The sequence below is a fragment of the Spirosoma litoris genome, assembly GCF_054776755.1.
Window position 1 is genome coordinate 1 of sequence record NZ_BAAHBI010000037.1, and the last position, 42,218, is coordinate 42,218.

The 42,218-nt window shown below is 47.0% G+C and carries 31 protein-coding genes; 14 read left to right on the forward strand and 17 right to left on the reverse strand.

The window, feature by feature from the left end:
- Positions 1-356: 356 nt before the first annotated feature.
- On the reverse strand, positions 357-1,931 hold the full coding sequence (locus ACYVGR_RS23235; RefSeq protein WP_460961207.1) for a carbohydrate-binding domain-containing protein: 1,575 nt from the start codon (positions 1,929-1,931) through the stop codon (positions 357-359).
- A 325-nt stretch (positions 1,932-2,256) separates the two neighbouring features.
- On the opposite strand from ACYVGR_RS23235, the gene ACYVGR_RS23240 reads away from it, so the two are divergent.
- The 3 genes from ACYVGR_RS23240 (at position 2,257) to ACYVGR_RS23250 (ending at position 5,738) form a co-directional block, all read left to right on the forward strand.
- Positions 2,257-2,661 (forward strand): hypothetical protein, encoded by a 405-nt coding sequence (locus ACYVGR_RS23240; RefSeq protein ID WP_460961209.1) that lies wholly within the window; start codon positions 2,257-2,259, stop codon positions 2,659-2,661.
- 115 nt (positions 2,662-2,776) lie between these two features.
- Positions 2,777-4,165, forward strand: coding sequence for a GH1 family beta-glucosidase (locus tag ACYVGR_RS23245; protein WP_460961211.1), 1,389 nt, complete (start codon positions 2,777-2,779; stop codon positions 4,163-4,165).
- 289 nt (positions 4,166-4,454) lie between these two features.
- Positions 4,455-5,738 carry an acetyl-CoA hydrolase/transferase family protein gene (locus tag ACYVGR_RS23250; RefSeq protein ID WP_460961213.1) on the forward strand — a complete coding sequence of 428 codons (1,284 nt, stop codon included), beginning with the start codon at positions 4,455-4,457 and terminating at the stop codon, positions 5,736-5,738.
- A 153-nt stretch (positions 5,739-5,891) separates the two neighbouring features.
- Here the strand turns inward: ACYVGR_RS23250 and ACYVGR_RS23255 are convergent, their stop codons facing one another.
- From ACYVGR_RS23255 to ACYVGR_RS23275, 5 genes are all read right to left on the reverse strand, one after another.
- Positions 5,892-6,782, reverse strand: coding sequence for a sugar phosphate isomerase/epimerase family protein (locus tag ACYVGR_RS23255; protein ID WP_460961215.1), 891 nt, complete (start codon positions 6,780-6,782; stop codon positions 5,892-5,894).
- Positions 6,783-6,904: 122 nt separating this feature from the next.
- A complete protein-coding gene (locus ACYVGR_RS23260; protein WP_460961217.1) occupies positions 6,905-7,630 on the reverse strand; it encodes a DUF72 domain-containing protein in 726 nt (241 codons plus the stop codon).
- A gap of 72 nt (positions 7,631-7,702) precedes the next feature.
- The gene (locus ACYVGR_RS23265) at positions 7,703-9,028 is read right to left on the reverse strand and encodes a PQQ-dependent sugar dehydrogenase (RefSeq protein WP_460961219.1); all 1,326 of its coding nucleotides are present in this window, start codon (positions 9,026-9,028) and stop codon (positions 7,703-7,705) included.
- Between the two features lie 207 nt (positions 9,029-9,235).
- Positions 9,236-10,948, reverse strand: a complete 1,713-nt coding sequence (locus ACYVGR_RS23270; protein WP_460961221.1) for a GMC oxidoreductase — start codon at positions 10,946-10,948, stop codon at positions 9,236-9,238.
- A 114-nt stretch (positions 10,949-11,062) separates the two neighbouring features.
- Positions 11,063-11,572 carry a gluconate 2-dehydrogenase subunit 3 family protein gene (locus ACYVGR_RS23275; protein ID WP_460961266.1) on the reverse strand — a complete coding sequence of 170 codons (510 nt, stop codon included), beginning with the start codon at positions 11,570-11,572 and terminating at the stop codon, positions 11,063-11,065.
- 331 nt (positions 11,573-11,903) lie between these two features.
- Between ACYVGR_RS23275 and ACYVGR_RS23280 the strand changes: the two genes are divergently transcribed.
- The 4 genes from ACYVGR_RS23280 (at position 11,904) to ACYVGR_RS23295 (ending at position 16,517) form a co-directional block, all read left to right on the forward strand.
- On the forward strand, positions 11,904-13,367 hold the full coding sequence (locus tag ACYVGR_RS23280) for a S41 family peptidase (RefSeq protein WP_460961223.1): 1,464 nt from the start codon (positions 11,904-11,906) through the stop codon (positions 13,365-13,367).
- Positions 13,368-13,668: 301 nt separating this feature from the next.
- Positions 13,669-14,742, forward strand: coding sequence for a Kelch repeat-containing protein (locus ACYVGR_RS23285; protein ID WP_460961225.1), 1,074 nt, complete (start codon positions 13,669-13,671; stop codon positions 14,740-14,742).
- A 62-nt stretch (positions 14,743-14,804) separates the two neighbouring features.
- On the forward strand, positions 14,805-15,155 hold the full coding sequence (locus tag ACYVGR_RS23290) for a DUF4907 domain-containing protein (protein ID WP_460961227.1): 351 nt from the start codon (positions 14,805-14,807) through the stop codon (positions 15,153-15,155).
- Between the two features lie 12 nt (positions 15,156-15,167).
- A complete protein-coding gene (locus ACYVGR_RS23295; protein WP_460961229.1) occupies positions 15,168-16,517 on the forward strand; it encodes a DUF4270 family protein in 1,350 nt (449 codons plus the stop codon).
- A 213-nt stretch (positions 16,518-16,730) separates the two neighbouring features.
- On the opposite strand, the gene ACYVGR_RS23300 is transcribed toward ACYVGR_RS23295, so the two are convergent.
- From ACYVGR_RS23300 to ACYVGR_RS23310, 3 genes are all read right to left on the reverse strand, one after another.
- Positions 16,731-19,208 carry a glycoside hydrolase family 95 protein gene (locus tag ACYVGR_RS23300; RefSeq protein WP_460961231.1) on the reverse strand — a complete coding sequence of 826 codons (2,478 nt, stop codon included), beginning with the start codon at positions 19,206-19,208 and terminating at the stop codon, positions 16,731-16,733.
- Between the two features lie 176 nt (positions 19,209-19,384).
- Complete coding sequence (locus ACYVGR_RS23305) at positions 19,385-20,107, reverse strand: outer membrane lipoprotein-sorting protein (protein WP_460961233.1); 723 nt, start codon at positions 20,105-20,107, stop codon at positions 19,385-19,387.
- 135 nt (positions 20,108-20,242) lie between these two features.
- Entirely contained in the window at positions 20,243-22,804 is a 2,562-nt protein-coding gene (locus tag ACYVGR_RS23310; protein ID WP_460961235.1) for a TonB-dependent receptor, read from the reverse strand.
- Between the two features lie 490 nt (positions 22,805-23,294).
- Here ACYVGR_RS23310 and ACYVGR_RS23315 point away from each other — a divergent pair, with 490 nt between their 5' ends.
- The 3 genes from ACYVGR_RS23315 (at position 23,295) to ACYVGR_RS23325 (ending at position 26,871) form a co-directional block, all read left to right on the forward strand.
- Positions 23,295-23,555 carry a hypothetical protein gene (locus ACYVGR_RS23315; RefSeq protein ID WP_460961237.1) on the forward strand — a complete coding sequence of 87 codons (261 nt, stop codon included), beginning with the start codon at positions 23,295-23,297 and terminating at the stop codon, positions 23,553-23,555.
- Positions 23,556-23,575: 20 nt separating this feature from the next.
- Complete coding sequence (locus ACYVGR_RS23320) at positions 23,576-23,992, forward strand: hypothetical protein (protein WP_460961239.1); 417 nt, start codon at positions 23,576-23,578, stop codon at positions 23,990-23,992.
- A 509-nt stretch (positions 23,993-24,501) separates the two neighbouring features.
- Positions 24,502-26,871, forward strand: a complete 2,370-nt coding sequence (locus ACYVGR_RS23325; protein ID WP_460961241.1) for a gliding motility-associated C-terminal domain-containing protein — start codon at positions 24,502-24,504, stop codon at positions 26,869-26,871.
- 210 nt (positions 26,872-27,081) lie between these two features.
- On the opposite strand, the gene ACYVGR_RS23330 is transcribed toward ACYVGR_RS23325, so the two are convergent.
- The 3 genes from ACYVGR_RS23330 to ACYVGR_RS23340 form a co-directional block, all read right to left on the reverse strand.
- Positions 27,082-28,779 (reverse strand): N-acyl-D-amino-acid deacylase family protein, encoded by a 1,698-nt coding sequence (locus tag ACYVGR_RS23330; protein ID WP_460961243.1) that lies wholly within the window; start codon positions 28,777-28,779, stop codon positions 27,082-27,084.
- Positions 28,780-28,975: 196 nt separating this feature from the next.
- The gene (locus tag ACYVGR_RS23335) at positions 28,976-29,524 is read right to left on the reverse strand and encodes a YceI family protein (protein ID WP_460961245.1); all 549 of its coding nucleotides are present in this window, start codon (positions 29,522-29,524) and stop codon (positions 28,976-28,978) included.
- Between the two features lie 204 nt (positions 29,525-29,728).
- Entirely contained in the window at positions 29,729-31,288 is a 1,560-nt protein-coding gene (locus ACYVGR_RS23340) for a serine hydrolase (RefSeq protein ID WP_460961247.1), read from the reverse strand.
- A gap of 96 nt (positions 31,289-31,384) precedes the next feature.
- Between ACYVGR_RS23340 and ACYVGR_RS23345 the strand changes: the two genes are divergently transcribed.
- Positions 31,385-32,896 (forward strand): M28 family peptidase, encoded by a 1,512-nt coding sequence (locus ACYVGR_RS23345; protein ID WP_460961249.1) that lies wholly within the window; start codon positions 31,385-31,387, stop codon positions 32,894-32,896.
- 55 nt (positions 32,897-32,951) lie between these two features.
- On the opposite strand, the gene ACYVGR_RS23350 is transcribed toward ACYVGR_RS23345, so the two are convergent.
- Both ACYVGR_RS23350 and ACYVGR_RS23355 read right to left on the reverse strand, forming a co-directional pair.
- A complete protein-coding gene (locus ACYVGR_RS23350; protein ID WP_460961251.1) occupies positions 32,952-33,629 on the reverse strand; it encodes a response regulator transcription factor in 678 nt (225 codons plus the stop codon).
- Positions 33,630-33,792: 163 nt separating this feature from the next.
- On the reverse strand, positions 33,793-35,163 hold the full coding sequence (locus ACYVGR_RS23355) for a hypothetical protein (protein ID WP_460961253.1): 1,371 nt from the start codon (positions 35,161-35,163) through the stop codon (positions 33,793-33,795).
- Positions 35,164-35,512: 349 nt separating this feature from the next.
- Between ACYVGR_RS23355 and ACYVGR_RS23360 the strand changes: the two genes are divergently transcribed.
- Both ACYVGR_RS23360 and ACYVGR_RS23365 read left to right on the forward strand, forming a co-directional pair.
- On the forward strand, positions 35,513-36,688 hold the full coding sequence (locus ACYVGR_RS23360) for a serine hydrolase domain-containing protein (protein ID WP_460961255.1): 1,176 nt from the start codon (positions 35,513-35,515) through the stop codon (positions 36,686-36,688).
- Between the two features lie 145 nt (positions 36,689-36,833).
- Positions 36,834-38,069: a TlpA family protein disulfide reductase gene (locus ACYVGR_RS23365; RefSeq protein WP_460961257.1), complete on the forward strand. Its 1,236-nt coding sequence runs from the start codon at positions 36,834-36,836 to the stop codon at positions 38,067-38,069.
- A 69-nt stretch (positions 38,070-38,138) separates the two neighbouring features.
- Here ACYVGR_RS23365 and ACYVGR_RS23370 read toward each other — a convergent pair whose 3' ends face one another.
- Entirely contained in the window at positions 38,139-38,357 is a 219-nt protein-coding gene (locus tag ACYVGR_RS23370; RefSeq protein WP_182462537.1) for a VF530 family protein, read from the reverse strand.
- Positions 38,358-38,809: 452 nt separating this feature from the next.
- Between ACYVGR_RS23370 and ACYVGR_RS23375 the strand changes: the two genes are divergently transcribed.
- Positions 38,810-41,482 (forward strand): MGH1-like glycoside hydrolase domain-containing protein, encoded by a 2,673-nt coding sequence (locus tag ACYVGR_RS23375; RefSeq protein WP_460961260.1) that lies wholly within the window; start codon positions 38,810-38,812, stop codon positions 41,480-41,482.
- A gap of 45 nt (positions 41,483-41,527) precedes the next feature.
- Here ACYVGR_RS23375 and ACYVGR_RS23380 read toward each other — a convergent pair whose 3' ends face one another.
- Positions 41,528-41,863, reverse strand: a complete 336-nt coding sequence (locus ACYVGR_RS23380) for a type II toxin-antitoxin system HicB family antitoxin (RefSeq protein WP_460961262.1) — start codon at positions 41,861-41,863, stop codon at positions 41,528-41,530.
- Positions 41,864-41,912: 49 nt separating this feature from the next.
- Positions 41,913-42,155, reverse strand: coding sequence for a type II toxin-antitoxin system HicA family toxin (locus tag ACYVGR_RS23385; protein WP_460961264.1), 243 nt, complete (start codon positions 42,153-42,155; stop codon positions 41,913-41,915).
- Between the last annotated feature and the right edge of the window lie 63 nt (positions 42,156-42,218).

Consider the following 42,218-nt stretch of genomic DNA (forward strand, 5'->3'; position numbering starts at 1 on the left):
TGATTTTGTTCTTAGTATTCAACAGCAACTTGGCAATAAAAAGTAATAGGGGTAACTCTCTGGCGACAGGATGCTCTTCCCGTGGTAAGCTTTGCAGCCCAACCAGCAAAGGGTGTAAAGGTGGAAGTGGTTCGTGTTCAGTGAGTTGGTTCGCTCACCATCAACCCTCATGGTCGTAGGGTGGACACAACTGCTAATAAAGGTCAGCTTGCGTCCGACAGCCAGCGAGATTCCTGCTTTACACCTCTTCTAACTACGTCTCAGAAAAACGCTCTATTGATGCGATGGCTAAGTAATCTATTAGGGCAAATGACGAGTTTGGTCCGTTTTTTTAGATCTACCCGAATACTGATACACTACGGTCCTACACTTCCACCTACCTGCATCACAACACTGCTCATTGTAAACAATGTCGACTGTGTGCCTGATGTATACGCGCCACTGGTGTAGATACCGTTCGCGTTTGTATTGGCTGCCGACACGCTTCCACCCGTAAATACTTTATAGCTAGTGGCTGATTTCAGCTTAGGACTTGAGAATAGCATGGTCGTATAGGCTCTTGGGATCAGGAAGGTTAAGGCTTCAACTCCATCGCTCGATTGAATATTGATCAATTGATTGGCCGTTCCGGCTCCCAGCATGACGCATGGCTGCGTAGTCACCGTTGAGGTGGGTACACTTGTAGATCCACCAATACCTACCATAATGCCGCCGGTAACCTTAAAGGTGTTCTTATCACAATCAAAACCTTCTTCGGGCGAAGTCGATCCAACAGCAACGGTTTTTCCTCCTGTAACGGTAATCTTCCCATTTGAATCGATGCCATCGTTTGAGGTACTGTAAGCGTACGTATTTCCGCCGTTGATGTAAATAAACGTGCCTGCGTTAAGTCCATCGTCTTTCGACTTCACCGTAATGGTACCGTTGTTAATAGTCATAGTGCTTTTACTTTCAATGCCCTCCCCCGCCGAAGATGTCACCGTAATGGTACCGCCATTGATCGTTATGTATGGGTCAATGGTTGTGTCGTCATCGTAGGATGCCGATATACCTTTATCAACAGAGTTTATGGTAAATGTACCGGCGTTAATAACGATATACCCTTCGTCACATTGAATCCCGTCATTCGACGAGGTGATATTCAATGTGCCCCCATCAGCTATAAACGCGTCTTTTGTATGGATCCCATCGGATACGGTGCCCGTTATAGTAATGGTGCCACTGATCACCCGAATATAATCGTCACTCGCAATCGCATGCTTATTATTGCTTTTTACGCTAAGGCTACCCAGCCCAGTGAACACCAATTGTCCTTCGCTGAAGATTGTCCCTTTCATATCTTCGGTACCGCTGGCAGTATAGGTTGTTCCATCGGTCAGAGTATTGGTGGTACCATCGGCCAAGATAACAAACGCCCGTTTGCTCGATTGAATGTTGATGGCAGGCCCGTCGTTATTCGTAATGTTCGCGCCATTTAAGGTGAGTTTGAACTTTTTATCACTGTAAATTTTCACTGACCCATTCGTTGTGGTTCCCGATACCTCATAGGCTACTTCCGATGCTGAAGAGGTAATAATGACATCGCCGTTGGATTCAGTGATAGTGACGCCTTTTGCTGATAATGGATTCGAAATACTGACCGTACTGCCAAACCCAATAGTTACCGTAGACGAAAAAGTTGAATTTGCCAGTAAATCATCGGTGTTGGCAGCTGTGGCCGTATTGCCTTCGGGTGCGGTTGAGTTGGTGGCCACACTGTCAATGGTAATTGAGCTGCCCGTGGTTCCTCCAGCCGTAATGTCATCACTGGCTTTGGAGCAGGCCATCATCAAGGCAACGACCAATAGGCTACAGAGCGGCACGCCCAAAGTATGCTTTGTAAAAAAACGACCGATACTACGATGCTGACGTTGACATTCCTTTTCGTTCATGGTGTTCTAATTTGGGTTCCTTATTCTCCTTACTATTGGTATCGTCCACTGGCTAGAACTGCCAGCGTTTCCCCCTATATCGCAGCGCAAAGCGATTCCGTTGCAGAACAGCGTTAAGTTAAGAGCACTATGGCAACTACACGCGTCAAGATATCAGGCTAAAAAATCAACAGATAGGTAAATTTTATACGGCATTCAGGAGGCAGTTTGGCGGCTTCAAATGGCGAAAATGGGCATTCGGCCAGATGGGCCTATAGCTTAATTAAACGCTGAAGCGTGGTTCGCTTCTAAGAATCAGTAACGCACAACTAAACACGTACTGATCATGAAAACGATAATTGCAACCGCCTTCACCCTCTTCAGCTTAGCCACCACGGTAACCTTCGCTCAGGGTGTATATTCAAGACCTTTTGACAACCGGCCTCCACAACACGGCAACTCTCGTTACGACTACGACCAATATCAGGACGAGGTAAAAATTGACAGAATCGACGCCATTGTTGGGTTGTCTCGTCGTCAGGAGAAACAACTGCATCGAATCGAAGACAATTATGACCACATCATGCAAACCTCGCGCATGACGCCCGACGGTCTCCGTCAACTCCAACTGCGCAAACGTCAGGATATGCTCGCCGTGTTAACCCCAATCCAACGCGATCGGTTATTTGCGGCTCAGCAGCCTAATCGATACAATCGGAATCAGCCTGGCCCTTTTGGCCGCCGAGGATAATCCCACCTAACCTGTAGCGTGTCCCCCAATTCGGTATGTTAAATTATCGAGTTGGGGTTTTTCGTTGCTTACCAGGCGGTACTTTTGCGCACGATTTACCTGTGCCAACGTCTTGATGAACCCATCTGATCCACTGAATTTTGACCGCCATACCTTCGGTTCCGACTTTGTTTGGGGAACTGCCACTGCTGCCTATCAAATTGAGGGAGCGGTTGACCGCGACGGACGAACGCCCTGCGTCTGGGATACATTCGGGCGACAAAAAGGCAAAATCAAAACGGGCGAGACGGCCGATATAGCCTGCGAGTTCTACGACCGCTACGAATCGGACCTTTTACTGCATAAAGAACTCGGGTTCAATGCCTTCCGTTTCTCGCTATCGTGGTCACGAATCCTTCCCGACGGTGTAGGGCCAGCGCATGGCGGACGTATCAACGAAGCCGGAATTGCCTTCTACGACCGCCTGATCGACCAGTGTCTTCAGTTGGGCATTACTCCCTGGATCACACTCTATCACTGGGATTTACCGCAGGCGCTTGAACTAAAAGGCGGCTGGCCTAACCGAAAAATTGTGGATTGGTTTGCCGATTTTGCCAATGTCTGTACAAAAGCGTATGGCCACAAAGTGAAGCATTGGATTATCCTGAACGAACCACTGGCGTTTTCGATACTGGGCTATTTTACGGGGCAGCACGCACCGGGTCGGCGGAGTTTTCGGAATCTATTGCCTGTTATTCACCACACTGCGCTGGCACAGGCCGAAGGTGGGCGTATTGTTCGGCAAAATGTTCCTGATGCATTAGTTGGTACAACCTTTTCCTGCTCGCCCATCGATCCGTTTACCCCTGGCGATCAGGCCGCTGCCATTCGGGTGGATGCGCTCATGAATCGGCTTTTTATCGAGCCTTCTCTCGGCCTTGGTTACCCTTCGAAGGAGCTGCCCTTTCTGGCTGGTATTGCGAAAAAAGTGGCTAAACCCGGCGATATGGAACGGCTCGCGTTTGACTTCGATTTTATTGGTTTACAGCACTATTTCCGGGCAGTGGTGGAGCAGTCGTACTTTATGCCGTATCTGTGGGCAAAAGATGTAACACCCCTCCGGCGAAATGTGCAAACCATTACGGAGATGGGTTGGGAGGTCTACCCCGAAAGCATGTACCGAATCATAAAACAATTCGGGCAGTACGAAGGCGTCAAAAAAATCTACATTACTGAAAGTGGAGCCGCTTTTTATGATCAGGTAGAGAAAGGACAAGTGAACGATAAAGCCCGGGTCGAATACCATCAGAATTACCTACAGCAAGTACTTCGGGCTAAACAGGAAGGCCTCCCGGTTGAGGGTTATTTTGCCTGGACATTCCTCGACAATTTTGAATGGGCAGAAGGCTATCGCCCCCGTTTTGGCCTAGTATATGTCGATTTCCGAACGCAACAACGGATTGTGAAGGCATCAGGACGCTGGTTCCAACAATTATTAACTGAGGAGTTGGTGACTGTCCGGTGATTTTAGTCGATGATGCACGCACCACTGGTACTTGTCCAATTCAGATTCTAGAGATTCTCGGGTTCGCCCGCTCGGTTGATTCTGATTGATGGCTTAGATACTGATTATTAGCACAATATCGTGACACGGTTAATCATGGTTCTTACTAAAATCGTGGTACGGCTCTAAGCAAAAATTCTACTAGAAAACCCTGATTAAACTCAGCTAACAATGCCTAAATGAATCACCTTATGCAGAAGTGTTAAAACCTACTTTTGTGGCTTTAAAATTATGCTTTTATCGACTAAAAATGCCTGTTCATCTTCCGCTCACTAGTCCCGAAAAAGCCGTTTCGGCCATTCAGTCGGGCAATCGCGTTTTTATACATAGTGTTGCCCAAACTCCTCATGTGCTCATTAAGGCAATGGTCGATCATGCTCACGAGCTTCGTGATGTGGAGATTTGTCATATGCATACCGAAGGGCCGCTGCCCTATCTGGATGTTCAGTACCGCCCTTCCTTTCGGCCTAACTCCTTCTTTATCGGTGCCAATATGCGAAAGCAACTCAATCAGGGCATCGGCGATTACGTTCCGGTTTTTCTGAGTGAGGTCCCGCTTTTGTTCCAACGAAACATCCTGCCTATCGACGTAGCGCTTATTCAGGTATCGCCCCCCGACGCGCACGGTTTCTGTTCGCTGGGTCCTTCGGTCGATATTTCGTTAGCGGCCATTCATTCGGCTAAGTATGTGATTGCCCAGGTGAATCCACGTGTACCTCGCACGCATGGCGACGGACTGATTCCGGTTTCGATGCTACACGCGGCCGTTGAGGTAGATGCGCCCGTTTACGAAGTGTTGCCTGGGCAGATCAGTGATCTGGATCGTAAGATCGGCCAAAACGTTGCTAGTCTGGTTGAGGATGGGGCCACGCTTCAGCTTGGCATCGGCGGTATTCCGAATGCTACGCTCTCGGAGCTTGTTCATCACAAAGGGCTGGGCATCCATACCGAAATGTTTTCGGATGGGGTGATCGATCTGGTTGAACGGGGAGTGATCACCGGTGAACATAAGACAGTGCTACCCTATCGCCTTGTTTCGGCCTTTGTAATGGGCAGTCAACGGGTTTACGATTTTATTGATGATAACCCTGGAGTCGCTATGAAACAGGTCAGTTTTACCAACGATACAGCTATTATTCGACGCAATCCGAAAGTTACGGCCATCAATTCGGCCATCGAAATCGACCTGACCGGGCAAGTCTGTGCTGACACGATTGGAACCTACCAATATTCAGGCGTAGGTGGTCAGATGGATTTTGTACGGGGAGCCAGTTTGTCGGAAGGTGGAAAGCCTATTTTCGCGCTGGCTTCAACAACCACTCGGGGAGAGAGTAAACTAGTTCCATTTTTGAAAGAAGGGGCTGGCGTAACGACCACCCGCGCACATGTGCATTACATTGTCACGGAATACGGCATTGCGAATCTGTTCGGCAAGAATCTTCGTCAACGTGCCCGCGCCCTCATCAACATTGCCCACCCCAATCATCGGGAAGAACTGGAGCGGCAGGCCTATGCGCGATTTGGCAGTGTATAGTTTCGCACACAACGAATTGGCTATCAATCAAATCAACGAAACAAGGATAATACAAAGCGCGAGAAGAATCTGACATTCATAGCTCAAAAATACACAGGCCAAACGAAACTCCTGGGTTTCGTTTGGCCTGTAAACGTGTTAATCAACCCAGATTTACACCTTCAATTTCTCCACATTCTTAAAGCTGATCGCGATTGACTCCAGTGGTGGCAGTTTGCAGACATCCTGCTCAACGAAGTAGTGCGTCATGCCCGCTGTTTTCTTCGCGTCGAAGATTCGCTGGAAATTAATAGAACCCGTACCAACCGGAGCGAATGCCCGTTCGGCCGTTTTTTCCATGTCTTTGATATGCCAGAGCGGGAACCGACCAGGATGCTTTTTGAACAAGGCAACGGGGTCCTGATTCGCAAATGTAGCCCAGTACAAATCGAGTTCGAGTTTAACCAGGTTCTTGTCGGTGCCGTTCAATAGGACATCATATGGCAGTTTGCCATCCATCGCTTTAAATTCAAAATCGTGGTTGTGGTAGCAGAATTGCATCCCAGCCGCTTTCACGACTTCCGCCGATTTGTTGAATAGATCCGCAAACTGTTTGTAATCATCCAGTTTCTTCCGTTCGTCGGGGAACAGGTAAGCACAAACCATGTATTTCTGTCCGATAGCAGCGGCATCATCGACGGCCCGTTTCCAGTCGTTGGTGAGGGTACCTTTCGCATTCGGCATTGTTTTACCCGTTGTATAGTGTCCGCTGGGAACCGATAAACCCAGGCTTTTCAGTTGGGCTGCAAATGCTTTAGGTGTTTTGCCAAAGAATTTACCATCTGAGTAACCAAACAACTCAACTTCTTTGTAGCCAATTTCGGCCACTTTTTTCAATGTTCCATCCGGGTCTTTCGCCATCAAATCCCGCAGAGTATACAATTGCAAACCAACTTTTTTGGTTGGAGCTGCAAACGCATCTAGCTGAGGTAATAAAGCCGCCGATGTAGCTAAGGCGCCTAGTTTAAGAAACTGCTGGCGGGTGATCTTTTCGGAGTAATTCATAAAACAATAGGTCGGTTAATGGGCAGCAGACGAAGTGCCTGTGCACGGGGTATAAAGGTATAGATTGGTCTGGTTTACTGTTGTGAACAGGCACAACAGTACCGCAATAAATGCAGACGAATCTAGCCTACTATCCAACGTAGTGTTTCAGCATTTCGTACAGCATTACCCTCACCGTCGTTATTGAAATAGACAAAAACCTCTTTTCCCATCAGAGTCCACTCCCGAATGCGGTCGGCCCACCAGTGTAAATCAGTATCCGAATAAGACCCACCATAGAGATATTCTGTAGAAGGTCCATGAAGGCGCACGTACACAAATGGAGCTGTCGCTCGCAGAATACAGGGAAGATGGGCTCCGCTCATGACGCAATAAGCAGCCTGATGTTGTTCAAGCAAGTAGAAGATAGACTCACGATGCCAGCTGGCATGCCGAAATTCAACCGCTACTCGTATCCAATCGGGCACTTGATCCAGGAAGTAGGCCAAGCGATCATAGTCGTAAGCCTGATTTGGTGAAAGTTGCACCAACAGTACAGCTCGCTTTTCCCGAAGTTCGTGCCAGCACGTTTTGATTCGTTCTAGCCAAGCTTCGGGAGCATATAGCTTTTTAGCGTGGGTTAGCCCTCTGGGTGCTTTTACGGTCAGTTGGAAACCGGCCGGCAACTTTCGACGCCAGTTAGCAAAAGTGGATTGTTTCGGCCATCGATAAAAACTACTGTTCAACTCAACCGTCTGGAAACGCTGCCCGTAATAACCCAGCCGATCGTGAACTGGTGTGCCATACGGGTACAAGACGCCCTGCCAGTGATCGTAACTCCAACCCGATGTACCAATCCAAACATGCATGCCTGCTGCAAAAATTAAAACCTATAAGACGTTTAATGCCTTATAGGTTTTAACTAACAGAAAGGCAGACTGTTACTTCTTTTTCGAAGCCGTTATTGATTTCTGACTTTTAGCCGATCCTTTATAACTGATTTTAAATAAAGTGCCGTTCAAATCATCCGTTACATAGATCGAGCCATCGGGTCCCTGCGCCAGACCGCAAGGACGATGTTGTACGGGACCTTGTGGCTTCTCCAGGTCGACACCAGCAAAATTATCGGCAAAGATTTCCCATGGGCCCGCTGGCTTTCCATTTTTAAAGGGCACAAAACCAACTAAATAGCCTTTGTGAATCGGTTGCGATTGGGAGTGAAACGCAATAAAAGCGCCGTTCCGGTAACGCTCGGGGAAGGCCGTCCCGGTATAGAACAGTAATCCATTAGGCGCCATATGAGCCGGGAAAGCGGCTACTGGATTGATCGCTTTTGCACCACCCGTTTTTTTGCCATCTCCACCATATTCAGGAGCCAGCATTTTCTTTTTCTGAACGGGATCGTAATAAATATAAGGCCAGCCGGCATCATCGCCCTGATGAACTTCATACATCGTTTCGGCGGGTAACTCAGCACTATTTTGTGGTGTATAGTATTGTGGGTAGAAATCATCGAATTTTCCCCGCCCATGCATCAAAACAAACAGGGAGTTGGTTTTGGTATTCCAATCCAGCCCCACAACGTTTTTCAAACCAGTGGCATAGCGCGTGCCGCTCGCAAAGGATTGATCGGCAACGTTTGCTTTAAATTTCCAGATACCTGCTGCCGAATCCAGCAGCGGGCAGGGCATTAACCCTTTCCCGGTCCCAGCTTCCCGACAAGCATCGTTATCCGAAGCGATGTTTACATACAGGTTATTCTGATTATCAACTGCAATCGACTTCGACTTATCCCGGTCTTTTTCTCGTAAGCCCGACACCAGTTTTTCGGGCTGATCGGGGTTAGCAACCTCCTGCTTATCGTTTAGTTTGTAGCGATAAACGCTTGAATTAGACGAGGCATAGAGGTACCCATTGTTAATGAAAATTCCAGTTCCGGGATAATCTCCGAAGCCTGTCGTTTCATCAATCAGACCATCTTTGTCGGTATCCCGAAGCCGATAAATTCCTTTCCCGTCCTTGAGTTTAGCCAGTTTAACATAAATGTCACCGGTTTTGGTAATCGCAATATGACGAGCCGCACCCAGATCCTGCGCGACGATCGTGCCTGAAAAACCTGCCGGAAGTTTTAAGTCAGATGACGGATCGGATTTCTTATGCGTACGAGTAACGGATTTTGGATATTTACCTGTATGGTTTTCAGCCAGGCTATCCCACGAAAGCACTGACGCCATCAGGCAGGCAATCCCGAAAAAAGTTTTAGTCATGATTTGTAAACGAGAGGTATACGATTTCAATGGTTTTCCTTAAAAGTTAATTAACCCGTAGAAATACTTCTGGCGCGTGCATTTGCTCGTGGCCATAATTTCGTCAGCATTCGCTGACCTACCTGTTCATCGTGCGCTAGCGAATGCTAGACAAAATAAAAGGCACGGGTAAATACCCGCGCCAGATACAAAAAATTAAAATGATACTTACACAAGCCCCTTTTTCATGGCTTTCACGGCATAGTCGGCAGCGCGGGCCGTAAGCGCCATATAGGTTAATGATGGGTTTTGCGTGGAAGTCGAGGTCATGCTGGCTCCATCCGTTACGAATACATTTTTCACCGCATGAAGTTGGTTCCACTTATTAAGCATCGACGTTTTGGGGTCCTTACCCATCCGCACACCGCCCATTTCGTGAATATCGAGGCCAGGTGCGGCATGACTGTCACGTACTCGGATATTTTTGAAACCTGCTTCTGTAAACATCTCCGTTAATTGCTCCTGATAATCCTTCACCATTTTATCGTCGTTATCATCATAAGCGATCGAGATTTTCAGTTGAGGAATACCGAACGGATCTTTTAACGATGAGTCCAGCGCAACATAGTTCGATTCTTTCGGGATGGTTTCGCCCATCATATGTGAGCCGACGTACCAACCGCCCAGTTTAGGATTTAACAGACTCTCTTTCAGATCAACTCCAATTCCATTTTGATCAGAATGCGAAATCCGCCCGGCCGAAAAACCAGAGGCATACCCTCGTAAGAAGTTCGTCTCCTGTTTCAACACATTCCGGAAACGGGGAATATAAGGGCTATTCGGCCTACGGCCATCTGTTGTCGAATCAAGATCTCCATCGTATTCACCCGAAATACCTGCCCGGTAATTGTGGAAAGCGACATATTTACCCAAAACTCCACTGTCGTTACCCAGGCCGTTCGGGAACCGGTGAGACGTTGAATTCAATAATACCAGATTGGAGTTTAATGCAGCCGCATTTAGAAAAATGATACGAGCATAAAACTCCTGCATCTGTTTGGTATTAGCATCAATAACGCGCACCCCCGTTGCCCTGCCTTTGGCCTCATCGTAGATGATCGAGTGAACAACCGAGTTGGGACGCAAGGTCATTTTACCCGTTTTAGCCGCCCAGGGTATGGTTGAGGAATTGCTGCTGAAATAACCACCGAAGGGGCACCCACGCTCGCAGATAGTCCGGTGCTGGCACTGCGCCCGCCCCTGCTGAAAATGAATGGGTTGCGGTTGTGTTAAATGCGCGGCCCGCCCCATAATCACATGCCGATCTTTGTATTTGGCTGCTACTTTTTGTTGAAAATGCTTCTCTACGCAATTCCACTCGTGAGGAGGCAGAAACTCACCATCCGGCAAAGTGGCCAATCCATCTTTGTTTCCGGTTATTCCGGCAAATCGTTCTACATGGCTATACCAGGGAGCAATGTCGGCGTAGCGGATCGGCCAGTCGACGGCGAATCCATCACGGGCAGGTCCTTCAAAATCGAAATCGCTCCAGCGCTGTGTTTGTCGTGCCCACATCAGCGATTTGCCGCCTACCTGATAGCCCCGTATCCAGTCGAAAGGCTTTTCCTGAACGTAAGGATGCTCAGCGTCTTTCACAAAAAACTGTTCGGTACCTTCGTAAAAAGCATAGCACTTGCTGATAATTGGGTTGGCTTCCCGGACTTCCTGCTTAAGCTGGTTCCGATGCTCAAATTCCCAGGGTTGTTTGTTGGTCGTAGGATAATCGGTTACATGCCGTACGTCGCGTCCCCGTTCGAGAACGAGGGTCCGCAGGCCTTTGCCAGTCAGTTCTTTGGCGGCCCAGCCGCCACTAATGCCAGAACCAATGACAATGGCATCGTACGTGTTTAAGGCTTGCGCATCTATATTAAAGTAAGACATTTTCTAGAGTGGTTAGTTTACAGTATTCGGTTTGAGGTATTCGGTTTAGGGTGGATGACGTACGAAGTTGCTTTTGCGTTATCTACCGTAAACCGAATACTTCAAACCCTACCCCTATTTTCCTTGTGAAGCTGCTTTTTGAGATACAGGCACGCAACCGTGGTAACGACCTGGAATAAATTCGTAGTGCGTAAGATTGGTCATCACATACTCCGACGTCATATAACCCCGAATAGTGAGGTTCTTCACCAGCGAGTAAAACTCCTTTTGATCCGGCGATTGAGCCAATTGCGTCAAGAGCGCTGTCCGTTGAGCCGTATCGCCTTCAGCAAAAGGCTTGCTAAATGATTTCTGAGCCAGATCATTTAACGAATCAAGTCCTTTGTTCAGGTTTTCCTGCGCTGTTTTAGGGTAACAATCAGCCACCATTTTCTGTACGAACTGATGAACGTTCAGGGCTTTTGCGCCAGGCGTATCGGTAGCCGGAATAATCGTTTCGACCATCTCTGCCAGCAATTCAGTTTGGCCAACAGAGAGAATTTTGCGGGTGGTCAGGACCGTTTCGGTCGTCCAGCCATTCGCCCAGGCAGGTAAGCTAATTAGCCCACCCACGGCCCCAGCCATTGTTTTTAACGCATTACGTCTTTCCACAGGTTTATTCTACTAGGTTTCATTAAACTCATTATCAAAGATACAACACAGTCGCAACTACTTGCTGCGTATGGCCCGATAACCTGATGACGATTCCGGGCCGCCTGTCTACCGACAACAATGGCCACCCCAAATCAACTCTAAAAATCAGCGGTCTCCTCCCCATAAATCGCAGCGATCTGAATTAAATGACTATTAAATTATAGAGGGCATATAACCCGCTGCAACAAACGGTATTTCGCCCGCGTAACCTTTATAGATTAAGATGCTTTTTTATTCAACTTACTCTATAGATAAGAACGATATGAATTACACGCGTAGAACAACAAAAGAGTTACTTCATCGGCAGATTTGGTCAATACTTTTCATGGCAGGTTTCGCCTTATCACTATCGGCCTGTAAGAAGACAACAGACGATGTCACCCCGCAAGCATCGACCACAACCTCTGAAAACCAGACAATTGATTCCTGGATTTTATCGAATATGCGGGAGGTTTATTACTGGAACGATAAAATTCCAGCTAATCCCGATACCACTCTCGCTCCTGATGTTTTCTTCAACTCCATCCTGAATACCTACAATGCAACTTCCAACCCTAACGGGGATCGGTTCTCGTGGATTGAAAATGATGCCAACACATTAACTGCCGAATTAAGTGGCCAGACAACTACTACTGGCATGGAGTTCAACTTGTACTTACGTTCCTCAGGTTCTACGGGCGTTATTGCGCAGGTTTTGTATGTTCTCCCAGGTTCCCCAGCTCAACTGGCTGGTATTAAGCGGGGTGACATCATTTCGAAAGTAAACAGCCAGTTATTGACAACCAGCAATTATTCAGACCTATTGTTCACAGGAACAACCTTTACCTTTGGATTTGCCTCCGTAAGCGGCTCATCGTTAGTCGATACAGACAAAACAATTAGTGTAACTGCCACAACTTTCCAGGAGAATCCGGTATTTCTGGATTCCATTTATACGGTTGGCAGCAAAAAAGTAGGCTATCTAGTTTATAATCAATTTGTTCCGGGTGCTAACGGAAGCGAGGCCGATGAGTATGATGCTCAAGTCGATGCTGTCTTTAACAACTTCAAAGCACAGGGCGTTACTGAATTAGTACTGGATTTACGCTATAACCCAGGCGGCTATACGTCATCCTCGGCGAACCTGGCTAGTCTAATTGGTAAAGGAGTCAGCTCCAGCAAATTGTACTTCCGGGAAGAGTGGAATACCAGCATTACGCCCCTCCTACAGCAGGAATATGGCTCCAGTTTCTTTATTCAGAATTTCCTGGATAAGTCTCAGAATATCGGAGATAACCTCTCGCGGGTCTTTGTACTTACCACCGATCATACGGCCTCAGCCAGTGAACTTATCATTAATGGTTTGCGCCCATACATGACCGTAACCACCATTGGTACAACGACTTACGGGAAAAATGTAGGTTCCATTACGATTACCGACGATTCTGGAAAAATTAAATGGGGTATGCAGCCTATTGTTTTCAAATCATACAACAGCCTGGGACAGTCTGATTACGCAACCGGATTTACCCCCAGTATAGAGGTTGACGAACCGGTTAATCTACTGCCGCTGGGCGATACCAATGAAGACTTGTTAAATACTGCGCTCAGTCAGATTTCGGGAAGTGTAGCCAGTGCCCGCAAAGCAACCAGCAGTGGTAATCCATTGATCAACTTAGGGTCGTCTATTCAACGTAAGGCGGGTGGTCATTCTATGATTCGCGAATTGAAGAGCCTTAAATTTTAACCTTTTTTAAGGAATCTACATTCCAACGACTATGATGCAAAGCGAGTCTTTGTGTCATAGTCGTTTCGGTTTTTCGTTAAGTGTCTTTAAATCACCCTAACAATTAAGAATTTTTATGAGTCCAGCACGTTAGCAAGTAACACCCCTTTGGCGTAATTTTGTGCGACCTATTTGATACATGACTCCGCCTGAATCGGGCTACCAATTTGTCAACTCGTACTGGTAAGACTATCAAACCATCGTTCTTAACGCAAATTCCTATAACTTTACGTTTTAATTCGTTCGTTCACGCTCGTTTTTCATGATTCATTTACCATTTCGATTCCTTTCGGCGAACAACGCTCAGTCGAAAGCAATATCAACTGAGACTACCCTCTCTAACGCTACGAAGAAGACCAAACGCGTCAACTGGACACTAGCACTGGTCGGCATAGGCTGGGCCGGACTCCTCATTGGTTGTAACAATTCCTCAACAGTCGACACCTTGGGCGACTGGAACTCAAGATCTGAATTAGAAGGCCCTGCTCGTTTTGGAGCTGCCAGTTTCGTAGTCGGTACTATTGCTTATATGGGCACTGGAACCGATGTTAGCAACAACCGTCTGAAAGATATGTGGGCTTATGACGCAAGTCGGAATGCCTGGACACAGAAGGCTGATTTTCCAGGTGTAGCCCGTAACCTTGGCGTAGGCTTCTCGGTTGGCACGAAAGGTTATATCGGTACAGGTCTGGATGCTAATTCGACTCGCTTAAAGGATTTCTGGGAATATGATCCAACCGCGAACACCTGGAAACAGGTCGCTGATTTTGGTGGCACTGCCCGTCAAACAGCAACCGCCTTTGCGATAGGCACAAAAGGGTATGTAACCTGTGGTTTCGACGGCAACTATCTGAAAGATATGTGGTCGTATACCCCAACAACCAATACCTGGACTAAAGTGGCCAGTTATGGTGGTTCGAAACGCGTAGGAGCTGTTTCATTTGTTATTAACAACATGGCTTATGTTGGTACTGGCAACAACAACAACTCAAATCAGCTCGACTGGTATGTGTATGATCCAGCACAGGATTTGTGGACCCAAAAACTGAACTTCACTACCGACCAAACCAGCATTGCCCGTAGCTATGCCGTTGGTTTTGCGATTAATGGTAAAGGGTATATCACAGGTGGTGACGCGACAACGAAAGACGTTTGGGAATATGATCCAAGCACCGATCTGTGGACGACTAGAGGTGTATTTGAAGGATCTAGCCGGACGTATGCTTGTGCTTGGGCGGTTAATAATAAAGGTTACGTTACGACGGGTGCCAATGGTACAAGCCGTTTTGATGACCTGTGGGATTTCGATCCGACTGTAGTACAAGTCATTCCTTAAATCATACACCTTGCCAGTACGATCAGGCCCTTTGCATTGATACGTTGGTAAGGTAAGTTAAAATGACGAACGATTCGCAGCCTACGTCTCGACCATCCTTAGTTCGGCTGGGCCTGATTTTTTGCCTGATTTGTTTAGCTGTTGTCACGGTTTATCTATTTTACCCTCGACAGCCTCATTATCAGGTACAGGTATTCAAGACCACAGGTGGCTGGGGATATGATATACTGAATAACAAAAAGATGGTTATTCATCAGCCAACTATACCAGGACAATATGGTATAGTTGGCTTTACCTCCCAGGAAGAAGCTCATCGAGTGGGTAATTGGGTGGCTGAAAAAATGAAACAGACGGAGGCTATGCCTACGCTGACAAAAGAAGACTTACGCCAGTTGGGCGTAAAAATCCCCTGAATTAGTTAGATTATGCGTACTCTCTGGTACGCCGGTTTGCTACTGCTGACCGGTATGGTGCTATTTTCCTGCCAATCGGGCGATCTTCGTGTAGGACAGTCGGTCATCAGTCCTCAGGAACTGTTTGTACAGTCTGTTGATACACTGACGCTCAAAACCTCAACGGTGATGCGGCCGGATTCATTCCTAACCTCGGGTGATGCGAATATCGTCGTTGGGCGTTGGTCAGACGCGCAAACCGGTAAGATGACAGCCCGCGCTTTTGCCGCAATTAATTATGCCAGTAATTCTTTCCAGGGCCAAACCAATCAGCGCTTGGATTCGCTTGTACTGGAACTGACGTACGCATATGTATATGGCGATACAACCTCTGCGTTTAATATCAGTCTACACACATTAGACAAACCACTCGTTTATCAGGCGTATTACAACACAAATTCTGTATCGTATTCTAGTAAACCATACCTACAGAAAACCGTTTTACCGCAGCCGCTGACGCTGACCAAGAAAATTTCGTTTCGATTGCCTGCCGATGTTGAGCAGACGTTCTTCAATAAACTAGTCAATGGCGATATCGTTGATGCAACAACCCTAGCCGAATACTTCCCTGGGTTTGCCCTGAATTGTAATTCAACATCCAATGCATTTGCTGGTTTTGCAACGGCAAGTAGCGGCTTACGACTCTATTACCATGCTACCGATGTCGATTTAGCGCAATCGAATCTATTGTTCCCCATGTCATTGGGTTATTTTACGCAGATAACGAATGATTTGAGTGGCACGCCATTGAGTGTATTAAAAAATCGGTCCGATGCTGTTAGTAGTCGTTTAACCAACAATACAACGTTCATTGTACCAAGTGCTCTGCTCCATACACGCCTTGAAATTCCGTATTTGGATCAGTTTGCCAAACCGGATGGCTATGCAGATATCAATAAGGCAACGCTGGTCATTAGCCCCGTTCGAGCCACAACAAGAGATAACAGTAACCCTCCGGGCTATCTAGCACTCTTTTTCACTAACACCCAGAACGATATCTTGCCTACTGCGGTACCAGGTGGAGCAGGAGGCACTTCATCGGCCATTGCTCAGTACAATCCACAAACGACATTTGTGCAAAATGGTCCCGATAGAGATGCTTTGCCTCTTCAAGACTCTTATTCGTTTGATTTAACGTATTATATCGGGCAGATTATTAAGCGTAAACTCGCGAATCAACCCTTGTTGTTATCGATTCCGACAGAAACTCAGCTTCAGGCTTCGCTAACATTACGCGAGCGGATCCAGCGGGTAACAATTGGCGATCAGTTAAAAGCGAATGATCAAATGAAGGTCCAGTTGTTTATCACGTCTGGGAATTAATTGAGCTTGTAAGGTTAAGAAATGAATAAGGGGCCGATTTAGTAAATCGGCCCCTTATTCATTTCTAATTTTTTTCTTCTGGCATCTTGACAAAACTACCCTTTAACTTAGACATTTATAAGATCCCTCCCGACGCAGGAGGGATCTTATAAATGTCCTTAATTGAGCATTAAGAAACCCTAAGATCTCTCCTGCGTCGGGATGACAAAAACGTTATAAGCCTGTTACCTCATATTTACCCCCTTTTTGCGTCGTAAATGAGGTAACATACCCTACATTCGTTTGCTTCGATTCGGTCTGGATACCTTTTACTTTTACAGGACGGGCAGTTCTGAGTTTACAAAGCCCACCGGTTAAGGCTTGAACGTTAGCCGTTGTTAACCGATGGTTTTTCCATTGGATACCAATCTCGAACCCACCCCGCGCTTTCAGGCCCGACACACTCCCTTCCTTCCAGGCGGAGGGCAAGGCGGCTAATAAATGAATATCATCCAGATGGCTTTGGATTAGCATTTCGGCCATGCCCGCAGTTCCCCCAAAATTACCATCAATCTGAAACGGCGGATGCGCATCGAAAAAGTTCGGATAGGTACCACCCCCTCCCCGACTTCCATAATTCGTAGCGGTTTCGCTGGTATAACTCAACAGTTCCCGAAGCAGTAGATAGGCATGATTGCCATCCAGCAGCCGTGCCCAGAAATTAATTTTCCAGGCGCGGCTCCAGCCAGTACCTGCATCTCCCCGTATTTCCAGAGTTTTCTTAGCTGCAGCGGCAAATTCAGGGGTTGAAATCGGCGAAATTTGACGACCAGGGTGCAATCCAAACAGGTGCGACACATGCCGGTGTTGCGGATCTACATCTTCGTAATCTTTATTCCACTCCTGAAGGTTGCCTTTATGACCGATGTGCAGTGGGTAAAATTTCTTTCGTTTCTCAATCAGGAGATTCCGAAACTCAGTGTCGGTATTCAGGACTGTAGATGCATCGATCAGGTTGGTGAATAAGTCCCACATGATCGACATATCCATTGTTGTTGCCACCGACACAGCCGCATGTTGCCCTTTTTCATCGATAAAATCATTTTCGGGGGATAACGACGGCGATACTACCAGATAGCCATCTTTGTCTTCTATAAGCCAGTCTAAGTAAAACTGAGCGGCCCCTTTCATGAGCGGGTAAGCACGTTCCTGCAAAAATGTTTTGTCGCCCGTAAACCGGTAATGTTCCCAAAGGTGCTGACAAAGCCAGCTTGCACCCTGATTCCAGTTTGCCCATTTAGGATCGCCCTGACCTTTATCACCAACGGGGTTAGCAATGGCCCAGATATCGGTGTTGTGGTGCGCAACCCAACCGTGCATGTTGTAAAACTCCTTAGCGATTGCTGCCCCATTTTTGGCCAGCGAGCCAATAAAACTGAGCAGCGGCTGATGTAGCTCCGACAGGTTAGTTACCTCAACGGGCCAGTAGTTCATCTGGGTATTAATATTGATCGTGTAATTGGAACTCCAGGGCGCTCGTAGCTCTTTGTTCCAAATTCCCTGTAGGTTAGCTGGTATGCCCGGAACACGCGAACTGGAGATAAGCAAATACCGGCCGTACTGATTATACAACACCTCCAGACCAGGGTCGTAAGCGCCCTTTGAGTAGCCCTCTAACCGCCTATCGGAAGGTAACTGAGCATTCGGGTTTGTCGCCGTTGTATCCGTGATTTGCAGAGAGAACCGATTAAAATAGGGCTGATAGTCGTTCAGGTGATTACTTAACAGTGTTAAATAATTCTTTAGGGTTGCTTTTCGAATAATTTCTTCGGCCAGTTTGTTTTCGTCCTTTCCATCTTTGTCGGGGCATTTATCATATCCATTGAAACTCGTGGTAGCCGCCACCAGAAGTATAACCTCAGAAGCGTTACGAATATGAATCCCAGCTGTGTTGGTTTGCACGGTTCCTCCTTTGTTGAGTGCTTTAAGCCGAAGCTGAAAACGCATCCCTTTACAACCCGTTACATCTTCATAAACGACATGCTCTCGATCTTTGGGGTTGTAATAATTAGGGTCCACCTGAGCAGGCGCTTTGCCTTTCATAACCCATTCATTCAATCCGTTGCCACTGCTTTGGGCATGAAGTTGACTTTGGGTGGTAGCATCGAAACTGATCTGGCCAGGTTTGTTAGCTGTTAGTCGAATAACCATGACCTGGTCCGGTGCAGAGGTGAATATCTCTCGTTTATACTCGATGCCATTCACTGCAAACTTTGTCGTGGCAATAGCTTTCTGAATATCCAGGTCGCGGTAATAAGCCGAGGGCTTAGCCCCTTTAAAGTCCTGTTTTAGTACTAAATCACCCAGAGGCATATACGATTGCGTATATAAACCCTGCATTTTTTGGGCTAAAGCGGTGGCTTTCTTATAATCTCCATCAGCCAACGCTTGCCGAACCTGGGGTAGATAGGTAGGCGATTCTGGGTTGACCGGTCCATTTACTGGCCCACCCGACCAAAGCGAACTCTCATTAAGTTGAATTAGCTCTTCATCCACTCGTCCGAAGATCATTCCACCAATGCGTCCATTGCCCACAGGCAACGCTTCGGTCCAGATAGCTGCGGGTTGATCGTACCAGAGTTTAAGTTTTTTTTGTGCGAAAAGTGGAGAAGAAACGAAAAGTAACAGAAACAACCAGGGATTTCGATTCATATTTAGATCAAGGAATTTTAAGCAAAAGTAAACTGGTCTATCAAGAACCAGCTATCCTATAAAGCATAAATAGTCGGTATTATCCTGAAACGGTCTCTAAATTTTGTGATCCTGCACAAAACAGAAAGCCACTCCGACTTGGAGTGGCTTTCTGCACAGGTGAAGATAGAATAGTGTTATTTGGCCGGCTTTTTAAAGATGGTTTCGTCGACCTTAGGGTTAATCGTGACTTTGGTGGTAACCATCGTCAGGGTGCCCATTTGTGGATTTGCAATTTCCATGGTGTTTGCAAACGGAATCCCATCAACGGCTTTATAATCCGAGAACCCGATTTCGCCTTCCTGCCCGTTCATAGTAGCCTTAACTTTACTAATCATGTAGGTAGTCGCGTCAACGTATTCATCCATCACAACTCCATCTTTCGATGTCACTTTCAGGTGGTAGTTATCCTTACCATCTACTTTTTCTTTGCCAACCAGTTCAACTTTGTTGCCTTTGTCTTTGTAATTGACCAGTGGTCCAAATGGGTCAATTTGCCCTTTGTTCTGCTTGATCACATCGGCGGGCATATCTTCCGGTTCACCCGTTCCCTGCATCATAGCCGGACGTAGCATCCAGCCCGTTGCGCCTGCATTATCGACAACCTGAATCATCGAGTTGCCCATGATCGAGGATTCGGAACGCATGGCTTTACCCACCAGAATCGTCGTTTTGCTGGGTATTTCCATTCCCTGTACGGATAGCGACCGTTCGGTTACCAGCGTGGTTACTCCTTTCAGTTTATCCAGACCGCCCATGGCCGCAACGTGTTTGTCAACAATCTCATCGACTGTCTGGGCATACGTACCAACTGATACAAGCGCGGCTACTGTAGCAGCTAGAAATGTGTTCGTTTTCATTAGGTGATAGGGATTATGATTTCTCTTCAATAAATTAACTTAGAATCATTTATTCAACATTTGCCTGCAAATTAGAAATGATTACTTAAAAACAAATTCCTAGTATTCATTTCTCCAGGATCAAATTACTTCTAACTAGCGGGGTGTTCCGCCACCAGGTGTACCTCCCCCTGCTGGCTGACCACCTTCACTCTTCACGTCATCATTATTCACCGACTTCGCTTTCTTGCGGGGGGCATCCATGGTCATCTTGCCAATTTTGTAGGTGAACGTCAGGCGGATACCCCGGTTGTAGAGATACACATCGTTTACCTGATTGAATTGAGCTGAGTTCAGGACCGTATGGATGTTAAACCGGTTCGAAAGAAAGTTTTCAGCCGCCAGACCAACACTACCTTTTTTGTTATTGATATCTTTCTTGATACCTATTGTGTAAAACCCGAAACCACCTTGTGTGCCCTGCAACTGTACCTGCGATCCCTGCATAAAGCCAAAGGCCTGAGCGCCCCAACCGTGGCCAAATTGTGCGTTGGCAAACGTTCCCCCACTTACGTTGAAACCAGTGTTCGTCAGTTCCTCAGCAACTCCATCTGCATTGGTTGTCTGACCAGTAAGGCTGGTATAAAACGCATTCACAAACAAGCCAATGTTGATTTTCGATGTTACAGCCACGTTGGCAAACGTGTTGGTTCCGTAAGCATACTGACGACCAATGTTCTGATAGGTGGTAACAATTGCTCCTGCCAGCGTATCAGAGGGTTGTCTGACCTGCGTAATGGCATTGTTCGTTACCCGGCCAAAGAAGGTAGCATTGATAAACGTCTTCTTGATGGTTTTGCTCAAACCCAATTCAAAATTGTTGGTGAGTTCGGGACGAAGGGTTGGGTTACCAATCGTGATGTTCTGTGGGTTGGCCGTGTTAAAGTTGGGGTTCAACTGCTGAAGTCCAGGGCGCTGAATCCGGCGGTTATAACCTAACTTAACGGTTGTTCCTTTAAACGTTTTCGAGGCATTCACGCTAGGTACTAACACGCCATAATTACCAATACCAAGCGTACCTTTTTCTTCGGTACTTGCGTCGATGAAGGTGTGTTCATAACGCAGGCCACCTTTCAGTGTGTACCGCTGTTTGGTTGTGTATGTGTAGGACGTATAGCCAGCAGCAATGTTCTGGTGGTACAACAAGGCTCCCTGCGTGCCATTTTTCTCCGTAGTATACTCTCCCGTTGGACCAGCGGTTAAGTACTCATAGTTACTGTTAACCTGACGCAAAATGCCTTTTGCCCCAAACTCAAGCAGCTGGTTTTTCTTGATTGGCGTCTGGTAATCGGTCTGTACCGTAAATTCCTGGTTGACGTTACCATTCAAATTCTTCTGACGGCCTGTGAGTGCTCCCGTACCATTCAACAGATCAGCATTGAAATTATTCGTCAGATCATTCCGGCTGTAGAGCGTTGAAATACTCCACTCCTGCTGAGGTTTGAACGTATGTAAGTAATCGACATTAGCATCTACCGTTCCCGACAGGTTTCGGGTATCTACATTCCGGTACGACGTTGAACTGGGTGTTCCGTTAGTAAACAACTGAGTAACCAGATCCTGCGGACTAATCATATTCCGAACACCATAGCGGACACCCGCAGTCAGGCTTTGGTTTTTAGCCAGATCGTAGTCAAATCCTAAGTTATACTGCCCGAACAAACCCCGGCTGGTTCCATTACCGGTTTGACGAGTCAGGGTAGAAACGCCGTTAACCTCACTCGTTTGATCGAGATTCGTTTTGGTGATGGTGTTATAGATACCCCGACCAAAACCACCAATCGTAAAACCAGCTTTGCCTTTGCGGTAACTACCATTCAGCGACAGCATAGAACCCCTGTTACCAACACCTGAATCTACGTTCAGATTCAAGCCCTGTAAACTGTTCTTTTTGGTAATGATGTTGATGATACCTCCCGAGCCTTCAGCATCATATTTGGCCGATGGGCTGGTAATAACTTCAACCGTTTTAATCTGATCGGCAGGGATTTGCTTTAACGCATCCGAAACACTGCTGGCGACGATGGTACTGGGTTTATTATTAATTAAAACCCGGATGTTTGAACTACCCCGCAGTGAAACGTTACCATCCAGATCGACGGTGAGCATAGGCACTTTCCGCAAAATGTCAGTAGCATCTCCCCCTTTGGCTGTAATATCTTTATCCGCGTTATAAACCAGGCGATCCACTTTCTCCTCAATGAGAGCAGCCTGACCGGTTACGGTAACTTCTTCCAGCGTTTTTACGGCTGAGCTAAGCTTAATGACGCCCAAATCCAGACTTTGACCATTGGCCAGAACCAGATTATCGATCGTTTTATTCTTGAAACCAACAAATGTGATTAGCGCTCTATATTCGCCAGCTACCAGCTTCGTCAGCGCAAACTTGCCTTTATCATCGGCAACTGTTCCGTCGACCGCTTTTCCTGTGGCTTTATTATAGAGAGCAATGCTGGCAAATTCAACTGCTTTCGCCTGTGTCGAATCGACGATGGTACCAATGAGTTTGGCACTTCCCTTGGGGCTTTGGTCGCCTGCTGTGCCGGGCAGGGCTTTTGGCTGAGCAGCGCCACCCATTCCAGGAAACTGAGCCTGGGCTGGTGTTAGCAGACTGAATGCTAATAATGTGGCAGCAATAAGTAAACTGTACGATTTCATAAAGGTTGCTTTAATGCTACAAAGGTGTAACCGCATTCGCAAACCCTAAACTGAAAACGGACAAAGGGCTGAATCGACCGGATGGACGTCGGTTTATTCCTGACGAACGTATTTGGGTGAGGGTTGAACCACGCTAGAATGCTTTCTCATCCCCTCGAATCAGATGTCAGGTATCTCAATCATCGGTCGCAAAATTGGGTTCTTATTGATCTATTCTTTATCAAACGTTGCAACGGTCGAGCCACGAAACGACTCTTTTTGCCGTATAGATAAATAGAAGCAAATAGGCCATTATAAGCTCAGAAAGGGCATTATAAATCGGTAAACGCACTATCTGTGAATTGAAGCCGAAGAAACGCTAACCTGTCTACCTGTTAAAAAGTATTAAAAGCAACTGTCAATCCCGAACGCTCAAACACCCTATTCGATGCCATAGCTGTACGTCACCTTTTAAACCGTGAAACAGCGGATAACCTGAATCGCTCATCCAATGAAACGTACACCCAACACCAACCCAACCAACCAGGCACAAGCAACCAAACAAGTTGCGCTGCACGTTTTACTATCGCAGTCTGAAGACGACTTTTACGGTAGCCTGCAACGCATCTGGAACAATGTAGTGCAACTCGAAGATATGGGCATCATCCAGCAGGAGAACGATAAGTTTATGTACGCCTACCGCTTTGCCGAAGCCGAACTTAAGCGAGTGTATGTCGATCAGTACACCCAAAACTCCACCCAGTCTCTTTAATTCACGTTGATTCAGTTCGCATGAAAACCTACCAGAATGAGCATCTCATGGTGGAAGTGGATTGTAGTATACACCTGTTGCAACAAACCTGGGTAGGCTTACCGACCAGCGAAAACTTTCGAGATGGTTCTCTGGCAATCCTGGCATTAGCGAAACGGCATCAGATAAAACGATGGCTGATCGACTTAAGGCAGTTGCGGTTGTTTAACCCAATGGATTTACATTGGTTTATTAATCACTGGCTCCCACAGGCAAACTCGGGCATGGTTTTACCGCAACACGCCCGAGTCGCGATCATTTTAAACGACCTCAATCAGTTCGGAAAATTGGGGCCCGATATGATCTTACGCGCTTCTGGCGCTCTGAATCAGTCATTGAGTAGCCGCTATTTCGTCGGAGATGAAGATACCCGGCCCTGGTTACTCCTGAACCCATAAAATCAGGTTGTCACCGAATGGCGTTCTTTAGATTCGATAGATTTTACCTAAATACTAAAGGTTACTTTCCATCAAACCTAAAGAACGCCATTCGGCAAACCCACTTGGTATAAATACTCAAGATTGATTTAATGGTCATTGCAACAGAATGAACAGCGCTAGCGTATTCTCAACTACTGGACAGATACCAATTTTTTAGACAGAGTCTACTAGTGCTTTGACAAAAATAGACTCTAACTGTTTCTATCGATTCTCGGGCCGCCCGCGCGGTCGATTCTATTGCACTGATAATCAGAAATGATAGAATTAACCGCGCGGGCGGCCCCGAGAATCGATAGAATCTAAATTGGACGAGCCCTATTTATCTAGAGGTCCTATTGACTTACTTCATAATTATTCGGTAACTTGTTAATCCTCTACCAGTTAACAAGCCCTTGTAAGTAAAGAAAGTACATCCCACCACGCAGTCGTATTGAGAGAATGAGCAGGAGAAATAGAACGACTTGTTTATGCGTCTTTTTACTTTTCAGTTGTTGGCGTATCTTTTTGTGCTAGGTTACTCACTCACGGCGTGGGCAAGTCACCAGGTTGGCGGTCAGATAGAAATGGCTGCCATTGGTGATGTGCCGGGGCATTTTCGAATTATAGTCACCAATTATCTGGAGGACGGCACGCAGGGTATAGCCCGTCAATCGAACACTGGAAGGTTAGGGATTTACCGGATTCGTGATAATGCCCAGATGATGATTTTCTCTGTTCAGCAAACGGGGGCTAAAGCACCCGTTACGTACTCGAACACATTTTGTGCGGCTCAACGTAATTTGAAGTTCGTTGTATGGATATACGAAGCGACAATTCAGCTTACTCCAAGCACTTATAACGATACACAAGGATACTATATATCCTATCAGACTGGAAATCGAAATACAGGTATTAATAACATCAACAACCCCGGCCAAACAGGATTTACCTTTTACCTTGAATTTCCGGCTCTCGTTCAAAATGGGCAAGCTTTCGCCAATTCATCCCCACATTTTGGGGCTATTAATGGTGAGTATGTTTGCATTGGTACTCCGTTTACATTTCCCTTTGGCGGTACTGACCCCGACGGTGATGAATTGCGGTATTCCATGATAACCCCACTAGGTCAACGGGGTTCAGGCCAGAACTCCGTATCGTCAGCACCTTATCCTGATATAAGTTGGTCCTCAGGTTACGGAGCCAATAATGCCATTCCTGGAAATCCTACCCTAAATGTCGACGCTCAAACGGGCGAATTATCGGTTACGGCCACTCAGTTAGGCTTATTTGTCTTTGCCGTTAAGGTTGAAGAATATCGAAACGGTATAAAGATTGGCGAAGTACGGCGCGATTTCCAGCTATTGGTTGTCGATTGTCCTCCACAAACTACCCCCGATCCTGCCGTTCAAATTCTGAATCTTCCCAATATTATGAGTAAAACCATCTGTCAGGGCGATTCGGCAGTACTTAAGGCGGTGGTGGATACTAGCTGGAACTACCAATGGCGTCTCGATGGCATTAACATAGCAGGCGCAACAAGCCCAACCTTAACGGTACGTCAGTCGGGTGAATACTCGTTGGTTGTATCGCAGAAGGCAGTCTGTAGTAAGACGGGAAATTCAGAAGTTCTGACCATTACAGTCATTGGAAATGATGCCAAACTATCAGTAACCGGCCATCTGTGTGCCACAACCGGAAGTGTAAGCCTCCATGCCACCAGCAACGCCAATGTTACCTACCAATGGTACCGTGACAGTCAGTTACTTTCAGGCATCCCATCGGTCGACTCCCTGCAAACGAGTCAGACAGGAAAATACTGGGCCGTATTAAGGGAAAAAACATTAGGCTGTAAGGCAAATACCGATACCGCAGCAATTACCCGTTCGGCAGCCGTTACAGCAGTGATTACATCAGCTTCTGGCTTTAATCGCATTTGCCCAAGTGATTCCTTACAACTAAATGCTAGTGGTGGCATTAGCTACAACTGGCAAATGAACGGCACTAAAGTTGGCACTACTAGTTCATCTTACTCGGCCAGCCAGGCGGCAAGTTATGTGGTCGTAGCAACCGATATCTTTGGTTGCGAAGGTACATCATTGCCAGTTTCTGTCACTCAACTCGCGGCCGTAGTTGTCACATTTGATTCAATTCCAGGCGTTTGTGGCCCAAACGTACCTGCGTATTCACTGATTGGTTCCCCGCCGGGAGGTACATTTGCTGGTGCTGGTGTAACCGATAGTACGTTTAGTCCAAAGTTGGCGGGGGTTGGAAATCATCCAATAACTTATACTGTTAAAGCCGCCCCTGAATGCGCTGGGACAGTGGCTACGCGAATCGCAGTCGTGGCACCCGTTCCCACGATTCAACTGGCCAATTCTATGACTACTTATAAAGGCAATACATTTACGATGGACCCCGTTTATTCTGGGAATCCGATTCAGTATCAATGGACTTCCGCTACATTTTTAGATAGTGCGGGTAAAGCAAATCCATTGGTGATGGATATCCAGAATGATATAACATATACCATCGATGTAAAAAACAGTACAGGTTGTGAAGCCAAAGACACCATTCGTATTACAGTATACGAACGTCTGTTTGTGCCGGACGCCTTCAGTCCAAATGGCGATGGACTCAACGACACCTGGGAATTGTTTGGTATCGAGGCCTTTCCGGAGGCCATTGTAACCATCTTTAACCGCTGGGGCGAAGTAATTTACTCATCTGGGAAGGGCTATACCAATCCCTTCGACGGAACGTTGAATGGTACCTCGCTACCCACTGGTGTGTATGCGTTTACGCTGTATACTGTCCCTCAGAAACCCGTGATTCGAGGCAGTTTGATGCTGGTTCGGTAGTTTTTTCGACAGGATTTACAGGATAAAACAGGATTGAAAAAGCTAGTGCTTTACCAAAATAGATTCTGGTGATTCTATCGGATCCCATTGACGATATTCTGCTGATAATCAATACCTAAAACATCAAGTAGAATCATAAGAATCTCTAGAATCTAAATTGAAAGAGTACTAAAAATATCCTGTAAATCCTGTCGAAAAAACGTTAATGTGCTATAGTTTTTCTTTCTTTCGCCCCGGTCCCCAGATAGCCCGGCCTGGAAAAACGTTGGTGTGCTCGCCATCTTTCAGGACGATCTTGCCGTTGATTACCACATGTTGTACACCAACAGCATATTGAAATGGATCGGCAAAAGTGGCTTTATCGGCAATGGTAGCTGGGTCGAAAATAACAACATCGGCAAAATAACCTGGTCGTAATAATCCCCGATTCGGTAATTTATGATTGGTTGCGGGTAAACTGGTTAACCGTCGAATGGCTTCTTCCAGCGACATAACCTTCTCATCTCGCACGTATTTACCAAGTAACCGGGCAAAATTACCGAACGTTCGGGGGTGAACGATCCCATTGTCCTTACGATCCTGCGAAATAGACGCGGCATCAGAACCGAAGGAAACCCAAGGCTGACTGATGCCTTTTTTTACGTTTTCTTCCGACATCAGGAAGTAGGTCGTCTCTACCCGACTCTTATCGGCAACGATTAAATCCATGACCGTTTCAATAGGGTCTTTATGCCAGATTGTGGCTATCTGGCCAAGTGTTTTCCCATTGTATTTTTTCAGTGAATCAACCTCAAAGGCCGTTAGCAGGATGTTGTCAGTAGAACCAGCTAACTGAAACATATTCTCCCAATCGTTGCCTTTCTGCTGCACTTCAGCCTTTAATTTCTGGCGGGTAGCGGGGTCTTGCAATCGCTTCCATCCCGCCATAAATCCGCCATTGAATAGATAGGGCGGCAGGCAGGAAGTAAGACCCGTTGCCCCTGCCGTATAGGTGTACATGTTGGCAGTCACATTCTGCCCCTGCTTTCGGGCGTTATTAATTAACGTAATCGTCGATTCCATTCTGGGCCAGTTGCGTTGTCCCGATGCTTTAAAATGATAGAATTCTACAGGAATATTGGCCCGCTTACCAATGGTAATCAACTCATTAACACCTTCCTCAAGTCGATCTCCTTCGCTTCGGATATGGGCAATATAGCGCCCCCCGTAACGTCCAGCTTCCTGACACAGAGCCACAAGCTCGTCGGTATCAGCAAAGGAGTTGGGTGGATAAATAAGTGCCGTTGTTATCCCTAAGGCACCTTCTTCCATCGCTTTGCGAACAATCGCCCGCATTTGGTCCAGTTGTGCGGGAGTTGGTTTTACATCGGCCTCGCCCAGCACCACCTGGCGAACCTGAGCAGCACCAAGGTAGGAAGCTATGTTAGAGGTAATTCCTTTCTTCTGGAGCTTAGTCAAAAACTCAGCCAGTGTTGTCCAGTCGCAAGTCAGCTTGTACGGTTTTAAATAGGCGTTAACCTGTTGCCGTTGCTCATCAGTACTAATTGGTCCCCAGGAGTCTTCACCAAACACTTCCGTTGTTATCCCCTGTTTGGTATCGCTCATGGAATGGCCATCCCGTAAGAATTCCAGCCCAGTGTGCGACAGCACATTAATAAATCCCGGCGCTACTGCCTTTCCCTGAGCATCTATAATTGTGGTGGCTTTTGCCTTCGGTAGTTTCCCAATTGCAACAACCCGATCGCCCTGGATACCTACATCGCCTTGCTGAGGTGGCTGACCTGATCCATCATAAATTAATCCATTTCGGATCAGAATATCGAACTGACCGGTTGCTGGTTTTATCGATTGAGCAAACAAATGACCCAGGCAGGTCACGAAGAAAATGAGGAGAGGTATAAATCGCATAGCAGGTTGTTTAATACCCCAAAATACGAACTGGCCATCAGAAACCCATTTTGAATGAAAACTTTGTTCATTGAACCCATCGGCTACTTTCTGTCAGGCGGCTTCTGAACGCAAGCCATAAAAAAATCCGATACGAACTGACAGTTAATCAATTCGTATCGGATTCAATTTGTGCCTATGTAATTCAGGCTATGTCTTAAGCTTGTTTCGTCAATTGGATGTTCAAAACGAGTTTAACATCGTCGCTCACTACTACGCCACCCGCTTCGGTTACACCATTCCAGGTCAGGCCAAACTCTGCGCGCTTAATTGTACCAACGATCTCGAAACCAGCTTTGGTCTGGCCATAAAAATCCTGCATCTGGCCGCCATGCTCAACCTTCAGCGTCACTGGCTTCGTAATACCACGAATGGTCAGATCGCCGGTTAGGCTATAGGTGTCATCACCGGTTTTGGTGAAGCTGGTTGATGTAAATGCCAGTTTTGGGAAATTTTCAGCATCGAAAAACTCAGCTGACTTCAGGTGCCCATCGCGTTGTTCCTGACCTGTGCTAATGCTGTCAATATCAGCAGAGAATGAAATTTTTGCATCAGCAAAATCATCACCAACTGTTTCAACCTGGCCTTCGAACTTACCAAACGAACCCGTTACGGTTGAAATAACCAGATGTTTTACTTTGAACTGAATTTCGGAATGAAGGGGGTCAATAACCCAAGTTGTTGCGGTTGCGGGTTGTGCTTCCATGTTGTTGTGTTTCTAATTACGTGTATCAGTATTTGATGTATATACATTTAATTAAAGAAAAATGTTTCAACGCCCATAAAACTTTTTTCAAATTGCGCGAAGCAAGGAGATAACTAAAAGAAAATCAGTGGGTAACGATTTTATAAGTAGAGATATTTATGTAAAAATCAATAGCAGACCGGCTCAGGTTTTAGCGCTCTCACTTCATTTACCGCTTCCTACCCCTTTCTCTGTAGGCTCTGGTGCTTTGGTTAGCTCCATGCCAGCACCACTTAGTTTAGCAACTTTCCCTTTGGGGTCAAGGCTGAAACTAACAAGGTCTTTCCCATTCCAGAACTGATCATAAGTAAGTTGGAACGTATCGAAATGCCAGTGGTTTAGGTAGCCCGTTAGTAGATTATTAATCGTTGCGTAGAGTCTGCCATCTTTTAACGTCAGGTCTACTTTTCCATAGAGAGGGTTCGTATACGAACCTACATAGGCTGCTAAGGGTAAAGAAGGCTTTGTATTCAGGACACGCGTGCTGTCGGCTTTTCGTTCGGCAGCCTTCGCATGCTGCTTAAAGCCACCATATAGCTTCAGAAAGTCAGCGCTCCAGTCATTTGATACTCCTAAACCGAACTCATCGAAGGCGCGATACATGAGTGCATGACGCAGCTCGGCATGATCAAGATTACCCTGCACATAGACAGCCAGTTTTTGGTCGGGCAGTTGCCCATGAATGGCGACCATACCTGTCAGACTTCCGGTATGGAAATTCACCCGATGCCCTCGGTAATCGTGCTGAAACCAGCCTAATCCATAGGTTTTCCAAACGGGCTTGGTTAGCTGCTGCGTCGGATAAAACTGTGCATCCGTAACCAGCGTCTGGGGTTTAAATAACTCAGCCCAGGTGGCAGGTTTTAGCAAGGCTTTGCCATTGATTCGACTACTGTCGAGCATACAGATCATCCAGGTAGCCACGTCGTCGGGGCATGTCCAGATCGAACCGGCTGGGCCAACGGCATCGACCAGCCCCTCTTCCAGTGGACTGTTTACAGCTCGAACAGTATCATGAACTTCCACATGTGGTTTTGCCCGATTGGTTTCACTGGCAACTTCCCGGAAAAGTGCTTTTGTTCGGCGCATACCCAGCGGCTCAAAAATGCGGGTGCGAATGAAAACATCCCAGGGCTTACCGCTTACTTTTTCAATGACTTTACCAGCCGCTAAATACATAATGTTCTGGTAAATAAAGCTCGACCGTAGCGAATAGGTTGGCTTGATGAGCCGCATCCGATGCAGGATTTCGTCGGAGGGAATTTGCATAGCGGCCCACAGCACATCGGCATTGCCAACGCCGGTATTATGAATCAACAAATCGCGCACACGTATTTCGCGCGTAACGGCAGGGTCATAGAATTGAAAATCGGGCAGGTAGTTAATGACCAGATCATCCCACTGAAGTTTGCCTTCATCAACGAGCATACCAATACAAGCGGCTGTCATTGCCTTGGTTGTTGAGGCCATTGCAAAGAGGGTCTGGGTATCTACTGACTCCGAATGACCTAATTCGCGAATACCGTAGCCTTTCTTCAACAGTACTTTGCCATCTTTCACAACCGTGACGGTTAGTCCCGGCACGTGCCAGTCCCGAACCGCCTGCTGAACGTAGGCATCGTAATGCGCAACGGGGTCAATGCGTTTTTTCGTTGATTGCGCCCAGAGGGGGTGTATAATAAAATGGCTGACCAGCAGCGTAAAAAAGAGGAGAGTAGATTTCATGGTAGGTTGTTTATTGGCCTAATATAAGATTTTCCAGGCGCAGGTCGAACGGAGCGCTGCGTATATTTGTCAAAACAACTTCTTATCTGTACAACCATGAATTCCATCAACAAACAGAAAATACGGCGTTGGCTGACCGCCTTTCTCATGTTACCAGCGTTTCTCTTATCCTTTGTAAGCTTTAGCCAAACCAAAATTGCAGCTTCCAAAGCCACAAATGGTTTATCGGCAATTAAAGAGAGCGATATTAAACGAGATCTTTTTGCCCTCGCGGGTGATCATTTCCGGGGCCGCGAAGGTGGCTCCCTCGACGAACTAAAGGCTTCGGCCTGGATCGCCGATCAGCTTCGGGCTATGGGTTTGCAACCTGCTGGCGACGACGGAACCTTCTTCCAGTTTTTTCACATTCAGCGTACCCGTATCACCGAAACGAGCCGTTTGACCATTGGAAGTCACCAGCTCACTCACGGTCAGGATGCGTTTATCCTGGCACCAGCCATTGCATCGGTCGATGCCCCGCTCGTATTCGTGGGTAAAGGCACACCCGAAGAATTAGCGAAAGTCGACATAAAAGGAAAGGCTGTGGCCCTGGAGTTTTCAGGAACAGGTCCTGCTGAACTCAGCTATCGCCGGTTTTTATTTGGCACGATGAATCGTCGGGCAGCTGAGTTAGTCAAAGCGGGGGCGTTGGCAGTAGTTTGGGTCTCCAATGAGCAGGCTCAATTTTATTTCGACCGATGGACAACGGGCCTCGAACGTGGTCGGTATGATTTGCCAGGGGGAGCTAATACCCGCGTATTTTCGCAAGCCCCAACAGTTTGGCTTCCGGCCAGTGCGCTCGACTGGGTAAAACAACCGAACCAGCAGTTTACCAACGTTGTTAACGTCGAGAGTTTCAATTACCCTTCGGTCAACATCGTCGCGAAAGTGCCGGGTACCGACCCAAAACTGAAAGATGAGTATGTCCTGTTTAGCACACACCAGGATCACGACGGCGTTCGGCGGGCTGTAGCCGGTGATTCGATCTGGAATGGGGCCGACGATAACGCCAGCGGCTGCGTGGCTACGATGGCTATCGGACGAGCTTTCGTACAGAAACCGGGCAAGCGCTCAGCACTCATCGTCTTTCATGGTGCCGAAGAGCGGGGCTTGTTAGGCTCTCGTTATTACGTAGAACATCCGACTGTGCCTAAAGAATCTATTGTAGCAGTGCTGAACGCCGAGATGATTGGCCGCAACGCCCCAGACAGCGCTGCCATATTAGGTCAACAGTCGCCACACCGAAATTCAACCGATCTGGTGAATGCGGCTTTGGCCGTTAATGAGTCGGAAGCGCATTTTAAGTTGGATATGCTTTGGGACAAGCCAGACCATCCAGAAGGCTGGTATTTCCGTTCGGATCACCTCCCCTACGCTCGTGCAGGTATTCCGGCTATTGCCTTCACAACCTTGCTGCACCCCGATTACCACACTCCGAAAGACGAACCCGACCGGATCAACACGGCCAAAGTGACGCGGATTGCCAAGTGGATTTATCTAACTGGTTGGGATGTAGCCAATCGGCCAACGCGCGTTCGGGTCGACGAAGGGTTTAAATTGGAGCGATAATAATAAGTGGTGTCGGTTATTAGTAACCGACACCACGGCATTGCAAATAAACTAGCTAAGGCGCTCTTAACACATAGCCCTCGCCAATAACCGTATGAATAAGTTTGGGAGCACCGTCCTGGTCTATTTTCTTCCGTAGCAAGCCAACATATACCTCAATCGAGTTACTACTCATAGCGTATTGCATATCCCAGACCTGTTCAGCAATTGTAACTCTGGAGATAACCCGCCCCTGATTTCGCATCAGATATTCCAGCAATTGAAATTCTTTCGCCGTCAAGTTGATCGGGCGATTGCCACGCCGGGCAGTTCGTTCATCCAGATTCAGGACCAGATCAGCTACAGCGAGCGTCGTTTCAGACTTTAAATGACCTGTTTGCCGTCGAGTCAGAGCCCGCACCCTGGCCATCAGAATATCGAACTGAACTGGTTTCACTAAATAGTCATCTGCACCAACATCTAAACCGGTAACGATATCATGGGTTGCTCCCAACGCACTCAACATCAGAATGGGTGTTTCCATTTCCTGTTTTCGGAGCGCGGCCACCATATCCTGCCCATTTTGCCGAGGGAGATTAACATCGGCAATAATCAAGTCATAAGGGTAATCGAGGGCCATTTTTTGTCCCATAATTCCGTCGGACGCGATCTGAACATGAAAGCCATTCGCTTCTAAGCCTTTCCGAAGGAATCCAGCAATCGACGCTTCATCTTCTACGATGAGTATATGCATAGTTTGTGATAAACGTTGGGCGAAAATAGAAAAACTTCGTCAGCAACGTATCATGGAAAGCTTATCCCTGATCCGGCAAATCCTGACAGAAAGAAAAAGTAAAGCCCCAAATCAACTGATCCGGGGCTTTGACGATAGGTAATCGTTGTACTGACCAATTCATTTATCGACGGCCACCGCCACCGTGGAAACCTCCGCCGTGGAAGCCTCCGCCACTAAAGCCACCACCGCCAAAGGATCGCATACCGCCACCACCCCAGGATTGCGAGTGATAGGTATTGGCATTGGTGCCCATGTAACGACCAGGCGATGCTACCCGAGCGCCATTATTTACCGTGCCTGATGACCGAGTGTATTGACCGGCATTAGTTAGCCAGTTACCGCGCCCAATGCCAGTGGTTGGGCCAAATGTCCGACGAGCGGCCGACATAAAGCCTGCGTTACCGGGTGTCAGGATACGATGCTCGCCCATAGTACGGGTGTAGTACGTATTGAAGCGGTTGTACAGGTGTGGGTACACATAACGACCCGTTCCAAAAAACCAGTTGGAGAAGCCCAGCGAAGGCAAACCAAACAGCACCATATTCCCGCCCAATCCGTAATAGAAACCGGTTCCATACCACCAGGCCGATGGATACCACATTGGTGATGCATACCAGTAAGGATAGCCAAAGAAATAAGAGTACGGATTCTGGTAATAATACGAGCTATTTACCCAGGCAGGGTTCGGATTGATTCCGCTGTTGTACCCATTAGCCTGTGCATAGGCCTGGCTGGCCTGCTGTAATTCTTGTTTAGCCTGAGGGTCATTATTCAGTTGATTCTGATAATCAGCCAACTCCTGCTGATTTTGCACCTGAAGGCTGTCGTGCAGCGCAGTTAGATCTTTCGTAACCTGATCGGGATTGGCAATGTAGGCTAGCCCTAATTGAGTCGTTTTATCGATCTGATCGGTGAGTTGAGTCATCACATCAGGCATATCAATCAACTGACGGAACGCACTTTGCGTGGGGACATCCAGCGGATTAATCAGGTTATCGAACGCCTGCTGTGCCTGCTGATTAATGTTGTCGACCTGAACCAGATCGGCATTATGATGGCGATACAATTTCCAGGTTGATGTCTGCAAATCGGCAGGCATATTTTTGGTCAGGTTATTCACCGTTTGTTCGTTCGATCCTGCAGGCAATGTAGCCAGAGCGTGCAGAACGTCTGGGTAGCGAGACAGGTCATAAAACCAGGCCTGTTTACTCTGACCATACGATTGAATCACATTATTAAATGCCTGTTCGCTATTGGCCCGCTGTTGCGCTAGGGCTGTGAGTATACCAGGTTGTACGCTGGCTAATAAGATCGACCGGCGCACATCGTCGCGATAGGGCGCAATGGCCGAAACGATAGCTTTATCGTCGGCAGGTGCGGTTTGTTGATCTGGTACTGTAGTTTGGGCTATGGTAGTTTGCCATCCTGCCGACAACAGCCCAAGGGTAAGCACCAGTGCTTTTGTTGGGATGATTTGGATGAACGTTTTCATGATTGTCGATAAGGCGTTAAGCCTTCTTTTTCAATTACAGTTAGTTAATTTAACTATCAGCAGGCAGGTCCGATTTCGGCAAAAATTCGGTGCAAACTTAGGTCGCATCTGCCCGTCTTACTGACTGTACAAACAACGCCAGACGGGCTAAAGAAGGAGTAAAAGGCGGGTTAATGTTCGGTTAAAATTGTTTTTTCTGACAGGATTTACAGGATAAAACAGGATTGTTTCTACACTTATCAATCCTGTTTTATCTTGTAAATCCTGTCAGAAAAAAAACTTGACTAACTTCGGTGCGAGCTACTCCTTTACATGTACAATCTGAATTCAAAAACGACATCAACAACGTATGCCATTTCCTCTTTTACGCAAGCTTACTCTCTGTACACTGGCTCTGGCCACCCTATTAGCCTGCCACCAACAGCCCTCGAAATCAACAGTTTATTTCCCACCGAAAGGTGATAACTGGGCACACATTGCTCCCGAAAAAGCGGGTATGGATGCCGCCTTGCTCGATCAGGCCGTTGCTTTCGCCAAAACCCAGGAGACGACCCAGATGACCCCTAACTTTTCGACTCAGGAAGAAATCTTCGGTAAGTTACTCGGTCCAATGCCCACCAGCCGGGCTGCTACCAATGGGGTTGTCCTCCGGCACGGTTATATCGTGGCCGAATGGGGCGATACCCAACGTCCTGATCCGACATATAGTGTGGCCAAAAGCGTATTATCGACGGTTACGGGCATTACCCTCGAACGGGGTATGATTCCAGACATCCATGATCCAGTAGCGAAACTCATCCACGATGGCGGCTATGATTCTGAGCAAAACAAGGCAATTACCTGGGAAGATCACCTGACCCAAACCAGCGAATGGGAAGGAAACATGTGGGGCAAAAACAGTGATTTTGTAGGGAAAGAAGCCTTTGGTAAAGGCGAACGGAAACCGCGTGACTTGAAAAAGCATGGTACTTATTACGAATACAACGACGTTCGCATCAATCGCCTGGCCCTATCGCTTCTCCGTCTGTGGAAAAAACCAATCCCTGATGTTGTCCGGGAACAAATCATGAATCCCATCGGTGCTTCCGACACCTGGCAATATATCCCTTATCCAAACGCAGTGGCCGATGTCGATGGCAAGCAAATGCCATCGGTAAGTGGCGGAACCCGCTGGGGCGGTGGCTTACGAATCAACACCCGCGATGAAGCCCGCTTTGGTTACTTATTTTTGCGACAGGGCCGTTGGGGGAATCAACAAATTGTGTCGGCGGATTGGGTAAAGAAGGCAACCACTCCAAGCCCATTTGGCCCGGATTACGGTTATTTATGGTGGCTCAATACAGGCACAAGTTCAACCGGTAAGAAAGCCTGGCCCGATGGACCAACCTCAAGTTACGCTGCCATCGGTGCAGGCTCCAACACCATCTGGATTGACCCAGAGCACGATATTGTCATTGTCTGGCGCTGGCACAACGGCAGCCCAAATGAGTTAATTAAGCGTGTATTGGCGGCCGTAAAAGAGTAGTTGGAATGATGTTTGCCCGAATCGTAGCGTGGACTTCCAGTCCGCATAGCCAAAGGCTAATTTGCAAATTCTTAATTTAGCCTTCGGCTACGCGGACTGGAAGTCCACGCTACATTAACGCTACTTAACCTAAATCTCCAAACCTATGAACGTTTTCAAATTTGCTTTACTGTTATACCTGGTTGGCATCGGGCAGCTATTCTCTCAATCTATTTATCAGGGACCCCAGCCCGAAGCCATATTTACGGCAGCGGCTGAAAAAGCATTTCTAACCGATTTCAACGCAAAGTTTAAGGCTGATTTTAACACCACGGGTCAGTATGCGAAGCTACAATCGACTGGCCTGGATAGCTGGGAAATGGAGCTTTTCGACGCTCGTAAAGCCCAATCGGCTTTCTATAAATCGTATCCGCAGGCTGCCGAGTTCTCGGAAGGGTTCAAGCAGTACATCGAGGCCTGTATTCGCTGGAATTACTGGCATTTGTTATTAGCCTACCCAATCCTCCGCGGGAATGCCCAAATGGCCCAGGCAAATGTGATGTCGCTCCCATCAGTGATGGTTGACGACTTGGCGACAATGAAAGTAAGTGACGAAGCGGCCTTACCAGCCGAACCTTATCAGAATTTTCTGTTTTTCTACGTCACGTACTTCAATTCGAAGGCCCGGAATTTTGCCAAATACAACCAGAACGACATTAAAAACAGCCTGTCTGAAAAAGCTACATTTGCCCGCCAACACCTGACAGGCAAACCTTATCAGTATGCTTTGGCGCGGGTGCTCGTCGAAAACTGCGACAAAACGCCCCCTTCGGCGGTTCGGGAAGCGTTTGGTATACTGAGCAGCACGCCTAATTCGGCGGGGTATGTAGCCGTTGTGAAAACGCGTTGTGGGGAAGTCATGGCCCGCAAAGACGAACCCGTTGTGGCGGCAACCGACAAAAAGAAAGTTGTCGATCCTAAAGCTTTCTCATTTGCCAACCAGAACGGGGAACCTGTTACGCTCGATGAGTTTAAAGGCAAAGTCGTTTACCTCGATGTGTGGGCTAGCTGGTGTGGCCCATGCCGTGCCGAGTTCCCATTTTCTAAACAACTCCAGGAACGTTTGTCGAAGAAACAGAAAGAACAGGTAGTTTTTCTCTATCTCTCCATCGACGACACGGAAGAAGTCTGGAAAAAAGCCCTCAATACACTTCAATTACAGGGAGAACAGGGCTTATCGAAGGGAGGATGGAAATCTAGAACCGTCCAATATTTTGGCATTCAAAGCATCCCGCGTTATATCCTGATTAATAAGAACGGACAGGTTACCGATGCCGACGCCAAACGCCCCAGCATGACAGACGCCATTCTTCAGGATATCGTAAAACTGATTAGCGAGTAATTCAACTCTCACTAATCGGTTGATTTTTAGGCTTCCCAGGAAGATCATAAAAATCAGCGTTCTATAGGTTTAACGCATAACCATTTGCAAATAGAGTTCTTCAACCTGTTTTCGTGCCCAGTCTGTTTTGCGTAAAAACGTCAGACTTGACTTGATGCTGGGATTACTCGTAAAGCAATTAATTCTGATTTTCTGACCAAGTCGTTCCCAACCATAGTGAGCAACCAGTTCCGTTAGAATCGCTTCGAGGGTTTTCCCATGCAATGGGTTATTAACTTGTGTATTCATGACGCAAAAAACGGTTAAAAAATGATATGGGCCGTTAAAGCTAGACGTTCACGACTAATTAGGAAGTTAAAATCACAGAAACCAGGTAGGTATAAACTCTAAACAGTTGTGCTGTGATACAGCCAGTTAACGCTCTTAGTCGACCAAAAATGGTTACCATATTAAAGCATCTGTAAACAAAGTTTTAGCTACCTCAGTGACATACTAAAAGGATGATCCGTCTAAAGAGCAAAATTTGTAAAAACAAGTCGGTTTAAAGTCAGGTCGTTTTTTAGCACTAATTAGTAAATTCAACGGCTTTTTCGTCAATTCACACATCAATTGCAGCGAAAAACCTGCCTACTTCAAGCGAAAATTTTCAAATATACTCGGCACGCATACTATCTTTGACGCTTGTAGTTGCCTAAATATCTATCTCAACCCGCCGTAAGGGTCAACTTATATATAATACCATGCCGATAGCTGAACGCGAACGCATTTACGAACGAGCCGATAACAAAGGCTGGAAAAAATGGGGGCCTTATCTTTCTGAACGCGCCTGGGGCACTGTTCGTGAAGATTATAGTCCGTATGGCGATGCCTGGAATTTCGTTTCGCACGATATGGCCCGCTCACGCGCCTACCGCTGGGGCGAAGAAGGAATTGGTGGCATTTCTGACAACAAAGGCCACATTTGTTTTGCACTGGCGTTCTGGAACCACAAGGACAACATCCTCAAAGAGCGTCTTTTCGGGCTGTCAGGCCCAGAAGGCAATCATGGCGAGGACGTAAAAGAACTGTACTATTATTTAGACAGTACACCGACTCACTCCTACATGAAGATGCTTTACAAGTATCCTCAGCAGGATTTCCCCTACAACCGGTTGGTGATTGAAACAATGCGTCGGGATCGGCAGGCCCCCGAGTTTGAATTGACCGACACCGGCATTTTTGATAAAGACGAGTACTTCGATATTTTCATCGAGTACGCCAAAGCCGATCAGAATGACTGGCTGGTAACCATTACAGCGCATAACCGTTCCGACAAAGAGGCTCCGCTCACAATACTGCCAACCATTTGGTTCCGGAATACCTGGTCATGGGGTTATGAGCAGTATAATGCCCGGCCCATGCTTAATGGCATTGCCAACAACCAGATCGAGGTGAATCACAAGCAATTAGGCAAATACAAGCTCTATTGCGAGGATGCAGACCAGTTGCTGTTCTGCGACAACGATACCAATACCGAGCGGCTATACGGCCGACCTAATGTGGCGAAGTATCCGAAAGATGGAATCAATAATTACATTGTTTCGGGTGGTAAAAAAGGCTTTATTAATCCTAATCAGATCGGGACTAAGGCGTCAGCTCAGTATACAAGGAAGGTTCCGGCGGGCGAAAGTGTCAGTATTCGGCTGCGTTTCAGTGATCAAACTCATATGGCTCAGCCTTTTGACGATTTTGATACCATCTGGAAAAAGCGTCTGACAGAAGCCAATGATTTTTTTGCCAATCTGCAAAAAAACGTCAAAGATCCTGAACTTCAGGCCATTCAACGGCAGGCGTATGCCGGTATGCTCTGGAACAAGCAGTTCTATTATTACAATGTAAACGAGTGGCTCAAGGGCGACCCTAAAATGCCCGTACCATTTCAGGGACGTGTCTACGCACGGAACGAATCCTGGCGGCATATGTACACAGCCAATATTCTATCCATGCCCGACAAGTGGGAATACCCCTGGTTTGCAGCCTGGGATTTGGCATTCCATACCTTGACGCTGGCTCGTTTAGACCCTCACTTTGCGAAGCGCCAACTGGCCGTTATCCTGCGGGAATACTACATGCACCCCAATGGACAAATTCCGGCTTACGAATGGAATTTTGGGGATGTAAATCCACCTGTACATGCCTGGGCAACCTGGAAAGTTTACGAAATTGACCGTGACCTAAATGGTGTGGGCGATGTAAACTTCCTGGAGCGCGTATTCCATAAACTGTTGCTGAACTTTACGTGGTGGGTAAACCGCAAAGACGTATCGGGCAACAACATTTTTGGTGGCGGTTTCCTTGGTTTGGATAACATTGGGGTATTTGACCGCAGTCAGCCCTTGCCGATGGGTGGCCGTATTGAGCAGGCCGATGGCACAGGCTGGATGGCGATGTATACGCTCAATATGCTTCGAATTGCTTGCGAGATTTCGCTCACCCGGCCTAGCTATCAGGATATGGCCAGCAAGTTTTTTGAGCATTTTCTGCACATTGCTTCGGCCATGAATAACCTGGGTCGTCAGAATATCAGCCTTTGGGATGAGGTAGACCAGTTCTACTACGATGTGTTGCACATGCCCGATAACAACGCCCGATTGTTGAAAATCCGGTCGATGGTGGGATTGATTCCGCTCTTTGCCGTCGAAATTCTGGACGAAGCGTTGTTATCGAAACTGCCTGATTTCAAACGTCGGGTTGAGTGGGTGCTTACGAATCGGCCCGATCTGGCTTCGCTCGTTTCGCGCTGGCATGAGCCGGGTAAAGGCGAAACGCACTTGTTAAGCTTGTTGCGTGGGCACCGGATGAAGATGATCCTGAAACGAATGTTCGACGAAACCGAATTCCTGTCTGATTATGGCATTCGAGCGCTGTCGAAATTCCACGAAAAGACGCCTTATCAGTTTGAGTTAAACAGCGAGGTTTTCCAGGTTCGTTACGTTGCCGCAGAGTCGGAAATGAGCATGTTTGGTGGCAACTCCAACTGGCGTGGCCCCATCTGGTTCCCGCTCAACTTCCCCTTGGTTGACTCACTCCTGAAGTTTTACCAGTATTACGGTGATGATTTCGAAGTGGAATACCCAACCAATTCTGGGCAAGTGATGAGTCTTAAAGAAGCCGCTATGCATGTCACCGAACGGCTTATCAATATTTTCCGTCGTGACGAAAACGGTCGAATAGCCGCTTTCGGGCATGATAAAAAACAACAGGACGACCCACACTTTCAGGGGCTTTACCTATTCTACGAATACTTCAACGGCGACAATGGCATGGGCTTAGGCGCCAGTCACCAAACCGGCTGGACAGGCCTGGTTGCCGATCTGATTGAGTATTGGTATAAGTTCCAGCCCGAAACCGTGGCGCTACCCGCAGGGAAGTAATAAAAAGCACAAAGCCGGATTTAACGTCCGGCTTTGTGCTTTTTATTACTTCCCGACATATCTACTAACAGCCTCTATAATCAACTGATTTAGAGAAATTCCTTTTTCCAACGAAGCAATTGCCACTTGGCGATGCAGCTCTGGCTTCATACGAATGTTAAATGAACCCGAAAAACTCTTTTCCGGCTTCTTTCCAACGGCTTCACACAACTCCAAGTAATCTTCTACAGCCTCTACAAATGCCGAATCAAGTTCGTTAACGCTGGTTCCTTCAAACGTTACCAAGTCAGTGATAAACTCAAGCTTCCCGTGAAAAATTCTGTCGTCAGCATTATATTGTACAGAGCCGACAAAATCCTTATACTTCATTACATTTTCCATAGTATGCCTATATCTAAAATCTTACTATACGCTCTTTAGTTACATTTAACTAAATCCCTAAAATATCTAACACATCCTTGATCTGATAGGATTTTAAAATATCCCCTGGATGTGGTTTATGTAAACGAATTATTTGCTTAGCCTTATTTGCAAACGCCCGTCGACTTCCTGCTGTCTTTCCTGTACTAATTTCCTCATAACCATAATAAGATAGAACTTTAACTAATTCACTCCAAGTAAGGTCTTTGGGCTTTGCTTTAACTCTTATCAACAATTTCTCTATTGTACTCATTGTACTAGTACTCTTCCAATTTAATGATTAGATAAAATTAAGTATCTTTCCGACATGGGCCAA

Bases quoted from the DNA above. Each gene is read 5' to 3' on its own strand.
- ACYVGR_RS23255 (WP_460961215.1), bottom strand. From the start codon at position 6,782: ATGAATTACTCCGAAAAGATCACCCGCCAGCAGTTTCTTAAACTAGGC.
- ACYVGR_RS23325 (WP_460961241.1), top strand. From the start codon at position 24,502: ATGCGTCTTTTTACTTTTCAGTTGTTGGCGTATCTTTTTGTGCTAGGT.
- ACYVGR_RS23240 (WP_460961209.1), top strand. From the start codon at position 2,257: ATGAAAACGATAATTGCAACCGCCTTCACCCTCTTCAGCTTAGCCACC.
- ACYVGR_RS23245 (WP_460961211.1), top strand. From the start codon at position 2,777: ATGAACCCATCTGATCCACTGAATTTTGACCGCCATACCTTCGGTTCC.
- ACYVGR_RS23315 (WP_460961237.1), top strand. From the start codon at position 23,295: ATGAAACGTACACCCAACACCAACCCAACCAACCAGGCACAAGCAACC.
- ACYVGR_RS23365 (WP_460961257.1), top strand. From the start codon at position 36,834: ATGAACGTTTTCAAATTTGCTTTACTGTTATACCTGGTTGGCATCGGG.
- ACYVGR_RS23375 (WP_460961260.1), top strand. From the start codon at position 38,810: ATGCCGATAGCTGAACGCGAACGCATTTACGAACGAGCCGATAACAAA.
- ACYVGR_RS23260 (WP_460961217.1), bottom strand. From the start codon at position 7,630: ATGCATGTTTGGATTGGTACATCGGGTTGGAGTTACGATCACTGGCAG.
- ACYVGR_RS23290 (WP_460961227.1), top strand. From the start codon at position 14,805: ATGACGAACGATTCGCAGCCTACGTCTCGACCATCCTTAGTTCGGCTG.
- ACYVGR_RS23310 (WP_460961235.1), bottom strand. From the start codon at position 22,804: ATGAAATCGTACAGTTTACTTATTGCTGCCACATTATTAGCATTCAGT.
- ACYVGR_RS23345 (WP_460961249.1), top strand. From the start codon at position 31,385: ATGAATTCCATCAACAAACAGAAAATACGGCGTTGGCTGACCGCCTTT.
- ACYVGR_RS23305 (WP_460961233.1), bottom strand. From the start codon at position 20,107: ATGAAAACGAACACATTTCTAGCTGCTACAGTAGCCGCGCTTGTATCA.
- ACYVGR_RS23295 (WP_460961229.1), top strand. From the start codon at position 15,168: ATGCGTACTCTCTGGTACGCCGGTTTGCTACTGCTGACCGGTATGGTG.
- ACYVGR_RS23300 (WP_460961231.1), bottom strand. From the start codon at position 19,208: ATGAATCGAAATCCCTGGTTGTTTCTGTTACTTTTCGTTTCTTCTCCA.
- ACYVGR_RS23330 (WP_460961243.1), bottom strand. From the start codon at position 28,779: ATGCGATTTATACCTCTCCTCATTTTCTTCGTGACCTGCCTGGGTCAT.
- ACYVGR_RS23360 (WP_460961255.1), top strand. From the start codon at position 35,513: ATGCCATTTCCTCTTTTACGCAAGCTTACTCTCTGTACACTGGCTCTG.
- ACYVGR_RS23275 (WP_460961266.1), bottom strand. From the start codon at position 11,572: ATGGCTGGGGCCGTGGGTGGGCTAATTAGCTTACCTGCCTGGGCGAAT.
- ACYVGR_RS23335 (WP_460961245.1), bottom strand. From the start codon at position 29,524: ATGGAAGCACAACCCGCAACCGCAACAACTTGGGTTATTGACCCCCTT.
- ACYVGR_RS23380 (WP_460961262.1), bottom strand. From the start codon at position 41,863: ATGGAAAATGTAATGAAGTATAAGGATTTTGTCGGCTCTGTACAATAT.
- ACYVGR_RS23285 (WP_460961225.1), top strand. From the start codon at position 13,669: ATGATTCATTTACCATTTCGATTCCTTTCGGCGAACAACGCTCAGTCG.
- ACYVGR_RS23370 (WP_182462537.1), bottom strand. From the start codon at position 38,357: ATGAATACACAAGTTAATAACCCATTGCATGGGAAAACCCTCGAAGCG.
- ACYVGR_RS23250 (WP_460961213.1), top strand. From the start codon at position 4,455: ATGCCTGTTCATCTTCCGCTCACTAGTCCCGAAAAAGCCGTTTCGGCC.
- ACYVGR_RS23340 (WP_460961247.1), bottom strand. From the start codon at position 31,288: ATGAAATCTACTCTCCTCTTTTTTACGCTGCTGGTCAGCCATTTTATT.
- ACYVGR_RS23350 (WP_460961251.1), bottom strand. From the start codon at position 33,629: ATGCATATACTCATCGTAGAAGATGAAGCGTCGATTGCTGGATTCCTT.
- ACYVGR_RS23235 (WP_460961207.1), bottom strand. From the start codon at position 1,931: ATGAACGAAAAGGAATGTCAACGTCAGCATCGTAGTATCGGTCGTTTT.
- ACYVGR_RS23355 (WP_460961253.1), bottom strand. From the start codon at position 35,163: ATGAAAACGTTCATCCAAATCATCCCAACAAAAGCACTGGTGCTTACC.
- ACYVGR_RS23265 (WP_460961219.1), bottom strand. From the start codon at position 9,028: ATGACTAAAACTTTTTTCGGGATTGCCTGCCTGATGGCGTCAGTGCTT.
- ACYVGR_RS23320 (WP_460961239.1), top strand. From the start codon at position 23,576: ATGAAAACCTACCAGAATGAGCATCTCATGGTGGAAGTGGATTGTAGT.
- ACYVGR_RS23385 (WP_460961264.1), bottom strand. From the start codon at position 42,155: ATGAGTACAATAGAGAAATTGTTGATAAGAGTTAAAGCAAAGCCCAAA.
- ACYVGR_RS23280 (WP_460961223.1), top strand. From the start codon at position 11,904: ATGAATTACACGCGTAGAACAACAAAAGAGTTACTTCATCGGCAGATT.
- ACYVGR_RS23270 (WP_460961221.1), bottom strand. From the start codon at position 10,948: ATGTCTTACTTTAATATAGATGCGCAAGCCTTAAACACGTACGATGCC.